Source organism: Bartonella sp. LJL80, assembly GCF_054871565.1.
On the sequence record NZ_JBTXLM010000010.1, the window covers coordinates 1 to 54,336 of the forward strand.

The window sequence follows — 54,336 nt, forward strand, 5'->3', positions numbered from 1 at the left end:
CTGCCTGCGAGGCAAGCGATGTGATGGCGCCATTCTGTGATGCATCGCCTTCCAGATAGCGTGCCATCTCATCCGACACCGGCGCTATAGGCACATAGACGGTATCGCCAGCCTTTACCTGATCAAAGCCATTCTTGAAGAAGCGATCCTGATTGAGACGGCGCAATCCTTCGACACTCAAATTATAGCGCTTGGCAACACTATCAAGCGTATCGCCGGACACCAGCACATAGCCGCGCGTCATCACCGGCGTGCTATAGCCATCAAGCGAAGCGCTCGCACCGTAAGCCCCCTGCCCCGATAGGCTGTTATCGGCGGCATAGCGTTCACTTCCAGAGTTTCTTGATGCAGCCTGCACTGGCATGGCCACCATCAGAAAGGACGAGCATAGGTAGAAGACAATCATCAACCACGACACGGCCTTTGATACAAAGACGCTCAAAAAGTTACTGCGCATAGACACACCCGCCCCAATAAACGACCGAATAAAACGCGAGAAGAGGATTGCGGGGGCGTGCAATCCGCTCCAAATAGACTTGAAACGGGGTCGTGTCTCAAAGCCTAGAAAACCTTACTCACGGGGTTAAAATGAGCAGGGCCAACGCAAAATTGAGAAAATGAATTCACAACTGAACGCATGAACTCAATACTCATCGACACAGCGAATAAACATCACCCCCATTCAAAAAAAGGGGGTGATGTTTTGAGGTGAATAATTGATTTTTGGTGAAATATTAGCGTTTGTGGCGACTTATCAGATAGTAAAAGCAATAAGCTGCAAGAATGAAATTCATCTCTGTTTTATCTTGAAATCTATCAAACCGTAAAACGGCTATCTCCGATAGTCTTTTCAACATTCGCAAAATCAACCTCCACTACTAAACGGGCACAATTAAAATATTAATTTTGTGAGTAATTGATTTTTTTTGCATAGTATACTGAGTGAAATGAAACTTTATTATTACTATTTTGCATAACTAACCACGATGCTTTATGTCTTATGGTTGAAGCAGGCTTGGGCATTGGTATTTTGCCATTCAGCATTGCACAACGGCACAGCAAAAGTATCAATTTCGAGATTATTCCCCTTGAAGACGAATGGACAAAGCGGCAATTGCTTATCGGGGTGCGTTCACAAACGTCACTGAGCGAGGCTGCCCGGCTCATGGTCAGCCATCTTCAGGATATTGACCATGGCCAATGAACTGCAATTCACACTGCGCCGCCGCGAATATGCGCAAATGTGCTGTTTGTTTTATGAGAGCAAGTATGTCCCTGAGGACGAGGACGACAATATCTATAGCTGGTCACTTTGCCAAAGATTACTTGATGCGGCCTGTTTGCCATCGTTTTTTTTCGTGTTTTGCCTTCCTTACATTTTCTGCAAATGGGTGATCATCACAATCATGATTTGGCGAGAAAGCCGACCATGTGAACCGGTGTTGTGGCATATCAACGAACGGGGCCTGAGCCGTGGCGACACCGCCAATATGCTTGTACCGTGGGATGCCATTCTCAGCCACTGCACCACCCGATACGCTATTCTTCTAGAGCTTGACGATTGTGCACCCATTGCGTGTTATACGAAAGCGGGGCCACACAACCACCCGTTTCCATTCCTCTACCTTCCATGCCGCGCCATGACCACTGAGGTTAAACAACTTATTGGCTATCACCTGCCCGATAAACGATTTGATCACGCTGCAAATAACCAATAAGCCTGTTAACCAAATATTAACCATTCTCCATCACCCTGCAACCCATGGTTGATATGGCCTTCGAATCGTGCAATATCACGGCGTTGCTGCCCCAAAGGCTTATGGATGGAGAATGCAGTATGTATTTTGAAGTTTTCCAAGGTGTTCATAACCACTGGTACTGGCGGCTTTTGGCTGACCAAAACAGAAAAGTGGCCTTTTGCAGTGAAGGCTATGACAATAAGCAGGATGCGATAAAAGGTATCGCTTTGGTCAAGGCCCTATCGCAGGTTGCCACGATTAAAGAAATCGCGCTTTAAATTCGTGCGCTTCAACGCCGACTATCAAACGCCATACGTATTGCCAGCACGGCCAGAACAGTGCCCATCAACCAACGTTGTATGCGCATCCAGAATGGTCGTGTAGAAAAGATTCGGGCGATATGCGCTGCTGTAAAGACGATAAGCGCGTTGACCGATAGGCTGATAAGGATTTGTATCAAACCAAAACCGACAGATTGCGCGAAGATATGCCCTGCTTCAGGTTGGATAAATTGCGGCAGTAACGACAGATACATGATGGCGATTTTGGGGTTCAACAGATTGGTCAAAAAGCCCATCATGAAGAGCTTTCCTGCGCTATCCCGGTTAAGCGGCTTTAGCGCAAAAACCGAAACACCATTGGGTTTTAGCGCATTCCACGCCAGCCAACACAGATAGGCAGCACCAGCAAAACGCAATGTGTCATAGGCAAATGGGATCGCCACCAAAAGAGCGGTCAAGCCAAACGCAGCTGAACACAGATAAAAGACAAACCCCAGCGCAACGCCAGCAAGCGACACCAAACCGGCCTTTCGTCCTTGTGCAATAGACCGGGAGACGAGATACACCATGTTTGGCCCCGGCGTGAGAACCATTCCGAGCGATACCAGTGCAACAAGCGCAAAACTATGCGGATCCGTCATCATTCCCCTCCCCTTATGTTGCCGATATCTTATAGTTCAACAAATGCCATAAGCAAGCTATTGTTGTTGCTATCGCGTGGGGTGGAAAGTGGCAACCGCATCCGTTGATAAAGCCGTTTTGACGCCAGTTTCCCCATCCGGCCTTTATCGAATAAGCACACAATGTTAGAAACAGATGGTTACTGCGTTAAGTCTGCCCACAGTAAAACACTATACTGATCAGGTCTTAACCCTAGGGTCAGGAGCTATTCATTTGAACGAAATGGTATGAGGAAATTTTGTTGAGAACCAGGAGAAGGGCCACAGGAAATATGAATATTTTCAAGGGGCTTCGAAAAAATTATCAGCAAAATTGACCATACCCGCAGGGGCACAAAAACAGCTTTAATCTGCATGCTAGAAAAGCTCATACCTAAGTATACCACTTGGCTTTCGCTTTCCTTCGCGCATCTCTTTGCTGTTTAAAGCGGTTCCCGATTGATGTAAATCGTCAATCGGATAAGATACCGCGACAAATCAAAAGCTTGAGACGCGCCGGCCGGATAGCATCAGGTCGAAAAGCGCTCTATTGTGCCATATCATTCGAATGAATAGGTCCTGACCCTAGAGCACATCCTTAAACCGAAGCCGGTGTTGGCGGATATAGGGATCGATTTGATACGGCACCTCGTAGCATTCCAATACATGCGCTAGAAAACTTTCATCGTCCAGCGCTTGCCCACGTATGGTTGCTGCCAAACGTTGCACCCATGGATCAGTGCTGTCATCTACATGAATAAACTCATGCCGAGGCCGATGATCCTGCATGTAAACCCTGTCAACTGAAACGATATTGTTCTCAACACTGGCTAAAAGCTGCGTCTCCACATCCGGTAAAAGCAAGGCCCCGCTTTCGCTGTCGCAGATTTGGGCCGTGAAATTGAAGATAGGAGGCTGAATTTTCATGTTATGGGTCCGTCTCGGAAGAATTACCCTTGTCTTTTATACGCTTTTTACGTAATTTTCAAGTTCTATAAAACGTTTTTTGCGTATATTTTCTTGACAGATGATTCTTTTTCGCGTAAAGCCTTCGCCCGCAGTGACAGGGTGCAACTCCCTGCTGACGTTAAACTGCAAGCGCGGGTATCGAAAGTCCTCCGGTGCTGTCAGAAACAGAGGACGGGTTAGCCGAAAGGCGCTCTGGCTTTGTCCCCCCTTTTTGATACGGGACTTATGGGTTTTGTCCCATGGCTATGGATGCCCCTGCTTCATGGTGTGCTGTCTCAAAAGAGATGACCCCATGGGGTAGGGGGTATCTATGGCTTTTTTCCCCCGGAAACCGCCATTTCGTGTTGAGACAATCCTTTAAAAAAAAGAAAATAACACGTTGCAAGCAACAGGCACAAACGTTCACCGACGGGGATAAACGACACGTTGCAACAAACCACGGTGGCGGAAGAGATCATAGGGAACAAATCAACCAAAAAAGCGACTCATTTGACCGTTTTTCGGGCAGTTTAGCTCTAAGTGCAAAAATGCAACAATTTGCAAAATTCTTCATCAAGAACGAACGAATCATTTTGTGAGAATAATATTCTAAGATTCTCTTTCCTATGGTTTTTTCAAGATATCCGTATCCCATTAACCCATATGTTTTAAAACAGTTTTTTTGTGTGGAGCACCGATTGACGATATTCAAACAGCTTCGTATATTCGGGCAAGATCAGTAGCAAATCGGCACCAACCGATATGTGCGGCGCCCTGATCTGTGAGTGTGAAGACTTACCGTAGATGCGTCATGGGACCCGGCAAACTTTTCGTTTGCCGGGAACAATGATGCGCTTCCCGACTTTTCCTTTTGTGAATTGTTCGGGGAGCCGGACAAATACAAGAGGCAGTCCTAGCGGGCGGCTGAATAGTCTGGACTGTTTCTACGGCAGTTTTCACCTCCCCGACATTTTGTTTTGTCACCAGCGGCTGGCGCCCCCGCAATTGCTAGTGGAGGTGTTTTATGAATAGTTACAACGACAACTATCTAACCAACCCCATTCATGTGACAGCGGGGAGAAATCTGGCCTCAATGCGCGAAGAGCGCGGCATTACCCAACAACAGTTAAGTGATCGCCTGGGCATAGATTCTCATGAATTGGCGGCATTGGAAGCCGGAAAAATCCCAATTGGCGGCAAACTGATTGTTGCGCTATGCGACTTGTTTGACGAGCCGGTTTCGGCTTTCTTCAGGGCACCCCCAGCAGATAATGACTGCCCTGCCGAGATGTGCTTTAACGACAAGGCGCGAACACTATTTGAGGAATTGAGCGCGCTGGCTGACAAGAAGCGTGAGAACTCCTGCAAGAATTAGCACCACCTGACGATCCAGCGCGCTGCATAGGCTCCCCTCAATCAATGGCGGAGCGATAAAGGGCGCCCCCCTTTTCAGGAAAATCGAATCTAAAAACAGCGCGTTACGAAATTCAACTGAATCATTTTCTTAAGGCAGCACCAACCGTTAACAAGCCGCCTGCCCTCGGTTGCACCGGCAGATCGCTTTTGAACTCGGCCTGCAATATTCCGCGTCAACAGCATCAGTGAGAGCGGTTCCCCCAGCAAAACCAGCTATTTTCCAAGCCGATAACATCTACACCGAAGGTTCAGGGTTCACCAACCTTGCTTGCTAAACGACGTTATGCCAATAAAGATATCGACAAGCAATGTTAAAAAAACTCTTTAAAACAGCAACTTGATGAATTTTTATGAATCATTTTCTGACCCGACAATGGGCACCAGCATGATCTATGATGCCTTTTTGAAGCGGGACTCCGTGATGGATATAAACACCGGATATTCACAACCAAACACCACTTAGCCGCATGCCGCACTTCAATTTTCGCTTTAGCGCGTTGGCGTTGGATCTTATCAATGCGCTTGCGTGGTTCAACCGGCTTTGACAGCAAGACAGCTCCAACCAGACCGCCTCGGCCAAAAGTGCATTAAAACCCATCCTATTTGGCCGATGCATCTTTGAAACCAGCGTCAAGCGATCCATGCTGATGAGGTCATGATATTCCAGTAACCCTAGGGGTCAAGACCTATTCATTTGAACGAAATTGTATGAGAAAATTTTGTTGAGAACAAGGAGAAGGGCCGCAGGAAATATCAACATTTTCAAGGTGCTTCGACAAAATTATCAGCAAAATTGCCCATATCCCGAAGGGACACAAAAACAGCTTCGATCTGCATGCTAGAAAAGCTCAACCAAGTACCCACCCATCAAGAATTTTCGACGCATTCAGGCAAGATTTTTGCACCAACGCGATGAAAATTTAAATTGTCACCGCGGCCTAGCCTATGGGGATATCTTTCCCATAGGCCCGCCCTGTGCAGCGTATAAGCAATGGCGGAACGCCGCTAAAGCGAGTCGCCGGACAAAGCGATATAGTGAACGGACACGACCCTTGCATGCGGGAATGTCAGCTGTTTTGCCGGGTTGAATTGTTCCAGAACAAGCTCTTCGGCATTGTGGCGCACAAACATTTTGATGAATGCCTGTGGTGCCGTGGCATATTCATCCATCATAACCTGGGCCACAACAAAATCGCCCTTTTTAACTCGACGGGTTGGATCGCAATAGACGATCTCGCCATCGCGATAGCGCGGCCACATGGATTCACCCGAAACCTGCACAGCATAGGCATCATTGGCGTCATAAAGCCTAGGAGGGCAAAGCACATCGAAAATGACATTGCCATTCAGCTCGAATTCACCATTCACACCGGCAACAGCCTGCCCGTAAACCGGCAAACGGCGGTTTTTCTGAAAATCGACATGACCGGTAATTTTTGCATTGGAATGGTGCACCATGCCCGAACTGCCGTTTTCGGCGAAGCTGCCATGGCCGACACCTTCTTCAACATGGGAAGGTTCCCCATAACGGCTTGCGGTCTTCTGCCCGAAATGCAATGCCAGACTTTCCCCATAAGCATGGGACGTACCCGACAATAAGCGCGCCCGCGCATCGGGCATACACAGCGCCCACACCTCATCAGCGGCGATTGGCGGGCTGCCTCGCCCGATCAGCGCCTTGGCAAGCTTGGTTGTCAGATCAACCGAGAAATATTCTTTCAAAAATTCGTGGGCGTTTTCATAACGCTGAATGCTGGAAGCACGCGCATAGCCCATGGCACGCGCCAGATCGTCCATAGACAAGCCTGCGCGCTCGCGCAATTTACGCATTTGCGTTGTAACTGAAAACATACCAATCCCCATAAAGACACCCATGAACGACCTAACCTCATTATACGAAAAATACGTTTACGTTTTCTACGTTGACTTTCTTACGTGTTTTACGTATAGATGTTGCGTAGATTCGCACAGACAACGAACGACATTGAGGAAAGTGCCATGCAAAAACACAAATCAGCCCGCACAAATACGCAAGGCTCGCAAAACTGGTCTTGGCTGCAACGAAATTGGCGTAAGGCTTTACGTGTGGGCATCAAGCTGCGCAACATTGTTCTGCTGGCTCTTGGCTGTTCATTGGGGGCATTGTCGCTTGGTTCCGCCGCATTGGGTGGATATTTCCTGCGACAGGTCAAACGTCCGCAACCACAGCCTTTCACGCCGCATGTCCATGCCGCGACAGACAAAGGCGAGAAACACCATGATGCGGAGAATGTATGATGTTGACGCTGCCGCTTTCGCCACGCTTTCCTTTGCCGCTGGCACGCCAATCTTCGCAGGTGTCACGCCAATCTTCGCCGCTGGCAGGTAATGGCCTGCGTTTAGAGCAGTTCCCGATTGATGTGCATTATCCATCGGATAAGTTACCGCAACAAATCAAAAGCTTAGAGCGCCAGCCGGGTGCTATCTGGTCGCAAAGCGCTCTCACCAGCGTAAACCTGTCGGCCCGACACACAACTAACGCAATAGGCTGCGTCAATGCTGAAACCAAAGCCTGTGATGGCCCAAGCATCACCTATCGCCATCCGCTTGGTGACATTACCGTTGCCACCACCACCCGCCATATGCATGACGAATTCGGCACCGTAATTGACATCACCCTGCCCCGCATCAGCCTGTTGGATGGTGCACTATGAGCAAGGTTTGCGGGCAGAGATTACCATGCACCGGGCAGTCTAACGTTAGATCGTTGCGAAGCTGGCCGCTCTTTGATGAGGCCTTCAAGCGTCCTAAGAACGTCATCAGATGGCGGATCGTCATCATAATAGCAGCAATTAACAAAATTTTCGGCAGTCAACTTCGACTTATCAATGGAAAACAAACAACAACCGGAAAAGTCGCACCCTTGAAAGCGAGGATCACCTTTAGTGGTTGGAAAGACATCTCCAACATTCATATCGATGATGCGACACCTAAGAAACACTACTTTTCCGCTTATACGGGGATTTTTAAGTGTACAACGGCGAATATAAACATCTTCACATTCGAAATTAGCACCGTCAATTTCTTTAAGAAAAATGGTACAACTGCTGTATTTTCTCACTATTTGAAAAAAAGCCGTATGTTGATAAGTATCTTGTTTCGAACCTTTAATGGCAAGCTTTGGTTCATTGCTTTGTCTAACGTTTCCATAGACTTCTTGCATAATCTTGCTTGCATAGCCAAGCGCCCTTGTTCTGTGCTTATTCGTCGGGGAAATATCTTCGTCAGCATCACAAAAACTAAGAATAACCTCGTAAGCCTCGCGGCTGAAAAGGCCATTTTTATCGCTGGCAACTTGATTGAGAAAAGCCAGACCAGCGGACTTTTCGGGATCGCTTTTGCTCAGCATAGCAGAAGCATCTGCAATCAATTGCGCGGTATTTTTCATCTCGTCACGCTTGCCAGCAGCAATCATTTCATCGGTCTGAACACTTTTGATGAAATTGCTTTTGGCGGCCCAAAGGAATGTCGCAATACCAGCAGAAAAAAGCACAATCATAGGCAGAGTTATTCTGCTACCTTCTTGTGCGACGAACATGTCTTTCGCGTTGGGCAAATAGTTGTATGCAACATAGGCAATAATACAGGCAAAAGCACCAACACAGCTAACTATATTCAAAGCGTGCTTATTGGCAGCAAGATTGATCTCGCTCGTTTTATTATGGTTAGCGCTTTTACTCGCTGCTATAGCACTCAACCGTTGGATAATTTCACCCGAAAGCATAATTATCGTCCCACCGAAAACAGCGATCAAAAACGATTTTTCCTGCAAAGCTTCGCCAATGTCTTCACGTGGACCAACAATATAATGAAACCAAATTGCTACAAAGCAAATCAAAACAAAGGAACAAAAAAGCGCCATGCGCTTGAAGTAGCTCGAATAGGAAAGACGGAAAATGCCAAACAGAAAGCCTGCCATCATGAGGTAAGAACTCGCCTGGGAAAAAGCACCATTCGCATTTTTTCCCAAAAAGCCATAATCAAGCCAGATAATCAGACCCAGAACCACGAGCAGACCGCAAAAGAGATAGGTGCGCTTTTCGCCTTCTGCCAAATGCCCTTTCGCATCTTCGCCTTCATCCATTGGTTTTTTAGCCATGCCTGTTTTTCCCGCAGAGTTTCTGCCGCCATCTTTCACGGCTCCGGCTCGTTGCACAAGGGGTGCGCCGCACTTGTGCGCAGGAATTTGCCCTGCGCCAAAAATCACCACATGCTAAGAGGAGGTCTTGCCCATGTCTTTGCTTAAATTTCTGCCATTTAAGGCCATCTCGCAGCGCCATCAGGCACCGCATTTTGTCGCCACGGCTGTCGGATATGAACAGTTTGGCCTGATAACCATTCGCTGGTTCTGGAATCTCTATGAAGATCCATCCGGCAAACGCTCAATGGCAAAATTTCACGGTGGCGAGGTGAAGCCAAGCCGTAAAACCGATTATTCCATACCCGCACAGGTTGACCGTTGGTTGCATGGCGGCCCGCCGCCCGCCAAAACCTTGTAATCCGCATCGGCATACGCTGCCGCGCTTTGTTTTAACGCAGTTTCATCGACTTCAGCCACGACAGATTTGGCCAAGATAAGTTTGGCTATGACAAGTCTGATTGAGAAATAGGCGGCAAAACTGTTTGTGCGGCATATGCGGTCCCCACTTTCCGACACACGCTCCCCCCGCTTGGGCTTCGTCCAGCGGACGAGGTTGATTTTACGTGTTTTTCCATTCCCTGCAGGAGAATATCCATGCCCCAACTTCTCGCCCTAGATATTGCTACGACGACGGGCTTTGCCTTTTTTGACACCGACAATCCCCCCTCTTCCATCCGCTCTGGCACCATGAGGGCGGAGGGAAAAACCGTGGCCGAAAAGGCTGCCTCCTTAGCGCTGTCTCTGGATTTTTTATTGCGAACCACTAAGCCGGATATGGTTGCCTTATCCGAGCCATTGCCGCTGGCCCGCTTTATCACCAAGACAGAAGCAACACTGGCAGGCCCGATGGAAACCGCCATGCTGCCGCCCGCACTTTTGCATGGGCCAGTAATGAGCGGCGCGGTTATTGCGGTTCTGACCACTTTCAATATTCCATTTATAACCATTGCTGCTGCCACCTATCGCAAACATGTGCTGGGGTTTGCGCGCAAAAGCGGTTTTGCCAAAGCGGATTGGCAGAAAGCCTTGGCCGACAAGCTGCGTGAACAGCGCATACCGCTGAAAAACATCGCCGCAGCGCCAGCGCTTGCCATGGCACTTGCCGCCAGCAGAGACCAGCGCATACGCATGTTGACGGAAGCTGTTGCACCATGAGCGAAAAACCACCTTTCAACGCGCTGGAAGCCGAACAAGCGCTGCTGGGTGCCGTGTTGCTGGACAACCGGCTTTACCATGCCATCCGCCCGCAATTGCTGCCCGACCATTTCTGCGACCCTTTGCATGGGCAGCTATGGCAATGGCTTGGCGAAATGATTGACAGTGGAAGCGATGCCACGCCGGTTTCCATGAAGCCTTTTATTGCCGACATTCAGGTGGGCGAGCTGAGTGCCTACCACTATCTTGTGCGGCTGGTAACGCAGGCAGTTGGTGCATCGCAAACGCAAGGTTTTGCGCGTGCCATATTTGACTGTGCGGCGCGCAACCGTTTGATTGCGATGGCACGATCGGTGGAAGACCAGGCGCGCCATGCCGGCCCCGGCGAGACCGCGGCCAATCTTATTCAAACTGCGGAAAGTGCCTTGATAGCGCTTAAGGAAAGTTTGCATATTCCCCGCCAAAACAATCATCGCGGAGCGGTCGTGGACCGTTTGATGCAGCGCTACCAAAGCCGCGACAAAGCCGCAACCATTCCCTTGCCAATGCCCGAAATTTCCGACGTATTGTCAGGCATGCTGGAAGCGGGCAACCTCTATGGGCTGCTTTCTTCTTCCGGCGAGGGAAAAACCTCGCTTGCCATGCAGATCATGGATCATGCGGCAGCCAGCGGCCATCCCGTGGTGTTTTTTTCCTATGACCAGTCGGCCGAGCAATGTCTGATGCAAATGGCAAGCCAAAGGCTGCGGCTGGAAACACGGTCTATCCGCGAGCAATTGCTGAGCAAGCAAGATGAAAAACGCTATTTTTCCGAATTGATGACATTGCGCAAGCACCCAATGCAGATTGTCAGTTGTACGGCTGAAACCATCCAGCAGCTTATCAGCCAGTTGCAACCGCTTTTGCGCACAAAACCGGAATTGACGCCGCTGGTGGTGGTCGACCATGTGCGCAAGATTGCCCCGATGCAGGCCAACAGCCATGAAGGGCGCATAGCCGCCGAAATTGGCGGCATGGCAAAAGCAGTTGCGCGGGAGCATAAGCTGGTATGGCTCAACATCATGCAGCGCAAAAGCCTGCGCGAAACCCGCGAAAACCCGCATCCGAACGATTCTGATCTTTTTGGCGGCGAGCAGGCGCGCGAGGACTATGACGCCATTTTGTACCTCTATCGGCCGGAAAAATACCGTACCTATCGCCTGTCACGCGCAAGCAGCGCAGCACGACGTGACGCCATCTGCCAATATTTGCACAAATGGCAGGGCAAATCGAAATTAGGGGCGCTGAAAGTGCGCTTTGGCGACCCCACCATCTGGCGGCCTTTGGCATTTGAAGCCGAATTTACCCGCTATGCCTCGCTCGTTCCCGACCAACAGCCGGTTCTGGAAGGATTATAAAAAATGAATTGTTTTAAAGCTTTTACCCATAAGACGCCGCTTGGTTGGCAGGTTTTTATGCGCTTTGCGCGGGATGCACAGGCCAAGCCGTTGACGGCTGCAAACCGCAAGCCAAAGATTTTTGCAAGCGAGCTGGAAGCCCAGCGCGCCGTCAACCGTCATTTGCTGGCCTATCTCAACGGTGATTATCAGCGCTGCGGCGTCCACGCCAATAATGACGTGAGACAACGGGCAGAAAGCCTGTTCAACGCTGGCAGAAGAGGCAACCATGGGTGATGGCCACGATATGACGACACAAAACCCATTGCACAAAAGCCACCCCAAGGGCGCGCTTGACCGGCTGCTTGACCCTTTGGGTATCCGGCTCATTCCCGTACGTCGCCGTCGCGGTGCGGCGCAAAGCCATGCACGGGCAACAATGAAAGCGATAAGGGCGGGCCATGGCGATGGCTTTCTGGTTTTTGTATTGCGGGTTATCCGCCAGACACGCGGCAATCGCGACCAATTGCATTCCGACACGATTGCCGCCATTGCCGACATTTTCGAGCAGCGGCCGGATTGGATGGAGATGGGCGGGGCGGTGCTTGACGCGTTTGACCAAATTGATCTGGCGCAGCTGCGCACCCAAGCGGTGAAGCTGCGGCCATGGCCGGTTCGCGCGACATTGCGCACAATGATTTATCATGAATTGGAAGGAATACTCGATGACCAAAACCGGCACATTTGAAACACTCAACATCGAAGCGGCCGCCTTTGCCGAGACCATGTTGGTGGTGCGTGCAAGACTGGTTGAGGCCGCGGCGATCATGGCCCATATTTCTGTCGCCCATGTGTTTCCTGCAAAAATGCGTTGCCATTGGCCGCAAACGCTTCAGGAAAATATCGGCGGTCATGATCCCGCTTATGGCAAGAATGCTTACAAGCCACGCTTTCAGCCGGATGCAACAGCCCTTTCACGCGCGGAAGATGTCATGACACGATTTCTACCCAAGATCGATCAGGACAGTGACCGCAAGCTGGTAAGCGGTTGGGCCACCTGTCTGGCCACACCGCGCAAGGCTGGTTCATTCAGCCAATATTGCAGACAAAACGGTTTGGTCAAACGCACGGCAGAAAGAAGATTGAATGCGATTATTCTGGCTTTGACCACGCGTTTGCTTGCCGACAATCGCGCCATAGCCGCACCCGATTGGCGCAATCTGCCCGCACTGGCGCCAAAGCAAACCGGCCTTCAGGGCCGCCAAAAAACCTATTGGCGGGCAGCCGATGCCCGGCCGCCTATCACACCATCATGATCCGTACTTTACGCTTACAAAACAATAAGTTGCAGACATAGCATGAATCAATCCCGCAAACAGCTACAGCAACATCTTAACGGCAACGATAAGGGCTTTCACTCTTCAGCTCAGTGCCGGTGTCGGCATCATAAATATGCACAATCGCTTTCGGATGTGCAGCACATATGCCGTTTCTAACGGAATAGATGCCGCTGCCTTGCGCGTAGAAATTGATTTTACTGGTCAAGTCATTGCCGGCAGCATCTGTCGCTGTCACACGATAATTGCCATTCAACGTCAAACATCCGGCAAGAATACCAAGGCTTGAGAATAAGATCGACTTATAGAACATTGCACCCCTCCTGCAAAAAACCTTCAACGCGCGGGCTTACGGCCTTTGCGATCATATCAATCATACTGCAAAACCCCGATGGCACAATAGTGCTGAAGCGCCTTGCAGCGCGCCGGCTTGAACACAGGTGAAAAAGTGATGACCGAAACCGATAAATCGCTTGCAGGAAGGTTCAAAAGTCTGCCACAAATAGGCATGGATAAAACTTGATCCATACACAGTTGCGTTTGTTGCCACTGATGAAAAAACAAACAAAGCGGCAATAAAAGCATACACAGCCATTTAAGGAGAATTCAAATGGCAAAGACGATGCAAGCCGCCGTTGTGCGTGAATTTGGAAAACCCCTGACCATTGACGAAGTGCCCATTCCCGAGCCGGGTGACGGGATGATCCAGGTTGCTGTTCAGGCATGTGGCGTGTGCCACACCGACCTGCATGCAGCCCATGGTGACTGGCCGGTAAAACCCAACCCGCCATTCATTCCGGGCCATGAGGGTGTTGGCTATGTTTCTGCCGTGGGCCGCGGTGTCAAGCATGTCAAGGAAGGCGATCGTGTGGGCGTGCCTTGGCTTTATACCGCCTGTGGCCATTGCGTGCATTGTCTGGGTGGATGGGAAACGCTTTGCGAGCAACAGCAAAACACCGGATATTCGGTCAATGGCGGCTTTGCCGACTTTGTTGTTGCCGACCCGAATTATGTCGGGCACCTGCCAAAGGATATAGGCTTTAACGAAATTGCGCCTGTGCTGTGTGCCGGCGTGACTGTTTATAAGGGCCTGAAAGTGACTGAAGCGAAAGCCGGTGACTGGGTTGGTATTTCGGGCATTGGCGGTCTTGGCCATTTGGCTGTGCAATATGCCAAAGCCATGGGCTTTAACGTGGCAGCCATCGATGTGGCCGACGACAAAATCGCCCTTGCCAAAGAGCTGGGTGCAGATATCGGCATCAATGTCATGACCCACGCAGACCCGACGGGTGAAATCCGCAAGCTGACAGGCGGCGGTGTCAACGGTATGCTGGTGACAGCCGCCTCGCCCAAAGCTTTCGAACAAGCGCTTGGCATGGTGCGCCGTGGCGGCACCTTGTCGATGAATGGCCTGCCGGCAGGTAGCTTTCCAGTGCCGATTTTCGACATGGTGTTGAACGGCATTACGTTGCGCGGTTCCATTGTGGGGACACGTCTGGACTTGCAGGAATCCCTCGACTTTGCAGCCGCTGGAAAAGTAAAATCACACATTTCCACCGACAAGCTTTCCAACATCAATGCCATTTTCGATGACATGATAAAGGGACAGATCGAAGGCCGTGTGGTTTTGGATATGACCAACTGATTTGCAAACGACAACACCAGAAGCCCGACCTCGTGTCGGGCTTTTTGCGACTTTAGAAAGCCTATTGTCTTTATAGCCGATTATCCAATCCTTAACCGCATAAATTGGATAGAGAACCATCACTTGGGAATGTTTTGTCTATGGCATTGATGATAAGTTACACCAAAACCTTCCGCGGTCTTGCTCTGGCGTTTTTGATAGCAGGCGCAGCAACCCCATCCTTGGCACAGAACACGCCGAGCCTATGCGAGGTTATTGGAAATCACGCGCGAATGGTGATGAAAGGCCGCCAATACGGCTTATCCTATGAAGAGATGCTCAAGACAGCACGCAGCAGTCAGATAGCATCGTTGCGAGATTTAAGCGAAGAAATCGTCAAAGACAGCTTCACCTATGAAATTGGTGGAGATCTAGACCAGAAAACGCAAATGATGGATATGTTTGAAAAACGCTACCAAAAAATCTGCGCAGAACGTTACCACTGAGTTTCTCATGGTTGCGAATTTCGTCCTGAAAAAACAGGCTTTGATCCTGTGACAGTCACTTGGGCCGCAAGAAGGTTGCACCAAAGCCTAACGCCAGCACCGCCCATCGACAGCAATGATGGAAAAGACTCTGATATCAACCCGTTACGATCAGAAGATGAATCAGCACCACAACCCGCCCTGCCGGCACTTAACGATCCCCCTATCGCAAAGCGACCGGCAAAAGGCATTGTGCTTCATCAGCCAGCAGTGGCTTTTGCCAGCCACACCGTCCGGCCGCCACAATCGGCATCCTGAACCATATGTTGAATAACCGCATATCCGTGATCGTTTAAAGTCTGTCTATATTCGTCTGGTGAAAGGCTTGCATGGTAGAGCGCATCGCCTTCCATTGTGCCGATCGCCTCACCATCGCTGGTTCCGCTGGTAAACATCAACACCGTGTCGTCATGGGCATGTTTGCGGAAAATGGCAAACATCCTGCGTTGATCTTGCCGTGTGAGATGGAAGAAACTGTCCCACGCTATAATACCGTCAAATGTCTCATCCAGATCGATCAGGCGCATATCGACTTGCAGCCACTGATGGTCGGGAAAGCGCTTTCGACACATGTCCAGAAGCGGAGCGGATGTATCAATGCCAGTAACCGAAACCCCTTGCTGAATGAAATAGTCGGCAATCGGCGTGCCATTGCCGCAACCAATATCCAGAATTTTTCCCTTTGGCGGCACATGGGCTAAAAAACGATCAAGCCAGCCTTTCTCGAACAAAGCTGTTGAACGCTTCTGCGTGAATGCCTCGGCATGACGCTCATATATGTTGATAATATCGTCGGCCAGTTTTTCCTGCACATGGTTTCCTTTCAAAATCCGCATTGTCTGAAAGAGCATTTTTTCAATGCATTATCAATCAATTAACCGGCAACCATGAATCAGTTTATAAACAAAAACCCCGCATGAGCGGGGTTTCCAGTTCAACATTTTCGCAAAACTTAGTTTTGCTGGTTTTCAGGCGAACCATCACCAAAATGGTTACGGGCATGCATGGCGCCATAAGCGGCCTGCCCCGACATGGCTTTTTCTCCAGCGACATATTTGTTTTCAACACTGCCATCACCGAAATGGCGGCCGACCTTGGAATGGAATTCCGTAGCCACGGGCGCAGCCGCAGCCTGACCGGCAACATAGTTATTTGGACGTGATCCATCGCCAAATGCATTGCCTGCAAAGGCCGAACCTGCTGTGACTGCTAAAATGGCGAAAGCACCGATTACATTTTTCATCTTATTTCTCCTGTTTGGCTTCAAGCCTTGTCAAATCTGTTTTGCTTTGTTCAAGCGGTGATGATGGATAAATAAGCTTTTTTACTGTCAATTAAATAGCGCAATACGTTTATAGTTTGTCAACATTTAGATAACAATAAAATTGGAACCTTTTGGCGCGTCCTTTATCGTGTTTGACGCTTTGGCCTGACTGATATAGAGTTCAGACCAAGATCGGCTGCATGGTGGCATCAAGCCCTTTGCGCGGCGTCCCGATCTTTGAGTGTGGTAACTCAAAACCGAACGCCATTGAACCGGACAAACAACATGTTTGCACGGAACAATCGCGTACTTCCCGACTTTCCCTTTTTCCAAGGATTGCTCGGGGAGCTAGATGAATGCAATAGGTGCGCCTTCGGGCATGCCAAATAGTCTAGACTGTTCGGTTTGCAGTACCACCTCCCCGGCATGAATTTGCCATCTGCGGCGGACGCCCCGCAGAAGTGCGGCGGAGGGCTTAAAGACCATGAACAACAGATCACCAGACACCATTGATATTGCCGTTGGCGAAAGGTTGCGGCTTTTTCGCATCAACAGGGGTTTGACGCTGGAGCAGTTGGCCGATGCTTTAGGCGTTACCTATCAGCAATTGCGCAAATACGAGGTCGGGCAAAGTCGTTTAAGCGCCGGCCGCATTTGGCACTTGGCGCGTGTACTCAACATCCGTGAGCAGGATTTATTCGGCGAAAATCCTTACCCGCTTCTTGAGGTTCCCTTGACGGGCGACCTGCGCAAGCTGACACAGCGTTACCGGCAATTGCCACCGGACAAACGCGATTTGCTTATCGGCATCAGCGAATTGCTGGTGAAACCTTCCCATCAGACAAAATAATCAAGCATTTCCGTCGCATAAACGCTCGGCTTGAATCATATTATCAGCCGCTGCGTGAAGCAAATGGCGTGTCAAAATTGGTAAATGTGGCACCCTGCCCTTGCAAGAAAGCTGTCGCAATCTGGCGCTTTTTGTGGTAGACATTCAGCTATCGTGAGAACACTTACATCAACGCCCTCCTCAAGCACACTTGCCGACGCATTGTTGTTCATTGAGTTTTAGGGAATTTGTTTTCTCCCCTCCTTAAATTTTGCAATCACACCCATGAAAAAAATAATTAAAGCCGATGCCGAGACATTGGCGCTTTTGACCGAGCTTGGAGAAGCGCAGGCCACACGGAGTGATGTTGCCGCTGTTTTGAAAATAAGCGGTGAAGCGTTGAAAGATGCCTTCAGCCGGCATCCGGTGTTAAAAGCCACTTATGACGAGGCAAAAGCCGCAGGGCGCATGGCGCTTCGCCGTTCGCAGTTAAAACTGGCGCAAACCAATGCCAGCATGGCGGTTTGGCTTGGCAAGCAATATCTTGGCCAGCGCGACAAGCATGAACATTCCGGCCCAGACGGTGCCCCCATCCAGTTTGAACGGATAGAGCATGTCATCATCGACCCACAAAAGCAGCCGCCCGAAAAGTGCGAAGCGGTTTTCGGATAAGCTGGACTGCGAAGATAAAAATGCAGACCGCCCGAAAAGTGCGAAGCGGTTTTCGGATAAGCTTGGCTGCGAAGATAAAAATGCAAGCCGCCCGAAAAGTGCGGAGCGGTTTTCGGATAAGCTGGACTGCGAAGATAAAAATGCAGACCGCCCGAAAAGTGCAGAGCGGTTTTCGGATAAGCTCGGCTGCGAAGATAAAAATGCAGACCGCCCGAAAAATGGGCCATATTCCGGCAACAAACTTGGCATTGCGCGCAAAAATGTCTTAACGCTCAACACGCCGCGGGTGTTTGAACCCTTACTTGCGCCCTCGCGCTATAAAGGCGCTTATGGTGGGCGCGGCTCTGGCAAGTCGCACCATTTTGCCGAAAAGGTGCTGGCGGCGGCATTGAGCGCGCCCAAGCGCATTGTTTGCATTCGTGAAGTGCAGAAATCCATTCGTGAATCGGTCAAGCGCCTGCTTGAAGACAAAATAAAACAGCTTGAATGTGGTGCAAACTTCGAGGTGCTTGACCAGCAAATACGCGGCAAAAACGGTTCTCTTATCATCTTCCAAGGTATGCAGGACCACACCGCTGAAAGCATCAAATCGCTGGAAGGCTATGACATTGCATGGGTGGAGGAAGCGCAATCGCTTTCCGCACGCTCGCTACGCCTATTGCGCCCCACCATCCGCAAGCAAGGCTCGGAATTATGGTTCACCTGGAACCCGATGAGTGCTGAAGATGCGGTAGACGCCTTTATGCGCGGCGAAAATGCCCCGCCCGACAGTATCGTTGTTTCGGCTAACTGGTCGGACAATCCATGGTTTCCACAAACTTTGGAGCTGGAACGCCGTTTTGATGCCACCGCGCACCCCGACATTTACGACCATGTGTGGGAAGGCCATTATTGGAGCCTGAAACATGCGCAGATTTTCAATGCGCGCGTAGAAGTTTCAACCTTTGCCCCACCTCCACAGGGAACTACCCTGCTGTTTGGTGCCGATTGGGGCTTTGCCAACGACCCGACGGTGCTGATCCGCTGCTATATCATCGACGACTGCCTTTATATCGACCATGAAGTGTTTGGCACCGGCGTTGAAATTGACGACCTGCCCGCCATGTTTGACCAGGTGCCAGAAGTGCGAAACTGGTCTATCAAAGCCGACAATGCGCGGCCGGAAACCATCAGCTATATGGCACGCCAAGGTTTCAACATTCGCGCCGCCAAAAAGTGGCAAGGCTCGGTTGAAGATGGCATTGCCCATATGAAGGGTTTCAAACGCATCTATGTGCATGAGCGCTGCGCGCAGATTGCCCGTGAATTCAGGCTCTACTCCTATAAAATTGACAGCCAGAGCGGCGATGTGTTGCCGCTTGTTGTCGATGCTTTCAACCATGGCATAGACGCCACCCGCTATGCGCTTGATGGCTATATCCAGCGCAAGGGTTTTGTTTTCCTCAAATAAATAAGGACATTGCCTTTATGTGGCCATTCACCCGCAAGCAGCCAGTGGAAACGCAGGTTGCGCCGACACCGGCTGTCGAACAACAAACCATTCCGCTTTTTTCCACCCATATGCTGGGCAGCGAAGGCCGCCAAGCACTGGAAAGCGCGCTTGAAAATATCGATTTTCACCAGCCCGCACCCGCACATCATGGCTTTACCATGGATGGGCGCGACAACAATTTTCTTGAAAAGACACGGTTTTCCGATTGTCCTGAAACCCTGCCCGACGCATTGACCGGATGGTATGCGGCGCAGTCTTTTATCGGCTATCAACTTTGCGCCATTCTGGCCCAGCATTGGTTGATCGACAAAGCCTGTTCCATGCCAGCGCGCGATGCGGTGCGGCAGGGTTTCCGCGTGTCGCTGCCAGACATTACTGCATCACAGGACAGCACCCGCATTGTCAGTGCCATTGAAAAAGCCAATAAGCGCTTCAACCTTGCGGCGCAAATGGAAGAATTTGTGCGCATGGGCCGCATTTTCGGCATCAGGCTGGCGCTCTTTGATGTGGAAAGCAGCGACCCCGATTATTATGCCAAGCCATTCAATCCCGATGGCATTACCGCGGGCAGCTATAAGGGCATTCGCCAGATTGACCCGCATTGGTGCTCGCCAGAACTGGATGAGGCTGCTACCAGCGACCCAACATCACCGGCTTTTTACGAGCCAACCTATTGGATCGTCGGCAATAAGCGCATCCACCGTTCACATCTCATCATTTTCCGCAATGCAGAGGTGCCCGACATCCTCAAACCTGCCTATAATTTTGGCGGGGTGCCGGTGCCGCAGCGCATTATGGAGCGGGTCTATGCGGCGGAACGCACCGCCAATGAAGCCCCGCAACTGGCCCAGTCCAAGCGCATGATGGTTTGGGGCACAGACCTGATGACGGTTTTAACCAATCAGGAGCGTTTTGCCGAGCATATGCGGGTATGGACGAACTATCAGAACAATTTCGGTGTCAAACTGGTCAATAGTGATGATGTCATCCAGCAATTTGAAACCTCGCTTGCCGACCTTGATAGCGTGATTGCCACACAATACCAGATTGTGGCTGCAGCATCCCATGTGCCTGCTACCAAGCTTTTGGGCACCGCGCCCAAAGGGTTCAATTCCACCGGTGATTATGAAGAGGCAAGCTATCATGAAGAGCTGGAAAGCATCCAGACCCATGATTTGGAACCGTTCTTGGAGCGTCATCATCTGGCACTGATGGCATCGGAAATTGCACCTTCATTCGGTCTGCCACCCGATACCGCCATTGCGGTGGATTGGGAAGCGCTCGATAGCCCGACAGCAAAAGAATATGCCGAAATCGGCGAGGTTCTATCACGCACTGATGCTAACCTTTTGGCCAGCGGTGCCATTACCGCTGCCGATATTGCCCGCCGCCTGAGCGAAAACCCGATGAGCGGTTACGCGCATTTAAACACGGCCGCAACCCCAAAAAACCAACAGAAAGACCCCGCATGAGCAAGCGCCATGAAGATATTAACGGCTGGTTCGAGGTGAAAGACAACCCGATCAGCAAGGTGGGGGTGTTCGACTATTCCGGCGCACAGATTGGCGCGGCTGACCCAAACCGCATCTATCGCGTGTACCGGCCGGCAGAAGAGCTTTCCAACCCTGAAACCATTAAAAGCTTCAAGCTTTTGCCGATTGTCGATGACCACACCATGCTCGGCAACGAGATGGACGGCATGACACCGGCAGAACAAAAGGGCGTGGAAGGCGTGATTGGCGAAGAGGTCTATTTCAAGCACCCTTATCTTTACGCCAATATCAAGGTGTTTTCTGAAACATTACGCCAAAAGATTGAAGCCGGAAAAATCGACCTTTCCGGCGGCTATCGCTGTTTTTATGAATTTACCCCTGGCACATTTGAAGGCGAACCCTATGACGCCATTCAACGCCAACCCCGTGGCAACCATCTGGCACTGGTGGACGAAGGCCGGATGGGCTCGGACGTGGTGGTTTTGGACCACCTGACATTTACCGTTGACGCAAAGGACAACACCCCCATGGACAAACAAACCCTTATTGCCGCGCTGCAAGCAGCCCTTGCCGCTTTGAGCGAGGGCAAGGCCCTTTCACAGGATGAGACCGAAAACCTCGCCGCTGCCGTTGATGCGCTTTTGGAACCCGCCAATGACACATTGCCAGCCCCCGCAGCACCGACATCGGAAGATGACGAGCTGGTGGACACAACTCTTGACGATGACATTGTACCGGCTGCGCCTTCGCTTGATGACGACGTGATAGCGCCGGCGATGGACGCCCGCCATTTCATTGCCGAGATCAGCGCCCGTGACCGTTTGGCAACCGGCCTTTCCAGCATTATCGGCACCTTTGACCACTCGGCCATGACGGCTGATGATGTAGCACTTTATGGCGCCCGCAAGCTTGGGCTGAAATGCAAACGCCGCAATGCCCGCACCGCTGTCAGCGCCTATCTTCTGGGCATGAGCAAGGGTGGCCTCAATGCCGCCTATCCAAGCACGGCTTTTGACAAGTCCGCTTCTCACCATACGCAAAACGCTTCCTTCCTTACCCGCTATCTCACAGGAAAATAATATGTTTCAAAACCAAGTTGAAAAGAATTTGGCCTTCGGTCTCGTTGGCGAATTGGCTTTTGATGGCCCGACCGTCGCACAAAGCGCCATTTTAAAATCGGCCAATGCAGCCAACAACATTGTGGGCCGCGCCTTTAGCGTGTTGAGCGGTGCAGCCGCCACTGAAGGTGGCGGATTGAACGTGCAGGCGGGCGGCAACGGTGTTTTTGCCGGTATTCTTAGTATGCCGAAATCCTATGCGGGTGCCGACCTGACCCCGACCTTGACGCTCGACAACGGACAGGCTGTCGAGCTTGTGCTTTCCGGCGAAGTCATCGTTGCGACGGATGCGGCAACCAAGGTCGGCGACATTGCCTTTTATGACATTGCAAGCGGTGCGCTTTCTTTCGCAAGCCCCGGCACAAAAACACCGGAAGGCAAACTGCCCGTGCCCAATGCGGCCATCCATTTCTATACCACGGACGGCGCTTCCGTTGCTGTGCTGAAACTCAATAATTAAGGATCAGAGTTATTATGAAAGAATCCCAACTTCATTCGCATGTCGCGGGTCGCGCCGTTAAGCCGCTTGCCATGTCAGCACGTGACTGCCGCGATTATGGTGCGCTTTCGCATATCGGCATAACGCTTTCAGACCATAATGTGCGTGCCATGATGAGTGCGAGCGACAGTGCCAACCTCACCACACGCCCTTCCATTGCCACACCGGTGCAGTTTTTACAGGGCTGGCTGCCGGGCTTTGTTGAAATCATCACCAGCGCACGCAAAATCGACGAGCTTGTCGGCATTGACACAATCGGCGCTTGGGAAGATGAAGAAATCGTCCAGGGCATTAAAGAACCGACCGGACAGGCGCCGCTATATGGCGATATCAGCAATATTCCACTCAATAGCTGGAATGCCAATTTTGAAACCCGCACGGTTGTGCGTTTTGAAAGCGGCTTTCACGTTGGCCGGCTGGAAGAGCTGCGTTCGTCCCGCATGCAGCTGAATTCGGCGCAAGAAAAGCGTAACAGCGCCAGCTTGAACCTTGAAATCCAGCGTAACCGTGTTGGTTTTTATGGCTATAATAATGGTGAAAACCGCACTTACGGCCTGCTCAACGACCCGGCCCTTTTGCCTTACCAGACATTGCCAAAAGGCACATCCGGCAAAACCACATGGGATGGCAAAACCTTTCTTGAAATCACCGCCGACATTCGTGTGATGATGGCATCTTTACGCAAACAGTCGGGCGACACTATTGCCCCTGAAGCCACGCCGATCACTTTGGGCCTGCCGACATCGGCTGTCGATTATCTTTCTGTAACGTCGGATTTCGGCATTTCGGTGCGCGACTGGATCGCCAAGGCCTATCCTTCCATGCGTATTGTTTCCGCACCGGAATTTGAAAGCGCCAATGGTGGTGCCAATGTGGCCTATCTTTACGCCGAAAGCGTGCTGGATGGTGCATCGGATGGCGGGCGCACCTTTGCCCAGAGTGTCCCGGCAAAATTCCAGATGCTGGGTGTCGACCAAGGTGCCAAAGGCTATACGGAAGATTTTTCCAATGCCACCGCCGGTGTGCTGGTCAAGCGCCCCTATGCCGTTGTGCGTGTAACCGGCGTTTAACTGTTGGAGACAAAAGCCCGTGAGCGCAGATCCGTTTTACCCCGATCACTGATTTGCTCTCACGCTTTGCTTCGCTGCAACGCTCTGTCCGCAACCCGCGCCACCCATTTCGAGACATGCTCTTGAAAAAGAAGGAACCTCCATGTCCTATTATGTTTTTTCCACCCTTGCCGCCGATGTTTCCTATGATGCCTACCGCAAGGGGGCGGGCGATCTGCCGGTCAAGTCATCATCCGTCACCATTAAAGGCGGCACAGGCATTGCCGATGCCCGTTTGATGACACCGCATGGTGCCATTGCGACCCGCGTAAGCGACGAAGAACTGGAAAACCTTACCCAAAATCCTGTTTTCAAAGCCCATGTGGAAAATGGTTTCATCAGCATTTTAAAGTCGGAAACCAATGGCGAAGTCGCAGCCGCCGATATGGTGAGCCGTGATGTCAGTGCCCCATTGGTGGATGCTGATTTTGATGCCGACAAAGCCCCCACCACACGCCGCAAAAGAAAGTAGGCGCCAATGAACCATTGCCTTGATATCGGTGTTTTCCGTTGCCGCTTTCCTGAATTCGAAAAAACCGAAGATGCCGTGATTGCCCGATATTGGGAAATCGCAGACATATTCATCACCGCTGAAGATGGCCCGCTTCTTGATGGCAGAGCGCTGCAACTGGCGCTGGAACTCACCACCGCCCATTGTCTGGCGCTAAACGACGGTGGCACTCAAAGCGCTGGCATTCAGGGCAATGGCGGTGGAAAAACCGGTTTCGTCTCTCGCTCTACCATTGATAAAGTCACGGTACAATTTCAGCCGCCCTCTTTCAAAGATGGTTTCGACTATTGGGCCAATGCAACGCCTTATGGCCAACAGCTTTTGGCGCTGTTGAAAGCCAAAAGCGCGGGTGGTTTTTACATTGGCGGGGCGCATGAACGTTGCGCCTTTCGTAAAGCCGGCGGTGGCTTTTAATGGCTGCGCAATCAGCTTTCAGCCTTCTGAATCAGCGTTTAAAAGATCTTCAAAAGCTGAAACTGGAAGTCATTATTGACAAAAACAAGGTTGGGCCAAATGGCAAAAACCTGCAACAAACAGCCCTTGAACAGGAACTAGGCAATCAAAAAAAGCCACCCTGTGCTTTTTTGCGCACCAGTATAGAAACACATAAAAGCCAATGGCTGAAAAGTTTTGCCGATGCTAGCCAAATGGTTATGCAAGGCAAAACAGACCCGCGCATCATTTCACAAGAGCTATGGAAAAAAGTTACCCATGACCTGGCAAACGACACACGCCGGTTTGCGGACAATCTTCGCCAAAGCGATGAGAGTTCTGCCAATATTATCAATGCGATTGCAGATTCTTTTGAATCAGAACCGTAAAGCCAAATCATGACACAAAATCTCTTACAGATGGCTTTACAAAGCCTTCCTTTCCATCAAGTCGATTATTGCGCATTTGAAAAAAACCAGTTGATGGCCGATGGCTCACTGGTGCCCCTTTATGCTCCGCCTGTGCCGCTAAAAGGGCATTTCCAGCCGCTGCCTTCTGCGCAAAAACTGGCGCTTGGGCTGACGCTGAAAAGCAATTATGCGCGTTTTTTTGTGTCCATAAGTGCTTTGGGCATTGCCAGCGATCGCGCACAAGACCGCATTGCCTATGGCGGCAGGATCTATAGCGTTACCGGCGAAACCGACTGGCTGGCGCAAGATGGCTGGAAAGAACTGTTCCTGACCGAAATCGACGAAAGCTGATCATGACTGACAAGCAAATTTATGCTGCCCTGATTGAGGTTCTCAAATTGGGTTTCCAAGCACGCACGTTGAACCATGTTGTGGTGTTGCGCGGCTATCAACCTCACGCGCAAGGGCGGTTGTCCGCGCCAAATATCCAGCTTGTCAAATTGTTCGACACCCGTATCGGCCAGCCATTTAAAACCAATCTCTACAGGCCGGATAGCCAAGACTTTCTGCATCGTGAGATCCAGCAAATGGAAAGCACGTTTCAGGTCATGGCTTTCATGCAGGAAGATGCCAAGGACGAACAATCGCTGACCGCCTCGGATCTATGCAATGTGGCGGCCAATATTCTTGCCCATGACGACACGCTGTTCACTCTTGGCAAAAAGGGCCTGCGTCCTGCCCGTTTCAGCCCCATCCGCACCCCACAATTTGAAAATGAAAAAGGGGTTTATGAAGCCAATCCCTCTTTCGATCTTGTTTTAACGCACCGGTTTATTACCGAAAGCGTTGCCCCTGCTGCTCAAACCCTTGAAGGAAAATTCGCATGACAATCAATATCAAGCGATATGTCGACATTACCTCTGGCGTCGGCGGTGGCGCTGCCACCCGCCAGCGCGAACTTATCGGCCTGTTGTTTACCTCCAACCCACGTGTTCCAGTGCGCACGACCGTCGAGATGGAAAGTGCTGCCGATGTGGCCTCCTATTTTGGCGCGGAGAGCGTCGAGGCAAAACGCGCCTTTTTCTATTTCGACTTTATCTCGAAAACCATCACCCGCCCGCGCAAAATCTCTTTTGCCCGCTATGTTGCTGAAAATGCACCGGCAGCCATATTTGGCGGCCGAGCTGATAATATCATGGCCAATTGGCAAGCTGTCACCTCTGGAACGTTGAACCTCGTACTTGACGGTGTGGAAGCAAATCTGAGCGGACTTGATTTCTCAACTATGGTCTCATTGGCTGATGTTGCCCTTCGCATTCAATCTGCTTTGCGCGATCAGGCAGGTCCATTTGCCAATGTTGAAGTCAGGTATGATGCCTTGAAAACAGCTTTCAATTTTACTGCAAGTACTCCCGGTCAGGCAGACTTAACCATCCACAGCGGCGGCAGCAACAGCATTGCTGCAAGGCTCGGTTGGGTGGGCTCTCAAGTGATCGTGTCAAGTGGTGCTATGGCCGAAGAGCCGGTAGATGCATTTTTGCGGACAGCCGAATATAACAACAATTTCGGTTCCTTTGCTTTCATTGATGCGCTCAGCGATAGCCAGATTGTCGCTGTTGCACAAGCAAATAGCGGCCGCAATGTTGAATTTATGTATTGCGTGCCCACCAATGATACCAATGCACAGGTGCTCAATGCAGCTCTTATCGATCTTTCCGGCGTCTGCTTGACATTGGTTCCCACCCCGCAAGAATATGACGAGATGGCGCCGATGATCCTGTTGGCCTCGACCGATTACGACCGGCGCAATGGCACACAGAACTATATGTTTCAGCAGTTTAACCTCACAGCAAAGGTGGAAATCGCTAAGGACGCTGATTATTTTGATGACCTGCGTGTCAACTATATGGGTGTTACACAAACAGCCGGTCAATTAATCAAGTTTTATCAGCGCGGTGTGATGACCGGTCTTGCCACCGCACCGGTGGACATGAACACCTATGCCAATGAAATGTGGTTCAAGGATGCAGCGGCTTCGTCACTCATGACTTTGCTTCTGGCCATGCCAAAAGTTTCAGCCAATGCTGACGGCCGCGGACAAGTCATTGCCATTATGCAAGACGCCATTGACCGCGCCCTTTATAACGGCACAATCAGCGTTGAAAAGCCCATCGGTATTGCGCAAAAGCTTTATATCGGCCAGATGACGGGTGACCCGGAAGCATGGCGCCAGGTACAATCTGTTGGCTATTGGCTGGATTGCGACATGAAGTCAGTCACCACAAAAGATGGCCGCAGCGAATGGAAAGCCACTTATCTGCTGATCTATTCCAAGGATGATGTCGTGCGCAAAATCGAAGGCACACATACTCTGATCTAAAGTAATATCATGGCGCTCATCTAAAGCAACATCGTTGTTTTGCTTTCCCCCATCCCTACTCATTTTTGACACACTCAACCGGAAGGCCGTTGTGCCTTTCCGGTTTTTTCTCCCGTTCCCCCAATAAAGGAATTAAACCATGGAAGATATTTCCGGTTTCGGCCTCAAGGTGCGCCTTGTTGCCTCTGACACGTTTCCAGCCGGTGTCACCCTCACACAATTTGCCGATGACGCTGACCCGTTCGACATCCCTTCTCTGCAAGTGCGCGACAAAGCCATGGGGCTGAATGGCGACCTCGTCTATTGGTCAAAAGCCAATCCCCTGATTGTTACCCTCAACATGATCCCCGCTGGCAGTGATGACCGTAATATGGAAATTCTGGTGGAAGCCAACCGCGTTGGCCGCAACAAGTTTTCCGCCAAGGATGTTATCACATTGACCGGCATCTACCCCGATGGACGCACCATCACCCTGTCAAACGGTGTGATTACCGATGGCACGGTGGCTAAATCGGTGTCTTCAAGCGCCCGTATGAAATCCACCGCTTATGTTTTCGCCTTTGAAGCTATGGCCCGCACAGGAGTATAAACGATGCTGTTAGAGCCTAAGGAAATTGCTATCAAAACTCAGGATGACGACGGCAAAATCTTCGTCATCTCCAAATTTCCGGCGGTACAGGGCCGCGAGATTATTGCCAAATATCCGACAAGTAATATTCCAAAAATCGGCGACTATGCAACGTCAGAAGAGACAATGCTGAAACTCATGGCCTTTGTCGGCGTGAAGGATGAAAACGGCAATGTGCTGGCGCTCACCACCAAGGAACTGGTCAACAACCATGTACCCGATTGGGAAGCATTGGCGCGGCTTGAATGGGCGATGATGGAGTATAACTGCTCTTTTTTCGGCAAAGGGCTGAGCTCCGGTTTCTTAGAGAGTATCAGCCAGAAGGCCGTTCCGTGGATTTCCCGAATATTGACCCTTTTATCGGAACAATTGTCGAAGCCGGCAAAGCAACCCTCTACGAACTCAAAACACTCTACACACTCGAAGACGCCTTCATGATGTGGGAGGTCATCCAGACCTCCCGTTTCAATGAATGGCTTGCGGTTAAAAAACAGAAGTGACCATTCCATGAGCCTGATTGAAACATTCACCATTCTTTTTCGTGCTGATACAAAACAAGCCGAAGATAGCTCAAAAAAGCTCAATGAAAATTTGAAAACCGTAACCCACAGCGCACAGGCTGTCGGTCAGGCTTTCAAAGGTGTGGTGCAACGCACAACAGAAATGAACGGCGTTGTTGAGCGCTCAACCCGTCCGCTTGCCGACACAGTACAAACTATTGGAAAAGGCCTTTCATCGGCGGCACAAACGGCAAAGCAAAGTTTTCAGGATGTCGGAAGTGCCGCAAGTGAGACAGCTCAGGCTTTAGGAAATTCTTTTAGTGCTGCCGTTGATAGCGTCGGTCATGCGATTGCTTCTGTCGGAAACGGCTTTCATACAGCCTTGAAAAGCAGTATGGCCAAAACCCTTCCGCAGGTGAAAGGCTTTGCAAAGGATTTAAGCACGAGCTTTGGCAACACTGTCTCTGACATAACGGGTGATGTCACAAATTTGTTTTCATTTAGCGGTGCGTTTAATGCAGCAATGCAACAAGCTGATCGGCTTGATGCATTGGGAAAGATTGCCACGCAATCACGGATTGGGGTAAAAAATCTTGACCTGTTGTCGCGTGCCGCGCGAAGCCTAGGGGGCGATGTCGGTGGAGCGCAAAAAGACATTTCCAACTTTGCCAATTCCGTTTCAACAGCACTGGCGGACAAGGGAAGCAACGCTGCTGCTATCTTTGATAAGCTTGGTGTGTCGCTTACCAATCAAAACGGCAAGATTAAAAACACCGGCAAGCTGATTGGTGAATTGTCGCAAAAAATGCGCAATATTGACCAGCCCCAGAAAATGCAAATGTTGAATGGCCTTGGCATTCAAGACCCCGGCATGCGCAAATATTTTATGTCGACCGGTAAAACCCAAAAACGGGTGATGAGCGAGCAAAAAGACAATGGATCTGTCACCCAAAAACAAGTCGATATTGCTCGCGAATTTAAACAAGTACAAAATGAGCTTAAAGATACCATAAACGATGTCGCAACCGAGCTTTTCAACACTCTTGGCCCTGCACTCACAGAAATTTTCAAACGCCTGAAAAACTTTGTCAGTTTCGCCAAAGACAACAAGATTGTCATGGTGGCGTTTTTTGGTGCATTGGCCATTGCAGCGGCAAGTTATGCGGTGTCGATGGGCGCAGCCGCCATGGCCACACTGGCCGCCACTTGGCCTATTCTGGCAATTGTCGCTGCCGTGGCGGCTCTTGGAGCTGTCATTTATGATGTCACCCAATTTATGCGCGGTCAGCCTTCCGTTTTGGGCGACCTCGTTGCAAAATACCCTGCATTGGGGCAGGCAATCGCCAAAATAGGCGAAGCATGGGAAGGGCTAAAAGCCAGAGCAGAACCCGTCATCAACTTCTTCAAAGCCGTGTGGGGTATGATCACTTCTGCATGGAGCGGCGACATGGAAGGCATGAAAAAATATGCCTTCGATGCACTTAACGCCATTAAACAATATTTCCTAAATATCTGGAACGACATCTCTGCCATTGTTGGTAAAATCGTTGATTGGATTCAAAAACAACTTTGGAAAATGCTGCCGGATTGGGCAAAACGCTGGTTGGGGGGTGAAGGTGATAACAAGCGAGCGGAAGTTGCAGCTGAAGAACAACGACAGCAAACAGCTGAAGCGAGCACTGCGGCTGCACAACAACATTTACAGCAGGTTGGGCAAACCAATGTTCCAGCCAATGCGGCTGAAATTGTTAAAAATCAGAACATCGAGAACAATAAAAATACTAATGTGCAAGTAGGTGAAACTTATATCAATGTTCAAACGACAGCGCCTGCAGAAACAATTGAGCGAGAACTTAAAAATAGAGATACAAAATGGATCAATAGAACCATCTCGAATCAAGATGATTCAGTTATAAGATAACAGTCAGGGCAAATGATATAACTGCTTAGCTTCCGCGTAAGATTTTTGATATTCTGATGTCTCGCTTACTTTTCCACCATTTGGTAATATTTTTGTATATTGGCAATTACTGAATGTCTCCCACGATAAGCAAGCAGAACCATTAGGAACAAACTGTGCTGCATATTTATAGAGATAAATTTTACCAGCTGCAGTTCCATTATCATTTTTTATAACTATGTATTTATCGATATTCTCTCGATTAAGAAAAGCTTTGGTAATTTTTTCCGCCTGTTTTTCTTCTACCAACAAAGACCCTTCGATCGGTGCACAGCTTTTCGCAATAGGAATAAAGTCTCCAATGACCCCCCGACAACTCAGATTAACCACATCATTCCTCTTAAACAATGCTGCGATGTCTGCATATTCAAGATCTAAATAAGCATCCATATCACCATGCTTAAAATTTGATGTATCAAATGTCACTTCAACGTGCTCTGGAGTGGCAGCTACAGCGGAAATTTTTCCTACTATTGTCAGAGACAGATTACTGTATTCTTTTTCTGCGGCTAAATTATTTTCATCAAAATCATCCGCAATCGCTTGTGCAGTGTATTTCGGCAACTTTACTTCATCCAAATTTTTAAAATTGAATTCAGATTTATCTTTTTTGGAAAGATATATTTGAATCGCGAGAAACGTGTTGATAGCTTTGAACTCCTTCTCCTCAAGGCTCATTTGTGCCGAGGCGGAAGAAAGTGCAAAACCTGAAATTACAACCATTGCCATTAAGCGTTTCAGCATCAATATTTCCTCAAGTATCCATACGACTATGGTGAATGGTTCTTTTTTTGGCAAGCCTTTTTGTTGCGCACACGGAATTAAAGAATATGTTTATGAAGAACGCACTGGAACAATTGGTAAAATGCGTATTACCCGCTATTGATCAAACAAATCTGTCAAATTAACGTATGCCGATGTCAAGGAAGTGCCGCTCGCAATTAAACACCAACTAATTTCGATGATGGTGTGAAACGTTAATCCAGATGGTAGAAAGACTTACCTTTCTTGAAAGCATCCTTATAAGCTGCACTATCTAATATGGCATCTGATTTTTTTTCGTCAGATGTTTCTACAAAAATTGAACAATCCATGAATGTATTTATATCACTGCACTTAGTATCAGCGGGATAAATACTTGCATAAAAAGCTTGCATAAAAAGCTGCAAAGGCGCTGATGTGCCATTTTGACCAGCGATCAAAGTGGAAATATCATTGCCCGCCAAAAAATTATTCACAACCAAGCCCGCTGCTTTTTTCAAATCAGTAGGCATTTCAGTGGCTTCTTGGCATTTATAAAGATAGATCATCGTCGGTTTACTTGCACCTTCACATTGAAGTTTAATTTGCTTACCAACATCATAAGCAGCCGCCTGTTGTGCACCCGAATTTGTCAATTGCGCTACCGCTAATGGAACGTTGTGTTCCGTGCCAATGAGATCGATCTTTACACTTCCATTTTCAGCACGCGAAACACTATCAACAATACCAGAAACATTGAACACTGCATCTTTATATTTTTTTTCTGCTTTCAGTTCATTTTCATCAAATTCTTTAGAAATTGCAGAAACACTAACCTCATATTGGGCCTTCTGTGCTCCGGGGATATAAAAAAGCGTGTTTGGTCGCACTTCTTTACTTAATGAATACAGTACAAAGTCTAACTCTATCGTCGTTTTAAGATATGACTTAACCTTATCACTATCAAATTCACCAGCGTGGCTGACAGACGACCCAAGAAAACAAGCAAGTGATAAACTGATAGTTGTTAAAAGTCTTATGGCACTCATCTATCATCCTCTTATATTGCATTTAGCAATTGTTACCCAATCATGCAGAAATATTTTCTGTTTAACAAGATGTAACCGCGCATCATAAACAAGATTGTCATAGTAGCTTTTTTGGGTACCATAGCTATTGCCACGGAACTTTATGAAGTCTCTATGGGAAGGGCTAAAAGCCAGGGCAGAACCCGTCATCAACTTCTTCAAAACCGTGTGGGGTATGATCACTTCTGCATGGAGCGGTGACATGGAAGGCATGAAGAAATATGCCCTTGATGCCCTCAATGCCGTTAAACAATATTTTCAGAATGCTTTGAATGACATCTCTGCCATTGTTGGTAAAATCGTTGATTGGATTCAAGACAAATTGTGGAGTATGTTACCTCCCTGGGCACAACGCTGGCTTGGCAGTGATGGCGATGTTAAACGCGCGGAAGTTGCAGAGAAAGAAAAACAGAAACAGTCTGCATCAGAAAGTGCTACTATCGCCCAACAGCAGTTGAAACAGGTTGATCAAAACAATGTTCCTGCCAATGCTGCTGAAATAGTAAAGAATCAGAATATCGAAAACAACAAACAAACAAATGTAACGGTTGGCTCACCTAATGTTGTTATAAATGCACAAGGCGATTCAGTACAAGGCGCCAAAAATGCAGCTGACAAATTCGGCAATCTACTAGAAGAAAAAATATATAGCAAAACCATCCAAGGAATAGATGATGCACGACAAAATTAATCTTTCCATTTCAATTTCGGTAAATGGTATTTTTGCATAGATGATTCATATGCATTCTTAAATTCTGTTTGATTAAAAAGATTATCTGGAAAAAATTGGTTGGGATCACAACTTTCAAATGTTGAAAATTCTAAACACGGAGAATTATCCGGTGCGTATTGCGTTATATATTTTAGTGTAAACAAAAACAAGTGAGCGTTTCTACCTTTTATTGTAGTCATTTCGTTTGAAATATCGTCACCGTTCAGAAAATGTTGAGCAATTAAATCCCCTGTTTTTTCAGCTACATTTTTTTCTAATGGCAAAATTATGCACCCCATTAAATTTGGTTCTAAATCTTTTATTATTCCGCCTGAGCAATTTAATGCAATCTGATCCCCTGATTTATATTTTGTGATTTCATCAATCATATCAGATTTCAAAACAGCATAGAGCAAAGTAGGACTAACGTCTCTATTATCAAATAGAATTTTTATATTTCCATTTAATTCTTGACGAACCCTTGCTATTTTTCCTTCAACTATCATATCTATTTTTTTATACTTTTTATAAGCAGCTAACTCATTTTCATAGAAATCTTTTGATACATCATCTGCTTTAATAGAATTTTTCGTCTTCGTTATTGCTGGAAACTGATAGTCACTATCACCATTTTTTAAATAAATGAAAACTTGAGAAGCTATATAAGTAGAAAGCATTTTTTTTTCTTTCTCCTCGAGGCTCATTTGTGCCGACGCAGAACAAAGTGCAAAACCAAAAATTACAACCATTGCCAACAAACGTTTCAGCATCAATATCTCCTCAAAATCACTTGGCAGCAACTATGCAAAAACAAACCACCTCTGGCAACATATAAACCGTACCTCTACTCAATAGAGAACAGCTTTTAATCATGCTTTTCATTTGGCAAAGCGCTGGCGTGAAGGTGACGGTGATGACAAACGCGCGGAAGTAGCCGCAGAAGAAAACCAAAAACCGATCGCCGAAGCGAGTGCTGCGGCTGCCCAACAACGTTTAAAACAGGTTGACCAAACCAATGTTCCCGCCAGTGCGGCCGAAATAGTAAAAAATCAAAATGTCGAGAATAACAAGGAAACCAACATCACTGTAGGCCCTACAAACGTGACTGTACATACGACTGAAACAGCACAAGCCATTAAAGATGCTGTAAATCAAACAACGCAAAAAGCTCTAGAAAAAGGCACGCGCAACATTGCTAGTGGCTATGATGATGGAAGAATGAATTGACCATCAAGGGAGATGATAACGCTCTTTTGCCTCTATATAGACTTTTCTATATTCAGGTGTTGCACTTACCTTGCCGTTATTGGGTAGAAAGTCTGCATAATTGCATTTACTAATAGTATCGACACTGAAACAAGGCGAGTTATCGGGAGCAAATTGAGCAGCGTATTTTTTTACAAATAATGCGGCCGCTTGCGTTTCTCCCTTTTTATCTGTGACATATTTATCGATATTCTCTCCATTAAGAAAAGCTTTGGTAATTTTCATCGCTTGCTGTTCGTCTACCAACAACCCCCCTTCTACTGGCGTACAATTATTCGCCTCCGGCAGACCATCAAAATACACACCGCGACAAGCAAGAGATAACTCTGTTCCCTTCGACAAACTAGCTCCAACCTCTGCAAAATCATTGTTCATTTGAGCATACATATTGCCGTGTCTAAAATTAGCCGTATCATAAACTATCTGTATAAAACTTGTCTTTTGACTAACTCTCAAGACTTTTCCTGACAAAATCAACGCTTCATTTTTGTATTTTTTTTCAGCTGCCAAATTATTTTCATCAAACTCATCCGCAATCGCTTGCGCAGTATATTTCGGCAACTTTACTTCATCCAAATTATGAAACACAAAATTTGAATCTTTATTTTTTGAAAAAGATATTTGTACTGCCACAAACGTATTGATCAGCTTGAACTCCTTCTCCTCCAGGCTCATCTCTGCCGATGCGGAAGAAAGTGCAAAACCAGAAATTACAACCATTGCCATTAAGCGTTTCAGCATCAATATCTCCTCATATATTATTACCGTATACCATTTAGACAGCACACAACGAATCCAGCAAATGGGCACAACGGATTATGAAACAAACCTTATCCCGCTGCGTCTTGCATGAGTGTTTTGCAAAGTTTATCCAGACTGACTGAAAGGCCGGCTGAGGTGAACAGCATTTTCTGACCATTTTCGATTTGGAGAAGCATCCGATAGTCACTCAATTCCAATTGCGTGACTTCAGGCCAGTTAAAACGAAATCTTTGCTTGGCATCCTCAAATACGAGCGACTGACTGGTAATGAGAATGCGGCCCGTCGCAATGACATTCAAGCGTTCAGGATCGGTATCCAAGAGCGAAACCATATTTTCGACGACATATAGATCTTCGTCAGTGTTAGGGAGATAATCATATTTCGCAGCATTCAACGCTTGTGGAATGTCATTTTTTGTCTTTCCCTTCTTCGCTTTGGAAGTCTTGTTGTTTGACGACGTTTGGTGAGCCTCGGGCTTGTCGACGGTGATACTGTGTTCGACGTTTAAACGTGCTTTTTCTTCTGCTTCATTCAAAAGACTTTGAACCGTCTCCGACTGCGACTGTCCTTCAGCCTCGTCATAAGGCCGAGCAACATAGTTGCCATCACGGACAAGAAAGACAATCGTATAGAAGTAAGGATCAGTCTGCTTGATCTTGAAATGGATCAACTGGCCATCCCGAAGGGTGATATTCATGGCATCGGACAAAAGCTCACTGTTTTCAGCATCAGCCCATCGCATACTAAAGACCATATCCTCACCATAGAAAATGAGTGATTTGGTCGTTGCCATAAGCCGTCCAATCCATTTTTTGTCGTAAGACTTACCCGAGGGCAGCAGCACTTCCTGCGTAAAGGTGACGTCATCCTGAATAGCCATGCACAACTCTTTCACATCATCTGTCAAAGCACGGTCAATGACTGTACCCGGGATGCGGTTAAGGGTGCCATAGCGGTCTATCAATTGCTTTGATACCTTATCGGATGCCTCGATCAATTTTTTCAATGCGGGTTGCTGCGGCAACACTTGCCACGCGGCACCGCTATTCTGCCCCATTTGATAAGAAGCGGAATTTGGATTGGTCAATTTTTTATTGCCGGTGATACGCGCCACCTTAAACAGCATGAGAAATCCGACCGCAAACATCAACATTGCAGCCATGAAGGTCGAAAATGATCCTTGTTCAATGCTCTGGATGAGGCCGCCCATGCTGCCGAGAATAAACATACAGCCAAATAGGGCACACACTGCTCGGATAACGACCAAACTATACAGCTTCATAAATCATCAATCCCGTTTTTTCTTTCGTTTGCACTATGCAAAACACAACCACTCAATACAAGAGCAAACAGATATGTCCAAAACCTATGAACGGCTTGAAGAAGCTGCATTAAGCCTTGGCGGCCCGTCTTCGGCGGCTGATCGGGTTTTTATCATGGAATCCGACGGTTATGGCCAATGCTTTCCTGACGCCCGCCCTCTGACGTTAAAGGTCAATGATCAGGCACGTATGGCCCAACATCCTTTGGAAGATGGCTCAACCATCACTGACCATCTGGTGATTGACCCAATTTCGATTGAAATCGCCATGATCTTCATTCATGGCTTTCGCGATACGCATGCCCAAATAAAAGCGGCTTATGAAGAAGGTCGCTTGCTGACCATTCAAACCAAAACACACACCTATCCCAATATGGTCATTACGGCATTGCCGCACGACGAAACAACGGATTACTGGGATGTCATCCTGGTCAATCTCAAGCTTGAAGAAGCACGTTTTATCACACCGGAACAAGGTATGCTTGGGGTGAGTGACGTTGTGAATAGCAGTGATGCTTCGACATTGAACCGCGGGTCGCAACAATCGTCGCCAAGCACAGCCGGTGAGATTTCAAAAGTCCTGAGTATTTATCAGGCGGCAAGGTTATAGATTCATGCGCACATTGAACCTTACATCGCAACCAAGCCAGTCATTTTCCGTCAGGCTTGATGAAAAGCGTTTTACTTTGCGCATAAAGGAAGCGGTTGGCGTGATGCTGGCCGATATTGATTGTGAAGGTGAAACGCTTATCAAAGGCACACGTATTTTGGCAGGCGAACCGCTCATTCCTTATGATCGTCTTGAACGCGGTAACTTTATTCTCTTGACTGAAAACGACGCTTTGCCCGAATGGCGGGCTTTCGGCAAAAGCCAGACGCTCGTTTATCTTTCAGCTCCCGAAATTGCGGAGCTTCGTCATGGATAAAATCGATTTTCGCAGGTTACGAATTTCCATAGAAGTTGACGGTATCATGAAAAGCTATGAGGGCTTGCAGATGACCGCTTCAGGCGAAAAAACGGCAAATCCGATCGAAAACTCCTGTCAGGTGGAAATATTCAATCTGGCACGCGAAACGCGCAACTATCTTCTGACCGAGACGAGCCCGTTTAATGAAAACCGCACCCGCAAGCGTATTGTTGTGGAAGCTGGACGCCAAAGTACCGGTCTGACACAACTATTTATGGGAGACATCACCTCTGCCACGCCATCGCAACCACCCGATATCGGTTTGCAGATGGAAGCACGCACCGGCTCCTACATCAAAGGCAACCTTGTTGCGCGTTCCGGTGAAGCGCAACAGCCTTTGTCGGAAATCGCCCGCATGGCCGCAGAGGATGCCGGTGTCGGACTGGAATTTGAAGCCACCGACAAAAAGATTTCCAACTACGCCTTTACGGGCGGCGCATTGAAACAGGTCAATCAACTTTCCGATGCCGGCAATGTCAACGCCTTCATCGATGATGATGTTTTGGTTGTCAAAGACGCGAACAAGCCACGTGGAAACCGCAGGCGCCTGTTAACCAAAGACAGCGGAATGATAGGTATTCCAGAAATCACGGAACAAGGTGTCAAAGTTCAATTTCTGTTTGATAATGAAACGGTGGTTGGTGGTGAACTGGTCATCAAAAGCGAGCTTAATCCCGCGGTAAACGGTGCCTATGAAATCTTCAAGCTAAGCTTCGATTTATCATCGCGCGATACCGCCTGGTACTACACCGCAGAGGCTAAAAGACTATCATGAGCAATAAGAACACCAAACCTTCCATTGATCCTGCCGATAGCGGATCCTTGGAGGGGCTACTGCGCCATGCCTTGAAAAAACAGGCGCAAAATACCGATGGTATGATGCCGGCACGCGTGCTTGGCTATGACCGCAAGACAAACCGTGTCAAGATTCAGCCTTTGGCAAAAGTACAGGGAACCGATGGCCAGGTGCTATCACGTGCGCCCATCGCAAGCATCCCGGCCTATCGCTTTGGGACGAATGGCGCTTTGATGTCTTTTCCAATCAAGGAGGGCGATGTCGGCTGGGTGATGGCTGGTGACCGCGACATCAGTCTTATCGAACAGAGTGAATATGACGAACAGCCGCCCAATACCAACCGTATGCATTCATTTTCAAATGGAATGTTTTTTCCCGATTCATTGAAGCAGTGGAACATTGACGATGAGGATGTCGACAATACCGTAATCGGCAATACCGACGGCAGCGTTAAAATTTCTTTTGGCGGCACCGAGCTGAAGATCACCAGCGCGCAAAAGGTCACGATCGACGCACCGGAGACCGAGATCATTGGCAATGTCCGTATTAAAGGCACCTTGAATGTCGAAGGCGGCATATTCGGTATGGATGGCCTTTCTTTTGAAAAACACCGGCATGAAAAGGTGCAAAGCGGGCCTGACTATACCGGCAAACCCAATGGCGAGGCATAAGATATGACACGTAGTTTTGCCGTTGACGAGCGCAATGATCTGACAATCGGTGCAGATCGTAAATTACAGGTCATCGATGATCTTTCGGCTGTCTTGAATGTGTGCTGCCATGCAGCAAAAGGCATTCGCAACGAGATGATCTATGCCCAAGGGCAAGGCCTGCCAGACTTCCAGGCGGTTTGGGTCGGCAGTGCCAACCTGACGGCATGGGAGGTTGCCTACCGTGCGCGCATCAAAAGGATCGCACAGGTGACATCTCTTGAGACCCTATCGACATGGCGTGACGGCGACACAATGAGATTTGCCGCAACAATCAAAACAATTTACGGCACAGGTGAAATTCATGGCTGACTATCAATATCTTTCCAATAATGGTGTCATCGTGCCCGATACTGCTGAAACACTGGAGGCTGTGCGTGACGAGTTTCGTAGCGCCTTCGGGCGTGACCTTGATGTTTCGCCCGAAACACCGCAAGGTGTGCTGATAACGGCTGAAACCAAAGCGCGCGATGCTGTCATCAAAAACAACGCCTCTTTGGCCAACCAGATAAATCCCAACCTCGCAGGTGGAATATTCTTGGATGCGATATGGGCATTGACCGGTGGCAAGAGGGTTGCAGCTATGCCGTCTGTCTTGCGTGGTGTGGTATTGACCGGACGGCCAGGTACGGTGGTCAAAGCAGGTATACAAGTGCGCGCTGGCACGGACGGGCCGATCTTCGAACTGACCGGAAGCCTTATTCTCAACGCCAACGGTCTGGCCCATGGCACATTTCAAGCTTTGGAAAACGGCCCTATAGCCGTTCAAGAATCCGCTCTCGATACAATTGTCACACCGGTTTTGGGACTAGAGACCGTGACCAATCCGCAAAGTGCGGAAGTTGGGCGTGCTGAAGAAAGCGATCAGGCGTCAAGATTGCGCCGCCGCAACACATTGGCTTTACAGGGAGTAGCATTGCCCGAAGCGATTATCTCAGGCCTATATGATAAAACACGCATCAATGGTGTAAAGTCGCTTTCCTTTCTTGAAAATGTAACAAATGAGCCGATGCTTGTTGAAGGGGTGACCTTACGTCCGCACTCTGTCTATGCCTGTGTTGATGGTGGGCGTGATGACGAGGTGGCAGCCATGCTACTCGAAAAGAAGAGTCTGGGATGCGGCTGGAACGGCCAAATCAAGGTCGAGATACAAGAACCGCTCAGCGGGCAATTTTACCCCGTGCAATTCGACCGGCCAGAGCGTGTGACCATCTGGGTCAAGGCAACCATACGCAATATCAAAGCGGTGGCCGATCCAAGTCGCACGGCACGCGAATCCATGCTTGCCTATGCCAATGGCGAGATGAATGGAGAACAAGGTTTTGTTGTTGGTGGCGATGTATCAGCCTTTGAATTGGCGGGGGCGATAAACCGCAATACCCCTGCCCTTTATGTAACCAATATCTTGGTTTCGCAAGATGGACAAAACTATTCCACCGAGGAAATCCGTATTGCTGTCAATCAGATAGCAATCCTGCAGACCGGAACGATCGAGGTGGTTGTCACATGAACACGACCCAGAAATTCGATTTCTCCGTTGATCTGCTTAAAGCACTGCTTTGGCAATATGACGATGCACCGCGTCTGCAAACATTGTTGCGAAAGAAAGACGTCTGGTATGAAAGTCGGCATCGCCAATTTTGGCAAAGCTGGTATGCCGATGTCTTCAATCTGGACACCGCAAACGATTTCGGACTGAGCGTCTGGGCTATCATTCTTGATGTTCCTTTAACAGTGGGCATTGAAGGCAGCGGCGCCCGCACAGTCTGGGGCATGGGTGAATTCAACGGCAACTTTTCGCGATGGGATGGTGAGAGCCATAAATTCGGTACCAATTTTGGACGCGATGGCGATGCCGTTATCGGGCTCAATCTGCAACAAAAACGACTGATCTTGAAGCTGCGCTACTATCAGCTGATTTCACGTGGTTCAGTGATCGAAGTAAACCGCTTTCTTTATCACCTGTTCGGCGAAGGTGTTTACGTCCTTGACGGCCTTGATATGACGTTCAGCTATATATTCCGGTTTGTGCCACCGGCGCAGACCATGTTTGTTCTCGAACAGTTCGATCTCCTGCCACGCCCCGCCGGTGTCGAACGCAAAATACGCATCAAGCCTGCCGAAAGCTTTGGGTTCAAGCCTTATTATCTTAATTTTGACAATGGCAATTTCCACGACTGAGGATCACTAAATGGACTATCCTAAATTTTTCCGGTTTCCGTTTGCGGCAACCGGTGACAAAACCGCTATTCCTGACGATGTGCAGCAAAGCGGCGGCATAAGCTATGCAGAAGGTTATGGTTTCGACTACGAACGGAACCCTGCAACCGACCCGCAGGCAAAACGCATTGAACGCGATAAGATGAACCAGATTCATCACGACATTACCGCCAATGTGCAACAATACCAGCTTTATGGTGCCCCATGGTTTTATGACAGCGCCGCCAATGGCAATAAACCTATCGCTTATGCAAAGGGTGCCCAAGTCCGTTACAACGATGGAAATGGTGAGAATAATTACATTTCTCTGATTGATAACAACACCAATCTGCCAAGCGATACCAATAGCTGGTTCAAGTTTGACCCGTCGATCAAGACACCTATAAACCAGCTGAACACGCCTGCTTTTGTTCCTGTTGTCAGCATGACGGAAACGACACCACCGCTCAAACCTGTTATGGGTGAAAGCTATCTTATTCCCGCCGCTGCCACGGGGCACTGGACCGATAAACGCGGCCAGATAGCTGAATGGAATGGACAAAACTGGATCTATACGACTGCACCCAACGGCCACGCCGTCGGATTGCCTAACGGCGATATTTATTCAAAGGTTGGCAACCAATATTGGCCGCAAATTGCGCTGGATAACCAGTCCGGCAAATGGCTTTATGCTGAAGCAACTGGCAGCACAGACGCTTTGACGGCGACGCTGACACCAAAACCCATGGGCATATGGGCTGGCATGTCACTGCGGCTGAAGGTGACAACCAAGAATAACGGCGCAGTCACCTTAGACCTGAATGAACTCGGTGCCAAAAAGATCGTTTATCACGAGAATGGCGAAAGTCTTGTTGGCAACGATTTTCAGGTGGGAGACGTTCTCGATCTTATCTATGACGGGAAAAATTGGCGCTTACAACCGACAATCGCCTATCTCGACAAGCGTTATTCCCGTCTCACCGAGCCGCCATCACCCAATTTCTATGTTATAGGCCCGACAGGCAACGACGGTAATTCTGGTTTATCGGCAACTCCACAAGAAGGTTTTGCCACCATACAAGGGGCCATTAACGCGATTAGTAGTCGCTATCTGACCCGAAGCACCGTCACAATCAATGTTTCTGCCGGTACGTATGATGGTTTCAGCATCGTCGGATCGCTCGTGCAGAACTGGCAGATCGTCGGTAATCCCAACAATCCGCAATCGGTCTTGATCTCTGCTCGTGATGTGGCGGGTAAAAACGTCCGTGGCTGCGTTGTATATGCTGGAAGTGTAAGGATTAAGGGTATGGCTTTCCGTGCCTATTATGAAGGAGCTGCCGCGTCTGGTGGTAATTTGAGTATCCACGATTGCTCTTTTGAGCTGTCACCGCAAAATCCCGTTATCGGTGCCTATAGATCACAGGTCAGTCTTTTCGATACGATAACCTTTTCCGGAACAACAAGCACCCATGTCTTTTCCCTATCCCAAGGCGGATCGCTTGTGTTTGGTTATACCGATATCATTACGTATACACCCGTTAATGTTCGCTATCTTGCGGGCACGTCCTGCGGGCAAAATATGTATTTGGACTCGTCGTCGACCGCTATCATCAATCCCCGATCCTGTACATTTACCGGCACGTTGAATGGTCGGCGTTACAATTGCAGCACCAACAGCGTTATCCTTACCTACGGCGGCGGTGAAGGTTATCTACCCGGCACACAAGCGGGTGTTTTATATTCCGGTGGACAAATCAGTTAGGAAAAAACATGAAGGTTTATACACCTGAAAATTGGTATTGGCAGGCCAAGGACGGACGGATTTATTCCAGTCTGAAACAAGCCATTGTCAAACCAAAAGACAAAGAATTTGTTGCTTGGCAGGATTTAGCCAATCTTCCTACACCTTGGCCAAAAGATAATAGCGGCGTAGAAACCGACGCAGCTTTGGCGGATGTACTTGCGCCCTATGGCATGCGGCTTTACCCTCCGACATTGGAAGAAGCAAAGGCCAGATTGCAAGGAGCTGTTGATCAAGCTGCCGAAGATCAACGAAAGCGTTACATTACCGCTGGCGAAGGGCAAACCATGACATATATGGAAAAGGTCAATCAGGCAGCGAGCTATTCGGGAGCCTATGCTGCATATCTTGCCCGCCCAGAAACGACGCCTAAGCCAAATGATGCCGAATATCTTTTGCTCCAGGCATCGATCGGCATTGATGGCAATACACTTTTGGAAGTGGCTGAAACGGTCACCTACGCTTACACTGAGTGGCAGCAGATAGGAGCTGCCATCGAAGCGACACGCCTAAAGGCTAAGGCTGCAATCGACAAGGCAGCAACGACTGAAGTCGCCGAAGCAATTGTGCAATCTATCGTCTGGCCGAATAGTTCGTCAATTTAGTAAATACGCCGGTTGCATGGTTTAATAACCAATTCATCCGGCGTAACCGTATGCTGTTTAAAGTTAAGCAAAACGTGCTTAATTACCGCGATAAGTCGAATAGCCAAATGGGCTTAGAAGAAGCGGAATATGATAGTGCTTCAACGTTCCATCAGCGGTAAATATGACTGGAACTTCAGGGAAAAACGTAGCTGCCTTATGTGCTTTAAACCAATCGCCGGTCTTGAAGGTAACACGGTAATTTCCTGGCTCTAACGTCTGACCTTCAGGATAAAGCGCCGTTATCCGGCCCTGTTCATTGGTTACGGCTGCATTCATCATGTCCCATTTGTCACCATTCTGCTTTTCCAAGGTCACACGGATGTCAGGCGATGGCAGACCGTCTTGTAGATTAAGCACATGCACACTTAACGGATTGTCAGCGGCGCTGGCCGTAACGCTCATCAAGGCCATAAATAGACCGATGAGAAACAGTTTCAATTTATTCATGATGGTGTCCTCGTTTATCTTCAAGTGAGATATGGCGGCGCTGCTAAAAGGCAAGCGCCTTCGCCGATGGTTACAAAACAACTAAGCGCGGCTCAAAACATCATAGACATTTCTCCAAGGAAACGTAATGACACGAAAAATAGATAGTACTGGCCTTGCCCATATCAAACAATGGGAAGGCCTGAGAACGACAGCCTATAAGGATGTGGCAGGAATCTGGACAATTGGCTATGGCCATACGGCAGCCGCCGGAAAGCCAGCTCCCAAACAAGGATTGAAGGTAACAGAGAAACAAGCGGAGGAAATCCTTGCGCAAGACCTGAACCAGTATGAAAAGGCCGTAGACGCAGGTGTCAATGTGACCCTTAACGACAATCAGTTTTCAGCGCTTGTATCGTTCACCTACAATGTCGGAATTGGTGCGTTCCGCAAGTCGACGCTTTTAAAAAAATTGAACAAAGGCGACTACGATGCTGTCCCGACCGAAATGATGAAGTGGGTCAACGCCGGCGGAAAGCGGGTGCAAGGATTGGTAAACCGTCGTGCCGCTGAAGCAGGCTTATGGGTCAAAGGCAACTATGTTTCTTCCGGCTATCAAACATCGCAAACAGCCAAGAACAATCCACTATGGAAGCCGGAAGTCCTCGGCCCCGTTATCGGGGCCGCATCGGGTCTCACTGGTTTTGCAACCGGCACCGGGCCTTTCCAGTGGGCGTTGGCCGGCGTGATGATCGCAGCCGCAGGCACCGGCATATGGTTTTTCATAGCGCGTTTGCGTGAGCAATCGCGATGACACGAACGCCGCTAATTGCCGCCACTATTATTTTGGTTCTCGCCGCCTTTATCGGTGGCTTTTTTTATGGCCGTTCTTACCAACACACATCCATGTTGGAGAACACTGTGCAAGCCTTCCAAAATCGAGAAGCTATAGACCATGAAACTTCACTTCTTTCCACTCTTGATGCTTGTATTGCCATTGGCGGGTTGCCAAACGAATGCGCCATCCTCTTGCGCGGGCTGGACAGTACCACCAAGGGCAAATGACCCTGTACACATGGTCAATGCCGAACCCGCACTCACGCGCTGGCTCATCGCAACAGACAGGTTTGGCCGAAAACAGAAGTGCTGGAAGTAACCACAAAATCGATACGGAATATTGAAATATTCATCAACTCGTTTCACTGTATTTCCCGTTAGTTACAATACAGCTCCCAAAATACATCCAATAACTTTTGAGCTCAGCGCTCCCTGAAACATCATTGGGGTGATATTTTTGCGCTATCAATAATAGCTAAACAGCCCCTGATAATTGCAACACAAGGGATCTGCTGTGCAATGAGACATTCGCAAAGTTCAGCATCTAAAGTGTTGGTTGCCTCAAGAAAATCATGAGAAACTCGGTGGTTATTATTAGTGGCTTCGGAATGCTAACAAATGCCGCCATAGCCGGTTTATCGCTATCCCCTCTAATGCACCTACTAGTGAAACTATTGTTTGGAATGGTGAGGGAGAAGAGGGGACAAACGGCTCGGTTAATGCAGGCTTTTAAGCCTACAACGGACAAAAGCAAGGTGCCAGCGGAAATCTGGCGATGAAGATGCGCTTTTGCGACCATTGCAGAAGGTCGAGAATAAACCTTCGAACAAATAGCAGTTTATGATTATACAAAGATTGACCCACCTTCACGGTGGGTTTTTTATGGAAAAAATTATGCCCCAAAAAAACATCCCGCCTGACTGGTTCGCCTATTGTATCTACATGATATTAACGGGAATTGCCGGTGCTTTCGGTGCCTTTGTACGACAGATCCACGGCCCGGTCCGTAAATGGCCGCAACGCGTCGTGGAATGGCTCGGCGGAGCCCTTTGCGCAATCTACGGTGCCGAGATTGTTGCGCAAACGATCTATCATCTCTTGAGTAAAAATGACCTGATCCACTCCGACTATGTCGTACCAGAAAAAATTATCGGCCTTGCTGGCTTTCTCTGTGGTGCATTGGGTGTATCGATTGTTGATGGTATGATAATTTTCCTTTATCGCCATATCAATCGCAAAAATTAGACATGTTGGTCAACCAAATCGTCATTATGCTTGCTTTACCCGGATAGCGATTTCACGAGGATCAGTACCTATTCCTTTGATGAGTGGCTTCTGATCCTAAGCCATCAGATTAAATGATACCTCGCGCGGTTACATCGGGTTGTGATTGCAAGAGCGCCGACGCTTCGGCAAAATTTGGTGCTGCATCGGAGGCGCCTTTCTTTGTCGTGGCCAAAGCACCGCAAGCAGCCGCCAATCTGACAGACTGGGAAAGCGAAAGCCCCTGTGCCAAGCCCGTTGCCAAGCCGCCGTTAAAGCTGTCGCCCGCCGCAACACTATCGACCACAGCCACTTTGAAGGGCGGCATGAAACCAGCTTCATTCTGTGAGAAATAGCACACACCCTCCCCTCCAAGTTTGATTATAGCGGTCTGCAATCCGCGCTGCATCAGGATATCGGCAGCGGCACGCGCGGTTTTGGCATCAATCGGCCTTATGCCCGTCAGCTTTTCAGTCTCTGTCTCATTTGGCGTCATAATATGTGCCAATTGATAAAGCGCGACAGGCAGCGTCTCCGGTGCCGGTGCAGGATCGAGCATGACAATGGCACCGGCGTTGCGCGCAAGCGCTGCTGCACGCAGCACCGCTGCCATCGGCACTTCCAACTGCATCATCAAAACAGATGACTTCGCCACAACCGCTGCTACGCGATCGACGTCGTCAGCCGTAATCGCCATATTGGTGCCACCGGCAACGACAATCGTATTATCACCTTTAGCATTGATATTGATCGACGCGATGCCAGTCATTTCCGAAGCATTCGTATAGACCCCGTCAATATTAAGGGCTGTCGCTTCAAGATGTTGGCGGGCAAAGCGCCCCAATGCATCATCGCCTATCCATCCAGCCAAGGCCACCGGCAAACCTAGGCGACTTGCCGCCACGGCTTGATTGGCACCTTTTCCCCCCAATCCCATGGTGAATGACGATGCATGGATGGTCTCACCTGCTTTGGGCAATTGCGCGACCCTGCTTGTCATATCAATATTGATACTGCCGAAGACGCTAATCGATGGATGTTGTTTATCTGACATTCTTTTCAAACCTGACAATGGTGGAATGGGAAATTGCCTTTCGGCGAACGCTATCACGCGATACAAGCTGGGGCTGGTGATGAATAATTTTCGGTAGCTGCTCGCCAAGCTGCAAATGGCCGACCATGATGCTGGCGGCTTTCTGCCCGATCTCACCAACAGATTGGCGGATTGTCGTTAATGCCGGTATTGTGTAGGCGGCAATCTCGATATCATCATAGCCGACAACGGAAATATCTTCCGGCACCGACAAACCTGCTTTTCGTATGGTCGAAAGAGCACCAATAGCCAGCAGGTCGTTACAGCAGAAAATTCCGTCGATCTTGCGGCTTGAATTCAGGAGTTCCTGCATGGCAAGCGCCCCGTCGCTTACCCGCATATCGCTGCAGTAGTGAACGACACTTTCACAAGCATCCTCTCGTTCGCGAATAGCCTTTTCAAAACCATTGACACGTTCTCGCGTGCGGACATGATTTTGCCGACCGCCAATACAGGCAATATGCATGCAGCCGCTGTCAATCAGATGGCGTGTGGCAAGATAGCCCCCCATAACGGAATCATCGGTATAAACCGGAAGCCCTTCACCGCCATGCCCATCAAGCAGCATTGTTGGCAGCGTAGCGCAGGCCGATAGGAAAGCCTGCTCGGTCGCCGCACTGATATGCGACAAGACAGCCAACAAACCTTCAATCCGTCTGCCCCGCAACATGGATACGTGGTGTAAAACCTTATCCAGACGGTCGTCACTATTGCACACGATCAGGCTGTATTGGCGGTCGAAACAGGCCCGTTCAACCCCATTCATCAGTTCGGCGAAGAATGGGTTGGCATTGGAGGGGACAATCATCCCCAAAGTACGCGTATGTCGCAATTTTAGCGAACGGGCAACACCGTTCGGCGCATAATCAAGCTCCCTGACCGCCTGCATCACCCGTTCAGCCGTTTCCGGTGCCACAAACCGCGTCCGGTTGAGTACATGCGACACGGTTGAAACCGACACGCCGGCTTTATCCGCTACTTTATTGATTGTCACCATGGCAAAAGGCACAAAGGCCGAGCCGGATAAACCGGCCCGTCATTGCGCTATTCCTTTGTTACAAGTTTCAAAGGAACAGGAATATGATTGGCAACTGTTTCGCCCTTGGCAAGCTTGACAGCAGCCTCAACACCCAACCTGCCGATTTCGCCCGGCTGTTGCGCGATTGTGGCATAAAGCGCTCCGCTTTTTACCGCTGCAATCCCCTCATCCGTACCATCAAAACCGATGATTTTAATATCACGACCGGCAGCCTGCACGGCACGCGCAGCACCCAATGCCATCTCGTCATTCTGGGCAAAAATCGCATTTGCGTCCTTGTTTGATTGCAGGAGGTTTTCAGCCACGTTCAGCCCTTGTGTGCGGTCAAAATTTGCAGGCTGCTTGGCCACAACTTTCAAGCCGAGGGTGGGCGCTGTCTCATCAAAACCCTGTCCGCGTTCCCGCGCTGCCGATGCGCCCGGTACACCTTCCAACTCTATCACTTTTCCATCTCCACCCAGCACTTTAGCCAGAGTTTCGGCTGCAAGTTTGCCACCCGCAACATTGTCAGAAGCAATATGGGTTACAACCGTACCGCCATTGGCTGAGCGATCCAAAGTGATAACCGGTATCTTGGCACGGTTTGCAGCGACAACCGAACTGCGTACCGCGTCGGAATCTGTTGGATTGATCATCAAAACCTTGATACCCCGTCCCAATATATCCTCGGTATTGGACAATTCGCGTGAAGGGTTATTCTGGCTATCAAGCACCACAAGATCATAACCCGATTGCTTTGCCTGCGCTTCGGCACCTTCCTTCAAAGTGACGAAAAACGGGTTGTTCAGCGTGGAAACGACCAGGCCGATTTTGTCGGCCGCCTGCGCACCCGCGACCGAAGCTGAAAGGACGACTGCCGCTGCAAGCGATGTAAATAAACGCCGTGTCAATGTCATGATTATTTCCTCCTGATCAATGTTATGTTGTTTTTGAACCTCTGTCGGCCAGCACCGCAAGCAGGATGACCGCACCTTTGGCAATTTGCTGATAGTAAGACGAGACTTCAAGAATATTGAGCGCATTGTTTAAAACGCCGATAATAAGTGCGCCTATCAATGTACCAAACAGCGTTCCGCGTCCGCCGGAAAGGCTCGTCCCACCAACGACAACCGCCGCGATCGCATCCAGTTCATAGCCCATACCCGCCGTGGGTTGGGCGCTGCCCAAACGCGATGTTTCGATAATTGCGGCCAATGCTGCAGTAAAACCGCATAGCGCATAAACGGCTATTTTAACCCGATTGACGTTGACGCCGGCAAGCCTTGTTACCGTTTCATTGCCGCCAAGCGCATAAACATACCGGCCAAACCGCGTGGCTGTCAGCAGAATGCCGCCAATGATAAAAAGTACGATTGCCAGTATAATGGGAAAAGGCAAAAAGCCTATATAGCCTGTACCTATAAAAGCGAAAACATCGGCACTGCCGCCAAAGCCGGTGTTAATCGGCTGTCCGTTGGAAAAAACCAAGGTGGCACCGCGCAGGATGGACATTGTCACAAGCGTTGCAACAAATGGCTGGACCCGTCCATAGGTGACAATGATACCGCTGGCACTGCCAAGAAGCAGTCCTACTGCCAAGGCTCCTGTAACGGCCACAAAAGCATCATACCCCGAACCAATCAGCGACGCAGCAATAGCACCGGTAATAGCCAGCACCGAACCAACAGATAAATCAATACCGCCTGTCAGGATTACGCATGTCATACCCAAAGCAATGATGGCATTGGGCGTTGCCTGACGCATAAGATTGAGGATATTGCGCGGCTCGATGAAATCCGGCTGAATGAAGCTAACAGCCACCACCAAAATGATCAGCCCCCATAGAGCGCGGTTCATCACAACGGTCTTGCAGCCATGCATAAAGGGGGAAAGGGGTTGTGTTGTCATCTTTTTCCTTTCAGGCCAAAGCCAGTGCCATAACGGCTTCCTGCGTTGCCGTCTCACGTGAGAGTTCGCCTGTCATACGGCCGCCCGCCATCACCGCCACTCGGTCGGACATACCAAGCAGTTCCGGCATATCGGATGATAGCAGGATAATGGCCATGCCTTGCTGTTTCAAATCGTTCATCATGCTGTAGATCTCACGCCGAGCGCCCACATCGACACCCCTTGTCGGCTCGTCGAAAATGATAATCCGCGGTTCGCTCATGAGCGATTTTGCAATTGATACCTTCTGTTGGTTTCCACCACTCAAAGTAGACACAGCCGCAGCCGAAGACGCCGCTTTAATTGAGAATGCCTTGATGTAATCGTCTATGGCCTGTTTTTCGCGTGCGAAGGCCAGAAATTGTCCAGCATGCAAAAATCGCCGCAGTGAACCAAGCGTCATATTGCGTCCTATCCCTTGGGATTGGATCAGCCCTTCATTTTTTCTATCTTCGCAAACATAGGCGATCCCCGCCTGCACCGCTTGGGCGGGTGTATGAATCGCAACTGGCTTGCCATCAACCTCTATTTTTCCCGACTGCGTTTTGACCGCGCCATAAATCGCTTTGGCAAGCTCGGTACGCCCTGCCCCCATTAATCCGCCGAAACCCAGAATTTCGCCCGCTTGAACGGCGAATGTTACATCTTTGACGCCTGGCGCAACAAGCTGTTCCACGGATAGGCGAACGGGCCCCTTTTCGGTAACGATATGGGGGTATTGGTCATTGATCTCCCGTCCGACCATATGCCGGATGAGCCCTTCCTCATCCAGTTCGGCGACCACACCGGTGAACACCATTTCCCCATCTCTGAGAACCGACACATCATGACAAAGCGAAAATATTTCGCCCAAACGGTGCGAAATATAGACAATCGCCTTACCCTTTGCCGCCAGCTCCCGAATGACAGAAAACAGAACATCTGTTTCGGCTTGCGCCAATGCATCGGTAGGTTCATCCATAATGATGATGTCGGCATCAAACAGGAGCGCCCGTGCTATCTCCACCATTTGCTGTTTGCCTATGCTCAGGGTACCAATGAGTGTCGACGGTGCAATATCCTGTTTCAAAGTGGCAAGAGCTGCAGCAACAGCACGCGCTTCATCGCCCTTGCGGATAAAACCCAAACGATTGGTTTTCTCTCTTCCCAGAAACAGATTTTCTGTAACCGACATACCACTCAACAGGTTCAATTCCTGATGGATGATCGCCACACCCGCCTCGATGGCGCTTTTGGGAGAAACCGGTTGATAGGGATTGCCGTTAAGCAGCATTTGCGTGCCTTCATCAGGCTGATAAATGCCACTGATAACACGCATCAAAGTTGATTTACCGGCACCATTTTCTCCCACCAGAGCATGAATGCGTCCCGGTGCCAGTTCAAGATTGACGGATTTAAGAACCTCTACCCCGTTGAACGATTTGCTGACATTGCTCAGTGTTAATACACTTGCCATCATGTGCCCCGCTTGTTTGCTTAAAAAGCCACACCGGCACGAATGACGATATTGGCGTATGGCGAAAATTCACCGCTGCGCACAATAAGTTTTGCCTGCTTTGTCAGCTCTTTAAGCTCTTCATGCGCTACTTCTTTTACAGCAACAGGCTGCTTATGCACCGTACCCCAATGGTCTATTTCGGCCTTGAGCATATCGAAAAGCGTCTGGTTTTTTCCGCGCATTTCACTTGCAATGGTCACCGCCTCGATAGGAAATTCCACCGCCACGAGCGAACAAAGCTGCATAAAGCTTGGCAAGCCCGGTGCCACAGCCAGATCAATTTTATGCACACCCTGTGGAATGGGTAAACCCGCATCGGCAATAACAATCGTATCGGTATGCCCAAGAGCTGCCAATATGCCGATAAGCTCTGCTTGCAACAGACCGGAAAAACGCATTTCATCCTCCCTTTCATGGCGCAGATTCACGCAACATCATGCGAAGAATTTGCCAGAAGAGTCCTCAATTGCGCCTATCATAGGCCCAGGGAAAACGTTTGCGCAAACGTTTTCCCATCTTTTTCCCATTAAAATCGGTTTAAAAACCATATAGCTTTCTCTATGGGACGCGGAAACCGGAATATTTTTGCGCTCAAAACGTATTTTCGATAAAAGTTTTTGTTCCATGTTTGCCATGACGTGGTATGAAATCGCAGAAAAAACACAGCGGATATCCGGCTTTGATGACACAACATCCTCTATTGGCACTCAGCGTTAAAGATGTGCATAAAAAATACGGCGACCATGAAGTCCTCAAGGGCATTTCATTGGACGCCCATCGCGGTGATGTCATATCGATCATCGGTTCATCCGGCTCCGGCAAAAGCACCTTTCTGCGTTGCATCAATTTCTTGGAAATCCCTGACCGCGGACAATTCCACATCAATGGAGAAGAGGTTCGTTTGAAATACACCGGCAAGGGCAACAATGTCCCTGCCGACCGTAAGCAAATCGAACGGATACGCGCCGGTCTTGGCATGGTATTTCAAAACTTCAATCTGTGGCCGCATATGACCGCGTTGCAAAATGTCATGGAAGCGCCCGTTCATGTGCATAAGGTTCCTAAAAAGCAGGCGCAGGAAAAAGCCGAAGCTCTCTTGGACAAAGTGGGCCTGTTTGAAAAGCGCCATGCCTATCCCGCCCATCTTTCCGGCGGGCAACAACAACGTGTTGCCATCGCGCGGGCATTATGTATTGAACCGACAGTCATGTTGTTTGACGAACCGACCTCAGCGCTCGACCCGGAACTTGTAGGTGAAGTATTGAAAGTTATCCGGGATCTGGCAGAAGAAGGCCGGACAATGCTTCTGGTCACCCACGAAATGCGCTTTGCCCGTGATGTTTCAAGCCGTGTCATGTTTTTGCATGATGGGCTGGTGGAAGAAGAAGGCACGCCCGAGCAGGTATTTGACAATCCGACCAGCAACCGTTGCCGCGAATTTACACAATCTGTACGCGCGCATTAGATAGCTTTATGCCGTCATTCCAAAGCAAGGAAAAATGATGAAAAACAAACTGTCTGCTTTATTACTCTTTACCCTATGCAGCGTTGTTGCGACACCTGCCTTTGCCGAAATCAAGGCCGGTATTATGAACGAATCCTACCCGCCTTATTTTACCAAGGACGCAGCCGGCAAATGGACAGGTTATGAGGTTGAACTTTTCGAAGCTGTCTGCAAGGAAATGAACGAGACATGCAGCTTTGTCGATACCGCTTGGGATGCACTTATTCCGGCTTTGCAGTCGAAGAAGTTTGACGTCATTTGGTCTGGCATGGGAATTACTGAAGAGCGCACAAAGATCATATCCTTTACCGACCCTTATTATCAGACCGGCACAGCACTGATTGGTGCCAAAGACGGCCACAAAGGCGCCACGGCAGAAGATGTCAAAGGCAAGATTATCGGCATTCAGGTTGCCACAGTTCAAAGCAAATACTTTGCCCGCTATTTTGCCGATGTCGCGACCGAGCAAACCTATCCAACACTGGATGGTGCTTTTCAGGATCTGGCCTACGGACGGGTAGACTATGTGATGGGCGATACGGCCCCGCTTCTTGAATATTTAAAGTCTGCCGATGGCCAATCCTGTTGCGAAGATAAGGGCGAAGTCGCCTATGATCCTGCAATTTTAGGCTTGGGCGTTGCCGGTGGCTTGCGCAAGGATGACGATGCCCTGCGTATCAAACTGAACGCTGCAATTGCCGCTATCAAAAAAAACGGTGTCTATGACACAATAACACAAAAATATTTCGGCAAAACGCAAGCTCAGTAAACGCTTGTCGGTAGAGGGGGCATTTGGCTGATGGCGGCACAATCCATTTTTGAATTGTTGGCTCTGACACCGCCGGGATGGGGCGGTGTGTTGCTCCGCGGTGCCGCCTCGACTGTTGCCATCTCACTTGGTGCTTATCTTGTCGGTATTATAATCGGCCTTCTCGGTGCATGGGGCAAGCTTAACGGCAATCGCGCAATGATGCCGTTTCTCGACTCCTATGTTGTTGGAATGCGTGCTATTCCAGAACTCATATTGATTGTCGGGCTTTATTTTGCCGGCACCGATGGCATCAACAAATTGCTTGCCGCCTTTGGTATTCCCGGTTTCGAGATGAATGCATTTGTTGCCGCAGTGCTTGTTTTAGGCTTGGTACAGGGCGCCTATGTCACCGAAATTCTACGTGGTG

Annotated in this window: 69 protein-coding genes (1 of these 69 only partly in view); 49 read left to right on the top strand and 20 right to left on the bottom strand. The window is 49.1% G+C overall.

The window, feature by feature from the left end:
* The coding region (locus ACYSNS_RS12895; RefSeq protein ID WP_461723577.1) for a LysM peptidoglycan-binding domain-containing protein at positions 1-457 on the bottom strand (457 nt) is incomplete at its 3' end.
* A gap of 516 nt (positions 458-973) precedes the next feature.
* Between ACYSNS_RS12895 and ACYSNS_RS12900 the strand changes: the two genes are divergently transcribed.
* The 3 genes from ACYSNS_RS12900 (at position 974) to ACYSNS_RS12910 (ending at position 2,017) form a co-directional block, all read left to right on the top strand.
* Positions 974-1,204: a LysR substrate-binding domain-containing protein gene (locus tag ACYSNS_RS12900; RefSeq protein WP_461723677.1), complete on the top strand. Its 231-nt coding sequence runs from the start codon at positions 974-976 to the stop codon at positions 1,202-1,204.
* Complete coding sequence (locus ACYSNS_RS12905; RefSeq protein ID WP_461723578.1) at positions 1,194-1,718, top strand: hypothetical protein; 525 nt, start codon at positions 1,194-1,196, stop codon at positions 1,716-1,718. The genes ACYSNS_RS12900 and ACYSNS_RS12905 overlap by 11 nt, the downstream gene beginning before the upstream one ends.
* Before the next feature lie 119 nt (positions 1,719-1,837).
* Positions 1,838-2,017 (top strand): YegP family protein, encoded by a 180-nt coding sequence (locus ACYSNS_RS12910; RefSeq protein ID WP_461723579.1) that lies wholly within the window; start codon positions 1,838-1,840, stop codon positions 2,015-2,017.
* A gap of 11 nt (positions 2,018-2,028) precedes the next feature.
* Here ACYSNS_RS12910 and ACYSNS_RS12915 read toward each other — a convergent pair whose 3' ends face one another.
* Positions 2,029-2,661, bottom strand: coding sequence for a LysE family translocator (locus ACYSNS_RS12915; protein ID WP_461723678.1), 633 nt, complete (start codon positions 2,659-2,661; stop codon positions 2,029-2,031).
* Between the two features lie 603 nt (positions 2,662-3,264).
* Positions 3,265-3,606 carry a hypothetical protein gene (locus ACYSNS_RS12920; protein ID WP_461723580.1) on the bottom strand — a complete coding sequence of 114 codons (342 nt, stop codon included), beginning with the start codon at positions 3,604-3,606 and terminating at the stop codon, positions 3,265-3,267.
* A 281-nt stretch (positions 3,607-3,887) separates the two neighbouring features.
* On the opposite strand from ACYSNS_RS12920, the gene ACYSNS_RS12925 reads away from it, so the two are divergent.
* Both ACYSNS_RS12925 and ACYSNS_RS12930 read left to right on the top strand, forming a co-directional pair.
* Positions 3,888-4,226: a hypothetical protein gene (locus ACYSNS_RS12925; RefSeq protein ID WP_461723581.1), complete on the top strand. Its 339-nt coding sequence runs from the start codon at positions 3,888-3,890 to the stop codon at positions 4,224-4,226.
* 425 nt (positions 4,227-4,651) lie between these two features.
* Positions 4,652-5,002 carry a helix-turn-helix domain-containing protein gene (locus ACYSNS_RS12930; protein WP_461723582.1) on the top strand — a complete coding sequence of 117 codons (351 nt, stop codon included), beginning with the start codon at positions 4,652-4,654 and terminating at the stop codon, positions 5,000-5,002.
* 1,046 nt (positions 5,003-6,048) lie between these two features.
* On the opposite strand, the gene ACYSNS_RS12935 is transcribed toward ACYSNS_RS12930, so the two are convergent.
* Complete coding sequence (locus ACYSNS_RS12935) at positions 6,049-6,918, bottom strand: LexA family transcriptional regulator (protein WP_461723583.1); 870 nt, start codon at positions 6,916-6,918, stop codon at positions 6,049-6,051.
* 123 nt (positions 6,919-7,041) lie between these two features.
* On the opposite strand from ACYSNS_RS12935, the gene ACYSNS_RS12940 reads away from it, so the two are divergent.
* Positions 7,042-7,320, top strand: coding sequence for a hypothetical protein (locus ACYSNS_RS12940; protein ID WP_461723584.1), 279 nt, complete (start codon positions 7,042-7,044; stop codon positions 7,318-7,320).
* Entirely contained in the window at positions 7,317-7,736 is a 420-nt protein-coding gene (locus tag ACYSNS_RS12945; RefSeq protein WP_461723585.1) for a hypothetical protein, read from the top strand. Before ACYSNS_RS12940 ends, ACYSNS_RS12945 begins: the two co-directional genes overlap by 4 nt.
* A 20-nt stretch (positions 7,737-7,756) precedes the next feature.
* On the opposite strand, the gene ACYSNS_RS12950 is transcribed toward ACYSNS_RS12945, so the two are convergent.
* Positions 7,757-8,470, bottom strand: coding sequence for a hypothetical protein (locus ACYSNS_RS12950; RefSeq protein ID WP_461723586.1), 714 nt, complete (start codon positions 8,468-8,470; stop codon positions 7,757-7,759).
* Here ACYSNS_RS12950 and ACYSNS_RS12955 point away from each other — a divergent pair.
* From ACYSNS_RS12955 to ACYSNS_RS12985, 7 genes are all read left to right on the top strand, one after another.
* Positions 8,453-9,328, top strand: a complete 876-nt coding sequence (locus ACYSNS_RS12955; RefSeq protein ID WP_461723587.1) for a hypothetical protein — start codon at positions 8,453-8,455, stop codon at positions 9,326-9,328. The two genes, ACYSNS_RS12950 and ACYSNS_RS12955, sit on opposite strands and share 18 nt — an antisense overlap.
* Complete coding sequence (locus ACYSNS_RS12960) at positions 9,315-9,581, top strand: hypothetical protein (RefSeq protein WP_461723588.1); 267 nt, start codon at positions 9,315-9,317, stop codon at positions 9,579-9,581. The genes ACYSNS_RS12955 and ACYSNS_RS12960 overlap by 14 nt, the downstream gene beginning before the upstream one ends.
* Positions 9,582-9,817: 236 nt before the next feature.
* Positions 9,818-10,378 (top strand): hypothetical protein, encoded by a 561-nt coding sequence (locus ACYSNS_RS12965; RefSeq protein ID WP_461723589.1) that lies wholly within the window; start codon positions 9,818-9,820, stop codon positions 10,376-10,378.
* Positions 10,375-11,775: a DnaB-like helicase C-terminal domain-containing protein gene (locus ACYSNS_RS12970; RefSeq protein ID WP_461723590.1), complete on the top strand. Its 1,401-nt coding sequence runs from the start codon at positions 10,375-10,377 to the stop codon at positions 11,773-11,775. The genes ACYSNS_RS12965 and ACYSNS_RS12970 overlap by 4 nt, the downstream gene beginning before the upstream one ends.
* Positions 11,776-11,778: 3 nt before the next feature.
* The gene (locus ACYSNS_RS12975) at positions 11,779-12,051 is read left to right on the top strand and encodes a hypothetical protein (RefSeq protein ID WP_461723591.1); all 273 of its coding nucleotides are present in this window, start codon (positions 11,779-11,781) and stop codon (positions 12,049-12,051) included.
* The gene (locus tag ACYSNS_RS12980) at positions 12,044-12,502 is read left to right on the top strand and encodes a hypothetical protein (protein ID WP_461723592.1); all 459 of its coding nucleotides are present in this window, start codon (positions 12,044-12,046) and stop codon (positions 12,500-12,502) included. Before ACYSNS_RS12975 ends, ACYSNS_RS12980 begins: the two co-directional genes overlap by 8 nt.
* Positions 12,480-13,070, top strand: a complete 591-nt coding sequence (locus ACYSNS_RS12985) for a hypothetical protein (RefSeq protein WP_461723593.1) — start codon at positions 12,480-12,482, stop codon at positions 13,068-13,070. Before ACYSNS_RS12980 ends, ACYSNS_RS12985 begins: the two co-directional genes overlap by 23 nt.
* A gap of 76 nt (positions 13,071-13,146) precedes the next feature.
* On the opposite strand, the gene ACYSNS_RS12990 is transcribed toward ACYSNS_RS12985, so the two are convergent.
* The gene (locus tag ACYSNS_RS12990) at positions 13,147-13,404 is read right to left on the bottom strand and encodes a hypothetical protein (RefSeq protein ID WP_461723594.1); all 258 of its coding nucleotides are present in this window, start codon (positions 13,402-13,404) and stop codon (positions 13,147-13,149) included.
* 297 nt (positions 13,405-13,701) lie between these two features.
* Here ACYSNS_RS12990 and ACYSNS_RS12995 point away from each other — a divergent pair, with 297 nt between their 5' ends.
* Positions 13,702-14,736 (top strand): zinc-dependent alcohol dehydrogenase, encoded by a 1,035-nt coding sequence (locus tag ACYSNS_RS12995; protein ID WP_461723595.1) that lies wholly within the window; start codon positions 13,702-13,704, stop codon positions 14,734-14,736.
* 140 nt (positions 14,737-14,876) lie between these two features.
* Positions 14,877-15,221 carry a hypothetical protein gene (locus ACYSNS_RS13000; RefSeq protein WP_461723596.1) on the top strand — a complete coding sequence of 115 codons (345 nt, stop codon included), beginning with the start codon at positions 14,877-14,879 and terminating at the stop codon, positions 15,219-15,221.
* 239 nt (positions 15,222-15,460) lie between these two features.
* Here ACYSNS_RS13000 and ACYSNS_RS13005 read toward each other — a convergent pair whose 3' ends face one another.
* Together ACYSNS_RS13005 and ACYSNS_RS13010 are read right to left on the bottom strand one after the other, a co-directional pair.
* Positions 15,461-16,072, bottom strand: coding sequence for a class I SAM-dependent DNA methyltransferase (locus ACYSNS_RS13005; protein WP_461723597.1), 612 nt, complete (start codon positions 16,070-16,072; stop codon positions 15,461-15,463).
* A 140-nt stretch (positions 16,073-16,212) separates the two neighbouring features.
* Positions 16,213-16,503, bottom strand: a complete 291-nt coding sequence (locus ACYSNS_RS13010) for a hypothetical protein (protein ID WP_461723598.1) — start codon at positions 16,501-16,503, stop codon at positions 16,213-16,215.
* Positions 16,504-17,008: 505 nt separating this feature from the next.
* Here ACYSNS_RS13010 and ACYSNS_RS13015 point away from each other — a divergent pair.
* The 16 genes from ACYSNS_RS13015 to ACYSNS_RS13090 all read left to right on the top strand — a co-directional run bounded on the left by ACYSNS_RS13015 (position 17,009) and on the right by ACYSNS_RS13090 (position 30,518).
* Positions 17,009-17,374, top strand: coding sequence for a helix-turn-helix domain-containing protein (locus tag ACYSNS_RS13015; RefSeq protein WP_461723599.1), 366 nt, complete (start codon positions 17,009-17,011; stop codon positions 17,372-17,374).
* A 264-nt stretch (positions 17,375-17,638) separates the two neighbouring features.
* The gene (locus tag ACYSNS_RS13020; protein ID WP_461723600.1) at positions 17,639-18,025 is read left to right on the top strand and encodes a hypothetical protein; all 387 of its coding nucleotides are present in this window, start codon (positions 17,639-17,641) and stop codon (positions 18,023-18,025) included.
* A complete protein-coding gene (locus ACYSNS_RS13025) occupies positions 17,967-19,475 on the top strand; it encodes a PBSX family phage terminase large subunit (RefSeq protein WP_461723601.1) in 1,509 nt (502 codons plus the stop codon). Before ACYSNS_RS13020 ends, ACYSNS_RS13025 begins: the two co-directional genes overlap by 59 nt.
* Positions 19,476-19,492: 17 nt before the next feature.
* Positions 19,493-20,989, top strand: coding sequence for a phage portal protein (locus tag ACYSNS_RS13030; RefSeq protein ID WP_461723602.1), 1,497 nt, complete (start codon positions 19,493-19,495; stop codon positions 20,987-20,989).
* Positions 20,986-22,089 (top strand): DUF2213 domain-containing protein, encoded by a 1,104-nt coding sequence (locus ACYSNS_RS13035; protein ID WP_461723603.1) that lies wholly within the window; start codon positions 20,986-20,988, stop codon positions 22,087-22,089. The genes ACYSNS_RS13030 and ACYSNS_RS13035 overlap by 4 nt, the downstream gene beginning before the upstream one ends.
* A 1-nt stretch (position 22,090) precedes the next feature.
* A complete protein-coding gene (locus ACYSNS_RS13040; protein ID WP_461723604.1) occupies positions 22,091-22,588 on the top strand; it encodes a structural cement protein Gp24 in 498 nt (165 codons plus the stop codon).
* 14 nt (positions 22,589-22,602) lie between these two features.
* Positions 22,603-23,697 carry a major capsid family protein gene (locus ACYSNS_RS13045; protein WP_461723605.1) on the top strand — a complete coding sequence of 365 codons (1,095 nt, stop codon included), beginning with the start codon at positions 22,603-22,605 and terminating at the stop codon, positions 23,695-23,697.
* Positions 23,698-23,839: 142 nt separating this feature from the next.
* Positions 23,840-24,208 carry a hypothetical protein gene (locus tag ACYSNS_RS13050; RefSeq protein ID WP_461723606.1) on the top strand — a complete coding sequence of 123 codons (369 nt, stop codon included), beginning with the start codon at positions 23,840-23,842 and terminating at the stop codon, positions 24,206-24,208.
* Positions 24,209-24,214: 6 nt separating this feature from the next.
* The gene (locus tag ACYSNS_RS13055; protein WP_461723607.1) at positions 24,215-24,661 is read left to right on the top strand and encodes a DUF4054 domain-containing protein; all 447 of its coding nucleotides are present in this window, start codon (positions 24,215-24,217) and stop codon (positions 24,659-24,661) included.
* Entirely contained in the window at positions 24,661-25,068 is a 408-nt protein-coding gene (locus tag ACYSNS_RS13060) for a hypothetical protein (RefSeq protein WP_461723608.1), read from the top strand. Before ACYSNS_RS13055 ends, ACYSNS_RS13060 begins: the two co-directional genes overlap by 1 nt.
* Positions 25,069-25,077: 9 nt before the next feature.
* Positions 25,078-25,440: a phage collar protein gene (locus ACYSNS_RS13065; RefSeq protein WP_461723609.1), complete on the top strand. Its 363-nt coding sequence runs from the start codon at positions 25,078-25,080 to the stop codon at positions 25,438-25,440.
* A gap of 2 nt (positions 25,441-25,442) precedes the next feature.
* On the top strand, positions 25,443-25,976 hold the full coding sequence (locus ACYSNS_RS13070; protein WP_461723610.1) for a phage gateway protein: 534 nt from the start codon (positions 25,443-25,445) through the stop codon (positions 25,974-25,976).
* Entirely contained in the window at positions 25,973-27,469 is a 1,497-nt protein-coding gene (locus ACYSNS_RS13075) for a DUF3383 domain-containing protein (protein WP_461723611.1), read from the top strand. Before ACYSNS_RS13070 ends, ACYSNS_RS13075 begins: the two co-directional genes overlap by 4 nt.
* Before the next feature lie 139 nt (positions 27,470-27,608).
* A complete protein-coding gene (locus ACYSNS_RS13080) occupies positions 27,609-28,058 on the top strand; it encodes a phage tail fiber protein (protein ID WP_461723612.1) in 450 nt (149 codons plus the stop codon).
* 3 nt (positions 28,059-28,061) lie between these two features.
* Entirely contained in the window at positions 28,062-28,535 is a 474-nt protein-coding gene (locus ACYSNS_RS13085; protein WP_461723613.1) for a hypothetical protein, read from the top strand.
* 69 nt (positions 28,536-28,604) lie between these two features.
* Positions 28,605-30,518 (top strand): phage tail tape measure protein, encoded by a 1,914-nt coding sequence (locus ACYSNS_RS13090; protein ID WP_461723614.1) that lies wholly within the window; start codon positions 28,605-28,607, stop codon positions 30,516-30,518.
* 3 nt (positions 30,519-30,521) lie between these two features.
* Here ACYSNS_RS13090 and ACYSNS_RS13095 read toward each other — a convergent pair whose 3' ends face one another.
* Together ACYSNS_RS13095 and ACYSNS_RS13100 are read right to left on the bottom strand one after the other, a co-directional pair.
* On the bottom strand, positions 30,522-31,301 hold the full coding sequence (locus ACYSNS_RS13095; protein ID WP_461723615.1) for an OB-fold protein: 780 nt from the start codon (positions 31,299-31,301) through the stop codon (positions 30,522-30,524).
* Between the two features lie 233 nt (positions 31,302-31,534).
* Entirely contained in the window at positions 31,535-32,347 is an 813-nt protein-coding gene (locus ACYSNS_RS13100) for an OB-fold protein (RefSeq protein ID WP_461723616.1), read from the bottom strand.
* A 142-nt stretch (positions 32,348-32,489) separates the two neighbouring features.
* Here ACYSNS_RS13100 and ACYSNS_RS13105 point away from each other — a divergent pair, with 142 nt between their 5' ends.
* Positions 32,490-33,077, top strand: coding sequence for a hypothetical protein (locus tag ACYSNS_RS13105; RefSeq protein ID WP_461723617.1), 588 nt, complete (start codon positions 32,490-32,492; stop codon positions 33,075-33,077).
* On the opposite strand, the gene ACYSNS_RS13110 is transcribed toward ACYSNS_RS13105, so the two are convergent.
* A complete protein-coding gene (locus ACYSNS_RS13110) occupies positions 33,074-33,868 on the bottom strand; it encodes an OB-fold protein (RefSeq protein WP_461723618.1) in 795 nt (264 codons plus the stop codon). The two genes, ACYSNS_RS13105 and ACYSNS_RS13110, sit on opposite strands and share 4 nt — an antisense overlap.
* 112 nt (positions 33,869-33,980) lie before the next feature.
* On the opposite strand from ACYSNS_RS13110, the gene ACYSNS_RS13115 reads away from it, so the two are divergent.
* Positions 33,981-34,325, top strand: coding sequence for a hypothetical protein (locus ACYSNS_RS13115; RefSeq protein WP_461723619.1), 345 nt, complete (start codon positions 33,981-33,983; stop codon positions 34,323-34,325).
* Between the two features lie 3 nt (positions 34,326-34,328).
* Here ACYSNS_RS13115 and ACYSNS_RS13120 read toward each other — a convergent pair whose 3' ends face one another.
* Together ACYSNS_RS13120 and ACYSNS_RS13125 are read right to left on the bottom strand one after the other, a co-directional pair.
* Entirely contained in the window at positions 34,329-35,105 is a 777-nt protein-coding gene (locus ACYSNS_RS13120) for an OB-fold protein (protein WP_461723620.1), read from the bottom strand.
* Positions 35,106-35,194: 89 nt separating this feature from the next.
* Positions 35,195-36,409, bottom strand: a complete 1,215-nt coding sequence (locus ACYSNS_RS13125; protein ID WP_461723621.1) for a hypothetical protein — start codon at positions 36,407-36,409, stop codon at positions 35,195-35,197.
* Positions 36,410-36,482: 73 nt separating this feature from the next.
* Here ACYSNS_RS13125 and ACYSNS_RS13130 point away from each other — a divergent pair, with 73 nt between their 5' ends.
* From ACYSNS_RS13130 to ACYSNS_RS13170, 9 genes are read left to right on the top strand one after another with little or no spacing between them, the layout of a single operon-like run.
* On the top strand, positions 36,483-37,058 hold the full coding sequence (locus ACYSNS_RS13130; protein WP_461723622.1) for a phage baseplate protein: 576 nt from the start codon (positions 36,483-36,485) through the stop codon (positions 37,056-37,058).
* A 4-nt stretch (positions 37,059-37,062) separates the two neighbouring features.
* Complete coding sequence (locus ACYSNS_RS13135) at positions 37,063-37,374, top strand: phage baseplate plug family protein (RefSeq protein WP_461723623.1); 312 nt, start codon at positions 37,063-37,065, stop codon at positions 37,372-37,374.
* Entirely contained in the window at positions 37,367-38,191 is an 825-nt protein-coding gene (locus ACYSNS_RS13140; protein ID WP_461723624.1) for a baseplate hub protein, read from the top strand. The genes ACYSNS_RS13135 and ACYSNS_RS13140 overlap by 8 nt, the downstream gene beginning before the upstream one ends.
* Positions 38,188-38,883: a Gp138 family membrane-puncturing spike protein gene (locus ACYSNS_RS13145; RefSeq protein ID WP_461723625.1), complete on the top strand. Its 696-nt coding sequence runs from the start codon at positions 38,188-38,190 to the stop codon at positions 38,881-38,883. Before ACYSNS_RS13140 ends, ACYSNS_RS13145 begins: the two co-directional genes overlap by 4 nt.
* A gap of 3 nt (positions 38,884-38,886) precedes the next feature.
* Positions 38,887-39,234, top strand: a complete 348-nt coding sequence (locus ACYSNS_RS13150; protein ID WP_461723626.1) for a hypothetical protein — start codon at positions 38,887-38,889, stop codon at positions 39,232-39,234.
* Positions 39,227-40,432, top strand: a complete 1,206-nt coding sequence (locus tag ACYSNS_RS13155; protein WP_461723627.1) for a baseplate J/gp47 family protein — start codon at positions 39,227-39,229, stop codon at positions 40,430-40,432. The genes ACYSNS_RS13150 and ACYSNS_RS13155 overlap by 8 nt, the downstream gene beginning before the upstream one ends.
* Positions 40,429-41,103: a DUF2612 domain-containing protein gene (locus tag ACYSNS_RS13160; RefSeq protein ID WP_461723628.1), complete on the top strand. Its 675-nt coding sequence runs from the start codon at positions 40,429-40,431 to the stop codon at positions 41,101-41,103. The genes ACYSNS_RS13155 and ACYSNS_RS13160 overlap by 4 nt, the downstream gene beginning before the upstream one ends.
* Before the next feature lie 10 nt (positions 41,104-41,113).
* Positions 41,114-42,886 carry a DUF2793 domain-containing protein gene (locus ACYSNS_RS13165; protein WP_461723629.1) on the top strand — a complete coding sequence of 591 codons (1,773 nt, stop codon included), beginning with the start codon at positions 41,114-41,116 and terminating at the stop codon, positions 42,884-42,886.
* Between the two features lie 8 nt (positions 42,887-42,894).
* Positions 42,895-43,530 (top strand): hypothetical protein, encoded by a 636-nt coding sequence (locus ACYSNS_RS13170; RefSeq protein ID WP_461723630.1) that lies wholly within the window; start codon positions 42,895-42,897, stop codon positions 43,528-43,530.
* 78 nt (positions 43,531-43,608) lie between these two features.
* Here the strand turns inward: ACYSNS_RS13170 and uraH are convergent, their stop codons facing one another.
* On the bottom strand, positions 43,609-44,019 hold the full coding sequence (gene uraH, locus ACYSNS_RS13175; RefSeq protein ID WP_461723631.1) for a hydroxyisourate hydrolase: 411 nt from the start codon (positions 44,017-44,019) through the stop codon (positions 43,609-43,611).
* Between the two features lie 127 nt (positions 44,020-44,146).
* On the opposite strand from uraH, the gene ACYSNS_RS13180 reads away from it, so the two are divergent.
* The 3 genes from ACYSNS_RS13180 (at position 44,147) to ACYSNS_RS13190 (ending at position 46,080) form a co-directional block, all read left to right on the top strand.
* Positions 44,147-44,812: a lysozyme gene (locus tag ACYSNS_RS13180; protein WP_461723632.1), complete on the top strand. Its 666-nt coding sequence runs from the start codon at positions 44,147-44,149 to the stop codon at positions 44,810-44,812.
* Positions 44,809-45,063 carry a hypothetical protein gene (locus ACYSNS_RS13185; protein WP_461723633.1) on the top strand — a complete coding sequence of 85 codons (255 nt, stop codon included), beginning with the start codon at positions 44,809-44,811 and terminating at the stop codon, positions 45,061-45,063. The genes ACYSNS_RS13180 and ACYSNS_RS13185 overlap by 4 nt, the downstream gene beginning before the upstream one ends.
* Before the next feature lie 666 nt (positions 45,064-45,729).
* Positions 45,730-46,080, top strand: coding sequence for a hypothetical protein (locus tag ACYSNS_RS13190; protein WP_461723634.1), 351 nt, complete (start codon positions 45,730-45,732; stop codon positions 46,078-46,080).
* A 109-nt stretch (positions 46,081-46,189) separates the two neighbouring features.
* Here ACYSNS_RS13190 and rbsK read toward each other — a convergent pair whose 3' ends face one another.
* From rbsK to rbsD, 6 genes are read right to left on the bottom strand one after another with little or no spacing between them, the layout of a single operon-like run.
* On the bottom strand, positions 46,190-47,152 hold the full coding sequence (gene rbsK / locus ACYSNS_RS13195; protein WP_461723635.1) for a ribokinase: 963 nt from the start codon (positions 47,150-47,152) through the stop codon (positions 46,190-46,192).
* Entirely contained in the window at positions 47,142-48,188 is a 1,047-nt protein-coding gene (locus ACYSNS_RS13200; protein WP_461723636.1) for a LacI family DNA-binding transcriptional regulator, read from the bottom strand. Before ACYSNS_RS13200 ends, rbsK begins: the two co-directional genes overlap by 11 nt.
* 47 nt (positions 48,189-48,235) lie before the next feature.
* On the bottom strand, positions 48,236-49,126 hold the full coding sequence (gene rbsB, locus ACYSNS_RS13205; protein WP_461723637.1) for a ribose ABC transporter substrate-binding protein RbsB: 891 nt from the start codon (positions 49,124-49,126) through the stop codon (positions 48,236-48,238).
* A gap of 22 nt (positions 49,127-49,148) precedes the next feature.
* Complete coding sequence (gene rbsC / locus ACYSNS_RS13210) at positions 49,149-50,117, bottom strand: ribose ABC transporter permease (protein ID WP_461723638.1); 969 nt, start codon at positions 50,115-50,117, stop codon at positions 49,149-49,151.
* Between the two features lie 10 nt (positions 50,118-50,127).
* Positions 50,128-51,615: a sugar ABC transporter ATP-binding protein gene (locus ACYSNS_RS13215; protein WP_461723639.1), complete on the bottom strand. Its 1,488-nt coding sequence runs from the start codon at positions 51,613-51,615 to the stop codon at positions 50,128-50,130.
* A 17-nt stretch (positions 51,616-51,632) separates the two neighbouring features.
* Positions 51,633-52,052 carry a D-ribose pyranase gene (gene rbsD, locus ACYSNS_RS13220; protein WP_461723640.1) on the bottom strand — a complete coding sequence of 140 codons (420 nt, stop codon included), beginning with the start codon at positions 52,050-52,052 and terminating at the stop codon, positions 51,633-51,635.
* Between the two features lie 284 nt (positions 52,053-52,336).
* On the opposite strand from rbsD, the gene ACYSNS_RS13225 reads away from it, so the two are divergent.
* The 3 genes in view from ACYSNS_RS13225 to ACYSNS_RS13235 are tightly spaced (at most 37 nt apart) and all read left to right on the top strand, a layout consistent with a single transcriptional unit that may run on beyond the window.
* Positions 52,337-53,119: an ABC transporter ATP-binding protein gene (locus tag ACYSNS_RS13225; RefSeq protein WP_461723641.1), complete on the top strand. Its 783-nt coding sequence runs from the start codon at positions 52,337-52,339 to the stop codon at positions 53,117-53,119.
* A 37-nt stretch (positions 53,120-53,156) separates the two neighbouring features.
* Positions 53,157-53,927 (top strand): transporter substrate-binding domain-containing protein, encoded by a 771-nt coding sequence (locus ACYSNS_RS13230; protein WP_461723679.1) that lies wholly within the window; start codon positions 53,157-53,159, stop codon positions 53,925-53,927.
* Positions 53,928-53,954: 27 nt separating this feature from the next.
* Positions 53,955-54,336 carry the 5' portion of an ABC transporter permease gene (locus ACYSNS_RS13235; RefSeq protein ID WP_461723680.1) on the top strand. 353 nt of this gene lie beyond the right edge of the window, so only the first 382 of its 735 coding nucleotides appear in the window; it begins with the start codon at positions 53,955-53,957; the stop codon falls past the right edge of the window.

Bases quoted from the DNA above. Each gene is read 5' to 3' on its own strand.
- ACYSNS_RS12905 (WP_461723578.1), top strand. From the start codon at position 1,194: ATGGCCAATGAACTGCAATTCACACTGCGCCGCCGCGAATATGCGCAA.
- ACYSNS_RS12910 (WP_461723579.1), top strand. From the start codon at position 1,838: ATGTATTTTGAAGTTTTCCAAGGTGTTCATAACCACTGGTACTGGCGG.
- ACYSNS_RS12915 (WP_461723678.1), bottom strand. From the start codon at position 2,661: ATGACGGATCCGCATAGTTTTGCGCTTGTTGCACTGGTATCGCTCGGA.
- ACYSNS_RS12920 (WP_461723580.1), bottom strand. From the start codon at position 3,606: ATGAAAATTCAGCCTCCTATCTTCAATTTCACGGCCCAAATCTGCGAC.
- ACYSNS_RS12925 (WP_461723581.1), top strand. From the start codon at position 3,888: ATGGCTATGGATGCCCCTGCTTCATGGTGTGCTGTCTCAAAAGAGATG.
- ACYSNS_RS12930 (WP_461723582.1), top strand. From the start codon at position 4,652: ATGAATAGTTACAACGACAACTATCTAACCAACCCCATTCATGTGACA.
- ACYSNS_RS12935 (WP_461723583.1), bottom strand. From the start codon at position 6,918: ATGGGTGTCTTTATGGGGATTGGTATGTTTTCAGTTACAACGCAAATG.
- ACYSNS_RS12940 (WP_461723584.1), top strand. From the start codon at position 7,042: ATGCAAAAACACAAATCAGCCCGCACAAATACGCAAGGCTCGCAAAAC.
- ACYSNS_RS12945 (WP_461723585.1), top strand. From the start codon at position 7,317: ATGATGTTGACGCTGCCGCTTTCGCCACGCTTTCCTTTGCCGCTGGCA.
- ACYSNS_RS12950 (WP_461723586.1), bottom strand. From the start codon at position 8,470: ATGAAAAATACCGCGCAATTGATTGCAGATGCTTCTGCTATGCTGAGC.
- ACYSNS_RS12960 (WP_461723588.1), top strand. From the start codon at position 9,315: ATGTCTTTGCTTAAATTTCTGCCATTTAAGGCCATCTCGCAGCGCCAT.
- ACYSNS_RS12965 (WP_461723589.1), top strand. From the start codon at position 9,818: ATGCCCCAACTTCTCGCCCTAGATATTGCTACGACGACGGGCTTTGCC.
- ACYSNS_RS12970 (WP_461723590.1), top strand. From the start codon at position 10,375: ATGAGCGAAAAACCACCTTTCAACGCGCTGGAAGCCGAACAAGCGCTG.
- ACYSNS_RS12975 (WP_461723591.1), top strand. From the start codon at position 11,779: ATGAATTGTTTTAAAGCTTTTACCCATAAGACGCCGCTTGGTTGGCAG.
- ACYSNS_RS12980 (WP_461723592.1), top strand. From the start codon at position 12,044: ATGGGTGATGGCCACGATATGACGACACAAAACCCATTGCACAAAAGC.
- ACYSNS_RS12985 (WP_461723593.1), top strand. From the start codon at position 12,480: ATGACCAAAACCGGCACATTTGAAACACTCAACATCGAAGCGGCCGCC.
- ACYSNS_RS12990 (WP_461723594.1), bottom strand. From the start codon at position 13,404: ATGTTCTATAAGTCGATCTTATTCTCAAGCCTTGGTATTCTTGCCGGA.
- ACYSNS_RS12995 (WP_461723595.1), top strand. From the start codon at position 13,702: ATGGCAAAGACGATGCAAGCCGCCGTTGTGCGTGAATTTGGAAAACCC.
- ACYSNS_RS13000 (WP_461723596.1), top strand. From the start codon at position 14,877: ATGGCATTGATGATAAGTTACACCAAAACCTTCCGCGGTCTTGCTCTG.
- ACYSNS_RS13010 (WP_461723598.1), bottom strand. From the start codon at position 16,503: ATGAAAAATGTAATCGGTGCTTTCGCCATTTTAGCAGTCACAGCAGGT.
- ACYSNS_RS13015 (WP_461723599.1), top strand. From the start codon at position 17,009: ATGAACAACAGATCACCAGACACCATTGATATTGCCGTTGGCGAAAGG.
- ACYSNS_RS13020 (WP_461723600.1), top strand. From the start codon at position 17,639: ATGAAAAAAATAATTAAAGCCGATGCCGAGACATTGGCGCTTTTGACC.
- ACYSNS_RS13025 (WP_461723601.1), top strand. From the start codon at position 17,967: ATGTCATCATCGACCCACAAAAGCAGCCGCCCGAAAAGTGCGAAGCGG.
- ACYSNS_RS13030 (WP_461723602.1), top strand. From the start codon at position 19,493: ATGTGGCCATTCACCCGCAAGCAGCCAGTGGAAACGCAGGTTGCGCCG.
- ACYSNS_RS13035 (WP_461723603.1), top strand. From the start codon at position 20,986: ATGAGCAAGCGCCATGAAGATATTAACGGCTGGTTCGAGGTGAAAGAC.
- ACYSNS_RS13040 (WP_461723604.1), top strand. From the start codon at position 22,091: ATGTTTCAAAACCAAGTTGAAAAGAATTTGGCCTTCGGTCTCGTTGGC.
- ACYSNS_RS13045 (WP_461723605.1), top strand. From the start codon at position 22,603: ATGAAAGAATCCCAACTTCATTCGCATGTCGCGGGTCGCGCCGTTAAG.
- ACYSNS_RS13050 (WP_461723606.1), top strand. From the start codon at position 23,840: ATGTCCTATTATGTTTTTTCCACCCTTGCCGCCGATGTTTCCTATGAT.
- ACYSNS_RS13055 (WP_461723607.1), top strand. From the start codon at position 24,215: ATGAACCATTGCCTTGATATCGGTGTTTTCCGTTGCCGCTTTCCTGAA.
- ACYSNS_RS13060 (WP_461723608.1), top strand. From the start codon at position 24,661: ATGGCTGCGCAATCAGCTTTCAGCCTTCTGAATCAGCGTTTAAAAGAT.
- ACYSNS_RS13065 (WP_461723609.1), top strand. From the start codon at position 25,078: ATGACACAAAATCTCTTACAGATGGCTTTACAAAGCCTTCCTTTCCAT.
- ACYSNS_RS13070 (WP_461723610.1), top strand. From the start codon at position 25,443: ATGACTGACAAGCAAATTTATGCTGCCCTGATTGAGGTTCTCAAATTG.
- ACYSNS_RS13075 (WP_461723611.1), top strand. From the start codon at position 25,973: ATGACAATCAATATCAAGCGATATGTCGACATTACCTCTGGCGTCGGC.
- ACYSNS_RS13080 (WP_461723612.1), top strand. From the start codon at position 27,609: ATGGAAGATATTTCCGGTTTCGGCCTCAAGGTGCGCCTTGTTGCCTCT.
- ACYSNS_RS13085 (WP_461723613.1), top strand. From the start codon at position 28,062: ATGCTGTTAGAGCCTAAGGAAATTGCTATCAAAACTCAGGATGACGAC.
- ACYSNS_RS13090 (WP_461723614.1), top strand. From the start codon at position 28,605: ATGAGCCTGATTGAAACATTCACCATTCTTTTTCGTGCTGATACAAAA.
- ACYSNS_RS13095 (WP_461723615.1), bottom strand. From the start codon at position 31,301: ATGCTGAAACGCTTAATGGCAATGGTTGTAATTTCAGGTTTTGCACTT.
- ACYSNS_RS13100 (WP_461723616.1), bottom strand. From the start codon at position 32,347: ATGAGTGCCATAAGACTTTTAACAACTATCAGTTTATCACTTGCTTGT.
- ACYSNS_RS13105 (WP_461723617.1), top strand. From the start codon at position 32,490: ATGAAGTCTCTATGGGAAGGGCTAAAAGCCAGGGCAGAACCCGTCATC.
- ACYSNS_RS13110 (WP_461723618.1), bottom strand. From the start codon at position 33,868: ATGCTGAAACGTTTGTTGGCAATGGTTGTAATTTTTGGTTTTGCACTT.
- ACYSNS_RS13120 (WP_461723620.1), bottom strand. From the start codon at position 35,105: ATGCTGAAACGCTTAATGGCAATGGTTGTAATTTCTGGTTTTGCACTT.
- ACYSNS_RS13125 (WP_461723621.1), bottom strand. From the start codon at position 36,409: ATGAAGCTGTATAGTTTGGTCGTTATCCGAGCAGTGTGTGCCCTATTT.
- ACYSNS_RS13130 (WP_461723622.1), top strand. From the start codon at position 36,483: ATGTCCAAAACCTATGAACGGCTTGAAGAAGCTGCATTAAGCCTTGGC.
- ACYSNS_RS13135 (WP_461723623.1), top strand. From the start codon at position 37,063: ATGCGCACATTGAACCTTACATCGCAACCAAGCCAGTCATTTTCCGTC.
- ACYSNS_RS13140 (WP_461723624.1), top strand. From the start codon at position 37,367: ATGGATAAAATCGATTTTCGCAGGTTACGAATTTCCATAGAAGTTGAC.
- ACYSNS_RS13145 (WP_461723625.1), top strand. From the start codon at position 38,188: ATGAGCAATAAGAACACCAAACCTTCCATTGATCCTGCCGATAGCGGA.
- ACYSNS_RS13150 (WP_461723626.1), top strand. From the start codon at position 38,887: ATGACACGTAGTTTTGCCGTTGACGAGCGCAATGATCTGACAATCGGT.
- ACYSNS_RS13155 (WP_461723627.1), top strand. From the start codon at position 39,227: ATGGCTGACTATCAATATCTTTCCAATAATGGTGTCATCGTGCCCGAT.
- ACYSNS_RS13160 (WP_461723628.1), top strand. From the start codon at position 40,429: ATGAACACGACCCAGAAATTCGATTTCTCCGTTGATCTGCTTAAAGCA.
- ACYSNS_RS13165 (WP_461723629.1), top strand. From the start codon at position 41,114: ATGGACTATCCTAAATTTTTCCGGTTTCCGTTTGCGGCAACCGGTGAC.
- ACYSNS_RS13170 (WP_461723630.1), top strand. From the start codon at position 42,895: ATGAAGGTTTATACACCTGAAAATTGGTATTGGCAGGCCAAGGACGGA.
- uraH (WP_461723631.1), bottom strand. From the start codon at position 44,019: ATGAATAAATTGAAACTGTTTCTCATCGGTCTATTTATGGCCTTGATG.
- ACYSNS_RS13180 (WP_461723632.1), top strand. From the start codon at position 44,147: ATGACACGAAAAATAGATAGTACTGGCCTTGCCCATATCAAACAATGG.
- ACYSNS_RS13185 (WP_461723633.1), top strand. From the start codon at position 44,809: ATGACACGAACGCCGCTAATTGCCGCCACTATTATTTTGGTTCTCGCC.
- ACYSNS_RS13190 (WP_461723634.1), top strand. From the start codon at position 45,730: ATGCCCCAAAAAAACATCCCGCCTGACTGGTTCGCCTATTGTATCTAC.
- rbsK (WP_461723635.1), bottom strand. From the start codon at position 47,152: ATGTCAGATAAACAACATCCATCGATTAGCGTCTTCGGCAGTATCAAT.
- ACYSNS_RS13200 (WP_461723636.1), bottom strand. From the start codon at position 48,188: ATGGTGACAATCAATAAAGTAGCGGATAAAGCCGGCGTGTCGGTTTCA.
- rbsB (WP_461723637.1), bottom strand. From the start codon at position 49,126: ATGACATTGACACGGCGTTTATTTACATCGCTTGCAGCGGCAGTCGTC.
- rbsC (WP_461723638.1), bottom strand. From the start codon at position 50,117: ATGACAACACAACCCCTTTCCCCCTTTATGCATGGCTGCAAGACCGTT.
- ACYSNS_RS13215 (WP_461723639.1), bottom strand. From the start codon at position 51,615: ATGATGGCAAGTGTATTAACACTGAGCAATGTCAGCAAATCGTTCAAC.
- rbsD (WP_461723640.1), bottom strand. From the start codon at position 52,052: ATGCGTTTTTCCGGTCTGTTGCAAGCAGAGCTTATCGGCATATTGGCA.
- ACYSNS_RS13225 (WP_461723641.1), top strand. From the start codon at position 52,337: ATGACACAACATCCTCTATTGGCACTCAGCGTTAAAGATGTGCATAAA.
- ACYSNS_RS13230 (WP_461723679.1), top strand. From the start codon at position 53,157: ATGAAAAACAAACTGTCTGCTTTATTACTCTTTACCCTATGCAGCGTT.